This window comes from Cellulosimicrobium cellulans (genome assembly GCF_007679345.1).
Lineage (GTDB): Bacteria > Actinomycetota > Actinomycetes > Actinomycetales > Cellulomonadaceae > Cellulomonas > Cellulomonas cellulans_A.
On the sequence record NZ_VEGH01000007.1, the window covers coordinates 172,310 to 229,980 of the forward strand.

50 protein-coding genes (2 of these 50 running past the window's edge) are annotated in these 57,671 nt (G+C 76.1%); 38 read left to right on the forward strand and 12 right to left on the reverse strand.

Annotated features, from left to right (window positions below; translation table 11 throughout):
- Together nrdR and FS882_RS11370 are read left to right on the forward strand one after the other, a co-directional pair.
- Nucleotides 1-328, forward strand: the 3' portion of a protein-coding gene (nrdR, locus tag FS882_RS11365; protein WP_158373166.1) for a transcriptional regulator NrdR. It extends 167 nt beyond the left edge of the window; 328 of the gene's 495 nt are visible here — the last part of the coding sequence; the start codon falls outside the window, past its left edge; the stop codon is at nt 326-328.
- A 96-nt stretch (nt 329-424) separates the two neighbouring features.
- Nucleotides 425-2,452, forward strand: coding sequence for an alpha/beta hydrolase family protein (locus FS882_RS11370; protein ID WP_158373167.1), 2,028 nt, complete (start codon nt 425-427; stop codon nt 2,450-2,452).
- 84 nt (nt 2,453-2,536) lie between these two features.
- On the opposite strand, the gene FS882_RS11375 is transcribed toward FS882_RS11370, so the two are convergent.
- The 4 genes from FS882_RS11375 to FS882_RS11390 form a co-directional block, all read right to left on the reverse strand.
- Nucleotides 2,537-4,231, reverse strand: coding sequence for an AMP-binding protein (locus FS882_RS11375; RefSeq protein ID WP_158373168.1), 1,695 nt, complete (start codon nt 4,229-4,231; stop codon nt 2,537-2,539).
- A 76-nt stretch (nt 4,232-4,307) separates the two neighbouring features.
- A complete protein-coding gene (locus tag FS882_RS11380) occupies nt 4,308-5,357 on the reverse strand; it encodes an aldo/keto reductase (RefSeq protein ID WP_187365262.1) in 1,050 nt (349 codons plus the stop codon).
- Between the two features lie 54 nt (nt 5,358-5,411).
- Entirely contained in the window at nt 5,412-6,608 is a 1,197-nt protein-coding gene (serA, locus tag FS882_RS11385; RefSeq protein WP_158373170.1) for a phosphoglycerate dehydrogenase, read from the reverse strand.
- Between the two features lie 69 nt (nt 6,609-6,677).
- Nucleotides 6,678-8,921, reverse strand: a complete 2,244-nt coding sequence (locus FS882_RS11390; RefSeq protein ID WP_158373171.1) for a HelD family protein — start codon at nt 8,919-8,921, stop codon at nt 6,678-6,680.
- Between the two features lie 286 nt (nt 8,922-9,207).
- On the opposite strand from FS882_RS11390, the gene FS882_RS11395 reads away from it, so the two are divergent.
- The 3 genes from FS882_RS11395 to FS882_RS11405 all read left to right on the forward strand — a co-directional run bounded on the left by FS882_RS11395 (nt 9,208) and on the right by FS882_RS11405 (nt 12,194).
- Entirely contained in the window at nt 9,208-10,152 is a 945-nt protein-coding gene (locus tag FS882_RS11395) for a proteasome assembly chaperone family protein (RefSeq protein WP_158373172.1), read from the forward strand.
- A gap of 131 nt (nt 10,153-10,283) precedes the next feature.
- Nucleotides 10,284-11,687 (forward strand): MFS transporter, encoded by a 1,404-nt coding sequence (locus FS882_RS11400; protein ID WP_158373173.1) that lies wholly within the window; start codon nt 10,284-10,286, stop codon nt 11,685-11,687.
- Between the two features lie 303 nt (nt 11,688-11,990).
- Entirely contained in the window at nt 11,991-12,194 is a 204-nt protein-coding gene (locus tag FS882_RS11405) for a cold-shock protein (RefSeq protein ID WP_146952335.1), read from the forward strand.
- Nucleotides 12,195-12,359: 165 nt separating this feature from the next.
- Here FS882_RS11405 and FS882_RS11410 read toward each other — a convergent pair whose 3' ends face one another.
- Nucleotides 12,360-13,136 carry a spermidine synthase gene (locus tag FS882_RS11410; RefSeq protein ID WP_262348232.1) on the reverse strand — a complete coding sequence of 259 codons (777 nt, stop codon included), beginning with the start codon at nt 13,134-13,136 and terminating at the stop codon, nt 12,360-12,362.
- A 273-nt stretch (nt 13,137-13,409) separates the two neighbouring features.
- On the opposite strand from FS882_RS11410, the gene FS882_RS11415 reads away from it, so the two are divergent.
- Genes FS882_RS11415 through FS882_RS11425 form a run of 3 tightly spaced genes read left to right on the forward strand, consistent with a single transcriptional unit; the run spans nt 13,410 to nt 15,581 of the window.
- Nucleotides 13,410-13,850 carry an SAV_6107 family HEPN domain-containing protein gene (locus tag FS882_RS11415; protein ID WP_158373175.1) on the forward strand — a complete coding sequence of 147 codons (441 nt, stop codon included), beginning with the start codon at nt 13,410-13,412 and terminating at the stop codon, nt 13,848-13,850.
- Nucleotides 13,847-15,154: a DNA polymerase IV gene (gene dinB, locus FS882_RS11420; RefSeq protein ID WP_158373176.1), complete on the forward strand. Its 1,308-nt coding sequence runs from the start codon at nt 13,847-13,849 to the stop codon at nt 15,152-15,154. The genes FS882_RS11415 and dinB overlap by 4 nt, the downstream gene beginning before the upstream one ends.
- Before the next feature lie 37 nt (nt 15,155-15,191).
- Nucleotides 15,192-15,581: a DUF3040 domain-containing protein gene (locus FS882_RS11425; protein WP_158373177.1), complete on the forward strand. Its 390-nt coding sequence runs from the start codon at nt 15,192-15,194 to the stop codon at nt 15,579-15,581.
- Nucleotides 15,582-15,924: 343 nt separating this feature from the next.
- On the opposite strand, the gene FS882_RS11430 is transcribed toward FS882_RS11425, so the two are convergent.
- From FS882_RS11430 to FS882_RS11440, 3 genes are read right to left on the reverse strand one after another with little or no spacing between them, the layout of a single operon-like run.
- Nucleotides 15,925-18,171, reverse strand: a complete 2,247-nt coding sequence (locus FS882_RS11430; RefSeq protein WP_158373178.1) for a transglutaminaseTgpA domain-containing protein — start codon at nt 18,169-18,171, stop codon at nt 15,925-15,927.
- Nucleotides 18,168-19,388, reverse strand: coding sequence for a DUF58 domain-containing protein (locus tag FS882_RS11435; RefSeq protein ID WP_158373179.1), 1,221 nt, complete (start codon nt 19,386-19,388; stop codon nt 18,168-18,170). Before FS882_RS11435 ends, FS882_RS11430 begins: the two co-directional genes overlap by 4 nt.
- The gene (locus FS882_RS11440; protein WP_158373180.1) at nt 19,388-20,392 is read right to left on the reverse strand and encodes an AAA family ATPase; all 1,005 of its coding nucleotides are present in this window, start codon (nt 20,390-20,392) and stop codon (nt 19,388-19,390) included. The genes FS882_RS11435 and FS882_RS11440 overlap by 1 nt, the downstream gene beginning before the upstream one ends.
- A 466-nt stretch (nt 20,393-20,858) precedes the next feature.
- Between FS882_RS11440 and mraZ the strand changes: the two genes are divergently transcribed.
- From mraZ to FS882_RS11550, 22 genes are all read left to right on the forward strand, one after another.
- Entirely contained in the window at nt 20,859-21,293 is a 435-nt protein-coding gene (gene mraZ, locus FS882_RS11445) for a division/cell wall cluster transcriptional repressor MraZ (protein ID WP_262348249.1), read from the forward strand.
- 230 nt (nt 21,294-21,523) lie between these two features.
- Nucleotides 21,524-22,630: a 16S rRNA (cytosine(1402)-N(4))-methyltransferase RsmH gene (rsmH, locus tag FS882_RS11450; RefSeq protein WP_158373182.1), complete on the forward strand. Its 1,107-nt coding sequence runs from the start codon at nt 21,524-21,526 to the stop codon at nt 22,628-22,630.
- Nucleotides 22,627-23,037 (forward strand): hypothetical protein, encoded by a 411-nt coding sequence (locus FS882_RS11455; RefSeq protein ID WP_158373183.1) that lies wholly within the window; start codon nt 22,627-22,629, stop codon nt 23,035-23,037. The genes rsmH and FS882_RS11455 overlap by 4 nt, the downstream gene beginning before the upstream one ends.
- Nucleotides 23,034-24,902, forward strand: a complete 1,869-nt coding sequence (locus FS882_RS11460; RefSeq protein ID WP_262348233.1) for a peptidoglycan D,D-transpeptidase FtsI family protein — start codon at nt 23,034-23,036, stop codon at nt 24,900-24,902. The genes FS882_RS11455 and FS882_RS11460 overlap by 4 nt, the downstream gene beginning before the upstream one ends.
- Before the next feature lie 94 nt (nt 24,903-24,996).
- Nucleotides 24,997-26,607 (forward strand): UDP-N-acetylmuramoyl-L-alanyl-D-glutamate--2,6-diaminopimelate ligase, encoded by a 1,611-nt coding sequence (locus FS882_RS11465; RefSeq protein WP_158373184.1) that lies wholly within the window; start codon nt 24,997-24,999, stop codon nt 26,605-26,607.
- The gene (gene murF / locus FS882_RS11470; protein WP_158373185.1) at nt 26,604-28,091 is read left to right on the forward strand and encodes a UDP-N-acetylmuramoyl-tripeptide--D-alanyl-D-alanine ligase; all 1,488 of its coding nucleotides are present in this window, start codon (nt 26,604-26,606) and stop codon (nt 28,089-28,091) included. The genes FS882_RS11465 and murF overlap by 4 nt, the downstream gene beginning before the upstream one ends.
- A complete protein-coding gene (gene mraY, locus FS882_RS11475; protein ID WP_158373186.1) occupies nt 28,088-29,164 on the forward strand; it encodes a phospho-N-acetylmuramoyl-pentapeptide-transferase in 1,077 nt (358 codons plus the stop codon). Before murF ends, mraY begins: the two co-directional genes overlap by 4 nt.
- Before the next feature lie 2 nt (nt 29,165-29,166).
- The gene (gene murD, locus FS882_RS11480; protein WP_262348234.1) at nt 29,167-30,618 is read left to right on the forward strand and encodes a UDP-N-acetylmuramoyl-L-alanine--D-glutamate ligase; all 1,452 of its coding nucleotides are present in this window, start codon (nt 29,167-29,169) and stop codon (nt 30,616-30,618) included.
- A gap of 11 nt (nt 30,619-30,629) precedes the next feature.
- Nucleotides 30,630-31,862: a putative lipid II flippase FtsW gene (ftsW, locus tag FS882_RS11485; protein WP_158373187.1), complete on the forward strand. Its 1,233-nt coding sequence runs from the start codon at nt 30,630-30,632 to the stop codon at nt 31,860-31,862.
- A 105-nt stretch (nt 31,863-31,967) separates the two neighbouring features.
- On the forward strand, nt 31,968-35,018 hold the full coding sequence (gene murC, locus FS882_RS21745) for a UDP-N-acetylmuramate--L-alanine ligase (RefSeq protein WP_158373188.1): 3,051 nt from the start codon (nt 31,968-31,970) through the stop codon (nt 35,016-35,018).
- Entirely contained in the window at nt 35,015-36,139 is a 1,125-nt protein-coding gene (locus FS882_RS11495) for a cell division protein FtsQ/DivIB (RefSeq protein WP_158373189.1), read from the forward strand. The genes murC and FS882_RS11495 overlap by 4 nt, the downstream gene beginning before the upstream one ends.
- 141 nt (nt 36,140-36,280) lie before the next feature.
- The gene (ftsZ, locus tag FS882_RS11500) at nt 36,281-37,534 is read left to right on the forward strand and encodes a cell division protein FtsZ (RefSeq protein WP_158373190.1); all 1,254 of its coding nucleotides are present in this window, start codon (nt 36,281-36,283) and stop codon (nt 37,532-37,534) included.
- A gap of 6 nt (nt 37,535-37,540) precedes the next feature.
- Complete coding sequence (gene pgeF, locus FS882_RS11505; protein WP_158373191.1) at nt 37,541-38,302, forward strand: peptidoglycan editing factor PgeF; 762 nt, start codon at nt 37,541-37,543, stop codon at nt 38,300-38,302.
- A 123-nt stretch (nt 38,303-38,425) separates the two neighbouring features.
- Nucleotides 38,426-38,911 (forward strand): cell division protein SepF, encoded by a 486-nt coding sequence (locus FS882_RS11510; RefSeq protein ID WP_158373192.1) that lies wholly within the window; start codon nt 38,426-38,428, stop codon nt 38,909-38,911.
- A 24-nt stretch (nt 38,912-38,935) separates the two neighbouring features.
- A complete protein-coding gene (locus tag FS882_RS11515; RefSeq protein WP_158373193.1) occupies nt 38,936-39,226 on the forward strand; it encodes a YggT family protein in 291 nt (96 codons plus the stop codon).
- Nucleotides 39,227-39,383: 157 nt separating this feature from the next.
- Nucleotides 39,384-40,040, forward strand: a complete 657-nt coding sequence (locus tag FS882_RS11520) for a DivIVA domain-containing protein (RefSeq protein WP_147793779.1) — start codon at nt 39,384-39,386, stop codon at nt 40,038-40,040.
- A 123-nt stretch (nt 40,041-40,163) separates the two neighbouring features.
- On the forward strand, nt 40,164-40,616 hold the full coding sequence (locus tag FS882_RS11525) for a TraR/DksA family transcriptional regulator (RefSeq protein ID WP_410053278.1): 453 nt from the start codon (nt 40,164-40,166) through the stop codon (nt 40,614-40,616).
- Nucleotides 40,617-40,701: 85 nt separating this feature from the next.
- On the forward strand, nt 40,702-41,406 hold the full coding sequence (locus FS882_RS11530) for a signal peptidase II (RefSeq protein WP_158373195.1): 705 nt from the start codon (nt 40,702-40,704) through the stop codon (nt 41,404-41,406).
- Nucleotides 41,399-42,334, forward strand: a complete 936-nt coding sequence (locus FS882_RS11535; protein WP_158373196.1) for an RluA family pseudouridine synthase — start codon at nt 41,399-41,401, stop codon at nt 42,332-42,334. Before FS882_RS11530 ends, FS882_RS11535 begins: the two co-directional genes overlap by 8 nt.
- A gap of 77 nt (nt 42,335-42,411) precedes the next feature.
- Nucleotides 42,412-45,990, forward strand: a complete 3,579-nt coding sequence (gene dnaE / locus FS882_RS11540) for a DNA polymerase III subunit alpha (protein ID WP_158373197.1) — start codon at nt 42,412-42,414, stop codon at nt 45,988-45,990.
- 193 nt (nt 45,991-46,183) lie between these two features.
- The gene (locus FS882_RS11545) at nt 46,184-46,576 is read left to right on the forward strand and encodes an ArsR/SmtB family transcription factor (RefSeq protein WP_262348235.1); all 393 of its coding nucleotides are present in this window, start codon (nt 46,184-46,186) and stop codon (nt 46,574-46,576) included.
- On the forward strand, nt 46,573-47,166 hold the full coding sequence (locus FS882_RS11550) for an SRPBCC family protein (RefSeq protein WP_158373198.1): 594 nt from the start codon (nt 46,573-46,575) through the stop codon (nt 47,164-47,166). The genes FS882_RS11545 and FS882_RS11550 overlap by 4 nt, the downstream gene beginning before the upstream one ends.
- A gap of 19 nt (nt 47,167-47,185) precedes the next feature.
- Here the strand turns inward: FS882_RS11550 and FS882_RS11555 are convergent, their stop codons facing one another.
- Nucleotides 47,186-47,404: an RNA-binding S4 domain-containing protein gene (locus FS882_RS11555; protein ID WP_230322984.1), complete on the reverse strand. Its 219-nt coding sequence runs from the start codon at nt 47,402-47,404 to the stop codon at nt 47,186-47,188.
- Nucleotides 47,405-47,468: 64 nt separating this feature from the next.
- On the opposite strand from FS882_RS11555, the gene hisD reads away from it, so the two are divergent.
- On the forward strand, nt 47,469-48,791 hold the full coding sequence (gene hisD, locus FS882_RS11560; RefSeq protein WP_158373200.1) for a histidinol dehydrogenase: 1,323 nt from the start codon (nt 47,469-47,471) through the stop codon (nt 48,789-48,791).
- Nucleotides 48,792-48,856: 65 nt separating this feature from the next.
- On the forward strand, nt 48,857-49,297 hold the full coding sequence (locus FS882_RS11565; RefSeq protein ID WP_158373201.1) for a hypothetical protein: 441 nt from the start codon (nt 48,857-48,859) through the stop codon (nt 49,295-49,297).
- A 37-nt stretch (nt 49,298-49,334) separates the two neighbouring features.
- Here the strand turns inward: FS882_RS11565 and FS882_RS11570 are convergent, their stop codons facing one another.
- Nucleotides 49,335-51,524, reverse strand: coding sequence for a RecQ family ATP-dependent DNA helicase (locus FS882_RS11570; protein ID WP_158373202.1), 2,190 nt, complete (start codon nt 51,522-51,524; stop codon nt 49,335-49,337).
- A 101-nt stretch (nt 51,525-51,625) separates the two neighbouring features.
- Between FS882_RS11570 and FS882_RS11575 the strand changes: the two genes are divergently transcribed.
- The 6 genes from FS882_RS11575 (at nt 51,626) to FS882_RS21750 (ending at nt 56,535) form a co-directional block, all read left to right on the forward strand.
- A complete protein-coding gene (locus FS882_RS11575; RefSeq protein ID WP_158373203.1) occupies nt 51,626-52,756 on the forward strand; it encodes a histidinol-phosphate transaminase in 1,131 nt (376 codons plus the stop codon).
- Nucleotides 52,753-53,367 carry an imidazoleglycerol-phosphate dehydratase HisB gene (gene hisB, locus FS882_RS11580; RefSeq protein WP_158373204.1) on the forward strand — a complete coding sequence of 205 codons (615 nt, stop codon included), beginning with the start codon at nt 52,753-52,755 and terminating at the stop codon, nt 53,365-53,367. The genes FS882_RS11575 and hisB overlap by 4 nt, the downstream gene beginning before the upstream one ends.
- Nucleotides 53,364-53,996: a hypothetical protein gene (locus FS882_RS11585; RefSeq protein ID WP_262348236.1), complete on the forward strand. Its 633-nt coding sequence runs from the start codon at nt 53,364-53,366 to the stop codon at nt 53,994-53,996. The genes hisB and FS882_RS11585 overlap by 4 nt, the downstream gene beginning before the upstream one ends.
- A 102-nt stretch (nt 53,997-54,098) precedes the next feature.
- A complete protein-coding gene (gene hisH / locus FS882_RS11590) occupies nt 54,099-54,746 on the forward strand; it encodes an imidazole glycerol phosphate synthase subunit HisH (RefSeq protein WP_158373205.1) in 648 nt (215 codons plus the stop codon).
- A 62-nt stretch (nt 54,747-54,808) separates the two neighbouring features.
- Complete coding sequence (priA, locus tag FS882_RS11595; protein ID WP_158373206.1) at nt 54,809-55,549, forward strand: bifunctional 1-(5-phosphoribosyl)-5-((5-phosphoribosylamino)methylideneamino)imidazole-4-carboxamide isomerase/phosphoribosylanthranilate isomerase PriA; 741 nt, start codon at nt 54,809-54,811, stop codon at nt 55,547-55,549.
- A complete protein-coding gene (locus FS882_RS21750; protein WP_222848196.1) occupies nt 55,546-56,535 on the forward strand; it encodes an SseB family protein in 990 nt (329 codons plus the stop codon). Before priA ends, FS882_RS21750 begins: the two co-directional genes overlap by 4 nt.
- A gap of 228 nt (nt 56,536-56,763) precedes the next feature.
- Here the strand turns inward: FS882_RS21750 and FS882_RS11610 are convergent, their stop codons facing one another.
- The gene (locus FS882_RS11610) at nt 56,764-57,576 is read right to left on the reverse strand and encodes a hypothetical protein (RefSeq protein WP_158373207.1); all 813 of its coding nucleotides are present in this window, start codon (nt 57,574-57,576) and stop codon (nt 56,764-56,766) included.
- Between the two features lie 76 nt (nt 57,577-57,652).
- On the reverse strand, nt 57,653-57,671 hold the final stretch of the coding sequence (locus tag FS882_RS11615) for a S1C family serine protease (protein ID WP_262348237.1). Its footprint extends 722 nt past the window's final position; the window shows 19 of its 741 coding nt (coding positions 723-741); its start codon lies off the right edge, out of view; it ends in the stop codon at nt 57,653-57,655.

Sequence of the window (57,671 nt, forward strand, 5' to 3'; positions counted from 1 at the left end):
GCCGTTCAGCCGCGAGAAGATCGTCAACGGCGTCCGCAAGGCCTGCCAGGGCCGCCCGGTCAGCGACGACGACCTCGCGGTGCTCGCCCAGCGCGTCGAGGAGAACCTGCGCGCGAGCGGATCGGCGGAGCTCGACGCCTACGAGATCGGGCTCGCGATCCTCGGCCCGCTGCGGGACCTGGACGAGGTCGCGTACCTGCGGTTCGCGAGCGTCTACCAGGCCTTCAACAGCCTGGAGGACTTCGAGGCGGCGATCACGGTGCTGCGCGCGGAGAACGAGGCGGCGGACGCCGCCCGCGTCGCGGCCGAGGACGCGCCGACCGCCTGACGGGACCGGTGGCGGCCGTGGCTCCGGGCGCCCCCCCGGGCGCGGGTCCGGCGCCGCGCCGCCCGTGCGTGCCCGGCGCGTACTACGGTCGGAGTCGTGATCCCTGCTGACCTCGCGCTCCTGCACGCCCCCGGAACCCCCGCGGTCGCCCCCGACGGCTCGTTCGCCGTCGTCGCCCGCACCGCCCCGGACCTCGAGTCCGACGAGTACACCGGCCAGCTCTGGCGGGTCGCCACGGACGGCGCCACGCCGCCGCAGCGGCTGACCCGCGGCCACCGCGACACCGACCCGCAGGTCTCCCCGGACGGCCGCTGGGTCGCGTTCCTGCGGGCCGAGCCGAAGGGGCGCCCGCAGCTGTTCCTGGTCGAGGCCGCGGGCGGCGAGCCGGTCCGGCTGACCGACGCGCCGCTGGGCGTGCAGACCGCGCGGTTCTCGCCGGACGGCGCCACCCTCGCGTTCGTCGCCCGGGTGCCCGAGGAGGGCCGGTACGGCGACGGCGACTCCGGCGCGGAGCGCCCCCGGCACATCACCGAGCTGCCGTACCGCAACGACGGCGTCGGCTTCACGCGCGACAAGCGCCGTCAGCTGTTCGTCGTCGACGTGCCCGCCGACCCCAGTGCCCGCGCCGCGCTGCCCGCGGCCGAGGCCGACGAGCCCGCCGCCCGCCAGATCACGTCCGGCGACACCGACGTCGAGCAGGTCGCCTGGTTCCCCGGCGGGCGGTACGTCGTCGCCGTGGCCGCCCGGCACGAAGGCAAGGACCAGGACCTGCGCTCGGACGCGGTCGTCGTGGACACCGCGCCGGACGCGGACGGCGCGCTCGTCCCGCTCACCGACGCGGACGCCGGCAGCACGCTCGCCGTCGCCGCCGTGCTGCCGTCGGCGGACGGCGCGGCCCTGTGGCTGCTCGCGCAGGACATGGGCCCGTCGGGCCGGGAGTTCGTGGCGACCCAGACCGGGCTGTTCCGCCTCCCGCTGGCCGCCGGCGACGCCGCGCCGACCGCCGCGGGCGCCCCCGAGCGCCTGACCGACGCCGAGGCGGTCGACCTCGACCCCGGCACGTTCGCCGTGACGGCGGACGGCGTCCTCGCGGGGGTGCTGCACCGCGGCACGGTCGTCCTGCGCGAGCACCGCGCCGACGGCTCGACCCGTGACCTGCTCACCGGCCTCGTCGCCCACGGCGTCGCCGCGGCGACCGGCGCGCCGGTGGCCGTCGTCACCGCCGCCGGCCCGGCCACGTCCGGCGACCTGCACGCCGTCGACCTGGCGACGGGCGCGACCCGGGCGCTCACCGACTGGTCGGCGCCGCTGCGGGCCACCGGCCGGGTCCGCGAACCGCGCGAGGTCACCGCCACCGCGCCCGACGGCTACCCGGTGCACGGCTGGCTCGTCACCCCGGACCCGGAGCGGTTCGCCGGCCCGCACCCGACGATCCTCATGATCCACGGCGGTCCCTACGCCCAGTACACGGTCGGCCTGTTCGACGAGGTGCAGACCCTGGCCGAGGCGGGCTACGCGGTCGTCTACGGCAACCCGCGCGGCGCTGCCGGCTACGGCTCGGCGCACGGCAAGGCGATCCAGCACGGCTTCGGCACGGTCGACACGGACGACGTCCTCGCCCTGCTCGACGCGGCCCTCGAGGACCCGGCGCTGGACGGCGGGCGGGTCGGCGTGATGGGCGGCTCGTACGGCGGCTACCTCACCGCGTGGCTGACCACCCGCACCGACCGGTTCGTCGGCGCGATCGTCGAGCGCGGCTTCCTCGACCCGGTGAGCTTCGTCGGTTCGAGCGACATCGGCTGGTTCTTCGGGCTCGAGTACCTGGGCGACGGCGACGACGAGGAGTCCCGCGCGAAGGTGGCGGCCCAGTCGCCGATGGCACACGTGTCCCGCGTGACCACGCCGACGCTCGTCATCCACTCGGAGCAGGACTGGCGGTGCCCGGTCGAGCAGGGGCAGCGCTGGTTCGTCGAGCTGAAGCGCCGTGGGGTGCCGGCCGAGCTGCTGCTGTTCCCTGGCGAGGGCCACGAGCTGACCCGGTCGGGCCGCCCGCAGCACCGGCTGGTGCGGTTCGAGCACGTGCTCGACTGGTGGGAGCGGACGCTCCCGGTCGCGCAGGGATGAATCCGCCCGCCGCGACGAGGGGCCCCGCACCGGTTCTCCGGTGCGGGGCCCCTCGTCGTGCCGTCGCCGGGCGCGCGGCGGGCGTCAGACCGCCGAGGCCGCCAGCAGGTCGTCCCGGACCACCCGGCGGAGCACCTTGCCGATCTGGGACCGCGGCAGCTCGGGCAGGATGACCAGGTCGCGCGGCACCGCGTACCGGGCCAGCCGCTCGCCGCACCACTCCCGCACGGCCGCGATGTCGACGTGCGCCCCGAGCTCGGTGACGATCGCGGCCACGACCTTCTCCCCGAGGTCGCCGCCGGGCAGGCCGACCACGGCCACGTCCCGGACGCCCGGCATCCCGCGGAGCTTGTCCTCGACCTGCGACGGGTACACCTTGAAGCCGCCGGTGACGATCATCTCCTTGATCCGGTCGACCAGGACGACGAAGCCGTCCTCGTCCAGCCGGACCACGTCGCCGGTGCGCAGCCAGCCGCCGGGCAGCAGCTGGCCGGCGGTCTCCTCGGGCCGGTTCCAGTAGCCGGAGAACACCTGCGGGCCGCGGATCAGCAGCTCGCCCTGCGCCCCCGGCTCCACGTCGCGGGTCGGGTCCTCCTGGTCGACCACGCGGACGTCGGTGCTCGGGAAGGGCAGGCCGAGCGCGCCGGGCCGACGGGCGGGGGACAGCGGGCTGCCGAGGGCGACGGGCGAGGTCTCGGTCATGCCGTAGCCCTCGACGACCAGGCCGTCGGTGACCCGCTCCCAGCGTGCCGCCGTCTCGGCGGACAGCGACATCGCGCCGGAGATCGCGTAGCGGAACGAGGTCAGGTCGGCCTTCTTCGCCTCGGCGGCCGCGGCGAGCCGGTCGAGCATCGGCGGCACGGCCGGCAGGAAGGTCCCGGGGCGGCGCCGCTGCGCTGCGAGCACGGTCGCCGGGTCGAACTTCGGGAATGCCACCAGCGTCGCGCCGACGCGGGTCGCGTAGGTGAGGCAGAGCGTCAGGCCGAACGCGTGGAAGAACGGCAGCACGCCGTAGATCGTCTCGGTGCCCGGCTCGGCCTGGGTCCAGGCCTGCCCCTGCACGGTGTTGGCGACGAGGTTCCGGTGCGTGAGCACGGCGGCCTTGGGCGTGCCGGTGGTGCCGCCGGTGTACTGCAGGAGAGCGACGTCGTCGGCCGTCGGCCCGGGCGTCCCGGCGGGCAGCGCGGTCGCCTCGGCGACCAGGCGGTGCCACACCGGGGTGCCGGCCGGCAGCGGGGCGCGCAGGGCACCGCGGGTCCGACGCGCGGCCGGCAGGGGGAGCCGGAGCGCGAGGCGCTTGGCGGCGGGCAGGTCCGCCGACACGTCGACGGCGACCACCGTGCGGACCGCGGTGCGGTCCTGCCCCGCCAGGACGGGAGCGACGGCCTTCTCCCAGACGAGCGCGACGGTGGCGCCGGAGTCGGCGAGCTGGTGCGCGAGCTCGTCGGCGGTGTAGGTCGGGTTCGTCTCGACGACGACGGCGCCGAGCCGCAGGGCGGCGTAGAACGCGACGACGTGCGCGGTGCAGTTCGGCAGCACGATCGCGACCCGGTCGCCGGCGCGGACACCGAGGCCGCGGAGCACCGCGGCGCCCCGGGCGACGGCGCCCGCCAGCTCGGCGTAGGTCGTCGTGCCGCCCATGAAGTCCACCGCGACGCGGTCGGGCCAGGCCGCGGCGGCGCGGTCGAGGGCGGCGGTCAGCGGCTCGTCGGGCACGTCGACGACGGGCGGGACGCCCGGCGCGTAGGAGGAGTGCCACGGTCGCGTGAAGTCGGTCACGAGGTCACCGTAACCTACGGATGCGTAAGTTACGTGTGCGTAGCCCGAGGCAACGGCGCAGAGTTCCCTGTGAGTGTCAGAGGTCGGAGGACCGCGAGCCCCACAGGTTGATGCCGGCGTCCACCGCGTGCCGGTCGACCTCGGCCAGCTCGTCGTCGGTCAGCGCGGGCCCGTCGAGCGCGGCGAGGTTCTCCCGGAGCTGCTCGGGGGTGCGGGCGCCGAGCGCGACCGAGGTCACCCGCGGGTCGCGCAGCACCCAGGCGATCGCGAGCTGCGCGAGCGACTGGCCCCGGGCCTCGGCGACCGCGTGCAGCGCGCGCACCCGGTCGAGGTTCTCGTCGCTCAGGTACTCCGCCCGCAGCGGTCCGCCCCGCGCCGCCCGGGAGTCCTCGGGCACGCCGCCCAGGTACTTGCGGGTGAGCATGCCCTGGGCCAGGGGGGAGAACGCGACGACCCCGAGCCCGGCCTCGCCGGCGACGTCGAGCAGGCTCCGGTCGCCGGCCTCGCCGTCGGGCTGCTCGACCCAGCGGTTCAGCATCGAGTACGACGGCTGGTGCAGGGTCAGCCGCAGGCCCAGGTCGTCGGCGACGGCCAGCGCCTCGGCGGTGCGGCGCGCGGAGTAGGAGGAGATCCCCGCGTACCGGGCGCGGCCGGAGTCGACGGCGGTCTTGAGCGCGCCGATCGTCTCCTCCAGCGGGGTGCTCGGGTCGTACCGGTGGCTGTAGAACACGTCGACCCGGTCGGTGCCGAGCCGGCGCAGCGACTGGTCCAGGGACGCGAGCAGGTACTTCCGGGAGCCGAACTCGCCGTACGGGCCGGGCCACTGCCGGTAGCCGGCCTTGGTGGCGATCAGCAGCTCGTCGCGGTACGGCGCCAGGTCGGTCGCGAGCAGCCGCCCGACGCTCTCCTCGGCGGCACCGGGCGGGGGACCGTAGTTGTTCGCGAGGTCGAGCTGCACGACGCCGGCGTCGAACGCCGCGAGCACGAGCGCGCGCTGGTCGGAGAACGGCGTCGCGTCGCCGAAGTTCTGCCAGAGCCCCAGGGTCACCGCGGGCAGATCCAGGCCGGAACGGCCGGCGCGGCGCAGGGGGAGTCGGTCGTGGCGGGCGTCGTCGGCGAGGTGCACGGGCTCGACGCTAGCGCGTGCGCCGGGCACCCCGCCGGGCGGCGGGGCGTGCGCTCAGTCGACGACGCGCAGCCGGATCGTCTCCGGGCGGGCGCGCAGCGCCGCGACCACCGCGGGCTCGACCGCGACCGCGTCGGTCACCACGTAGCCGACCTCGCCGCGGGTCGCGAGGAGCTGGCCCTCGATGTTCGCGCCGTGCTCGGCGAGCGTGTTGTTGACCGCAGCCAGCACGCCGGGGACGTTGCGGTGCAGGTACGTGAGGCGGTGCACCCCGGGTCGGTGCTCCAGCGTGAGGTTCGGCAGGTTGACGCTGAGCATCGTCGTGCCGGTGTTCATGAAGTCGCGGAGCTTGTTCGACACGAACTGCCCGATCGCCTCCTGCGCCTCCTCGGTCGACCCGCCGGTGTGCGGCGTGAGGATGACGTTCGGCAGGCCCCGCAGCTCGGACTCGAACGGGTCGCCCTTGCGCTTCGGCTCGACGGGGAACACGTCGACGGCCGCGCCGGCCACGTGCCCGGCGAGCACCGCGTCGCGCAGGGCGGCGTAGTCGACGACGAACCCGCGGGACAGGTTGAGGAAGATCGCACCCTCGCGCATCCGGGCGAACTGCTTCGCGCCGAACAGCCCGGCGTTGCCGCTGCGCCCGTCGACGTGCAGCGTGACGATGTCGGCGACGTCGAGCAGCTCGTCGAGCGTCTCCGCGCGGCGCGCGTTGCCCAGCGCCAGCTTCTCGGCGGTGTCGTAGAAGACCACCGACATGCCGAGGTTCTCGGCGAGCACCGACAGCTGCGTGCCGATGTTGCCGTAGCCGACGATGCCGAGCGTGCGGCCGCGGACCTCGTGCGCGCCGTCGGCCGACTTGTTCCAGACGCCCTCGTGCATCGACCTGTCCAGCACCGTGAGCCGGCGGGTCAGCGCGATGATGTCCGCCAGCGCGATCTCGACCACCGAGCGGGTGTTGGAGAACGGGGCGTTGAACACGGCGACGCCGCGGGACGCCGCGGCGTGCAGGTCGATCTGGTTGGTGCCGATGCAGTAGGCGCCGACCGCGACCAGGTCGGGCGCGGCGTCGAGCACGGCCTCGGTCACGTTGGTCTTGGACCGGATGCCCAGCAGGTGCACGCCCTGCAGCGCCTCGATCAGCTCGGACTCGTCGAGCGCGCCGGAGCGCGTGACGACCTCGTAGCCGGCCGCCTCCATGATGGTGCGGGCCTGGGGATGCAGGTTCTCGAGGAGCAGGGCGCGTAGCACGGGCCTATGGTGCGCCTCGAGGCGCGCGGTTCCAAGCCGGTCCCGGTCCTCGGACACCCGTGCCGCGGGTCAGTCCGCGTCCGGCTGCTCCCAGCCCGCCGGCAGCGGCCGGCTGTGCACGACCCGCAGCGCCTGCGTCGGCCGGGTCATCGCGACGTACAGGTCGCCCGCCCCGCCCTTGAGCACGTCGGCCGGCTCGACCAGGACCACCGCGTCGAACTCCAGGCCCTTGCTCTGGGTCGGCGTCATCAGCGTCAGCGGGGCGTCCAGGTCGGGCGACCCGGCGCGGGTGGCCCCGGCCTGCGGCAGCACCCGGGCGAGTGCCGGGAGCGCCTCGGGGGCCGCGATGACCGCCACGCGCCCGGCACCGCTCGCGTCGCGGACCGCGGCGAGCGCGGCCTCCGCCTGCCGCGCGACCGCCTCCGGCACGGCCGCCGCGTCCACCAGCTCCGTGCGCAAGGCGTCCTCGACGTCGCGCGCCGAGGTGGTCGGGGTGAGCGGCAGCCCGGCCGCGCGGCCGACGCGCTCGGCGGCCCGGGCCACGGACGCGGGCGTCCGGTAGTTGACGGTGAGCTCGGACAGCCGCCAGCCGCCGGCGAGGATCCGGTCGAACGTCGCCGCCCAGTCCCGGGTGCCCGCGGCGGTCGAGGTCTGCGCGACGTCGCCGACGACGGTGAGCGACCGGGTCGGCACCCGGCGGAGCACCATCCGCCAGGCCATCGGGGAGAGCTCCTGGGCCTCGTCGACCACCACGTGCCCGTACGTCCAGGTGCGGTCGGCGGCGGCGCGCTCGGCGGTGGTGAGCGCCGGGCCGGTCGCGGCGAACCGGTCCGCCAGCAGCTCGGCCGAGACCAGGCCGGTGCCGGACTGCTCCAGCACCTGGCGGGCGTAGTCGAGCTCCTGGGCGCGCTGCGCGGCGTCGTGCTTCGCCTGGGCGCGGGCGGCCTGGTCGTCCTCGCCGAGCAGCTCCGCGGCCTCGTCGAGCAGCGGGACGTCGGCCTCGGTCCACGGGGCGTCGGCGTCGCGCAGCAGGGCGGCGCGCTCGTGCGCGGACAGCTCGGGCGCCGCGGCGTCCAGGCGGGCGGGCTTCGAGAGCAGGGCGGACACCAGGCCCTGCGGGGTCAGCGGCATCCACGCGAGGTTGAGCGCGATCCGGATCTCCCGGGTCGTGCGCAGCTCCTCGAGGATCTCGCCGCGCTCGTCGGGGGCCACCGACCAGCCGAGCTGGCTGACGTACTGCTCCGCGAGCCGGCCCAGCATGTCGCGGACGAAGGTCACGCGCGCCTGGTTGTGCGGCCGGTGCCCGCGCCGGGCGTGGTTGATCGCGCCCCGCACGTCGGACGGCTTCACGACGATCCGGTGGCCGTCGATCGTCACGACCGTCGGCTGCTGCGGCGCGCGCTGCCGCTGCCGCACGGCACGCTCGATGATCTTCCGCCACACCGGGCGGCCCTTGATCTCGGCGACGGCGTCGTCCTCGGCGCCCGTGGCGACGACCCCGGGGAACAGCTCGCCGACGGTGGTCGACACGACGCCGGTCTCGCCGAGGGACGGCAGCACCTGGTCGATGTACCGCAGGAAGGTGCGGGAGGGGCCCAGCAGCAGCACGCCCGAGCGCTCCAGGACGCGGCGGTGCGCGTACAGCAGGTAGGCGGCGCGGTGCAGCGCCACGGCGGTCTTGCCGGTGCCGGGGCCGCCCTGCACGACGAGCGCGCCCGCGAGGTCGGCGCGGATGATCGCGTCCTGCTCGGCCTGGATGGTCGCGACGATGTCGCCCATCCGCCCGGTGCGCCGCGCCGCCAGCGCCGCGAGCAGCGCGCCCTCGCCGGACAGGGCGCCGAGCCGGGCGGCGGCCTCCTCGTCGGCGAGCACGTCGAGGTCGATGACCTCGTCCTCCAGGCCGGTGACGCGGCGCCCGCGGGTCACCAGGTGCCGGCGCTGCACGACGCCGTCGGGGTTCGCGGACGTGGCCCGGTAGAACGACTGCGCCGCCGGCGCGCGCCAGTCCGTGAGGATCGACACGTGCTCGTCGTCGTTCAGGCCGATGCGGCCGATGTACCGGCGGCCGCCGTCGGACAGGTCCAGCCGGCCGAACGCCAGCCGGTCCTCGACCGCCTCCAGGCGCGCGAGGCGGTCCTCGTAGAGCGTGGCGAACGCGTCCCGCTCCGAGCGGTTCTGCGGCGAGCCCGACGGCCCGACGCGGCGGACCTCCGCCAGCCGGTCGCGGGTGCCCGCCCGCAGCTCGTCCAGCCGCGCGTACAGGCCGTCGACGACCTCCTGCTCGGCCGCCAGCTGCGCCTCGATCCCGGTCACGCGTGCTCCCGTCGGTCGTCCCCGTGGCGCCCGGACCCCCGGGTGGCGCCACCGTCCTGCGCCGCGCCCGGCCGGCGTCGACACGGGGTCGGGCGGCCGGAGCGGCCGTCCATTCTCCACCATTCCGGGAGGGACGTGTGACGGCCGACCGGGTGGCGGTCGCCGGTGTCCCTGCCAGCGCGAAGATCCTCCGGCCGGTCGGGAAGAGGCGCGGCACCCGCAGTGTTGTCACCCTCAGGACGCCGCCCGAGAGGCGGCGCGCGGACTGACCCCCAGGGAGGACCCCATGCTGGACCCGAGCGAGATCTACGCCGTCGACCCGGCGGTCGCCGCCGAGGTCGAGGCGCGGACCGCGGGCGGCAGCGGGCCGGTGCTCGTGCACGCCGTGCGCGGCTTCGTGGACGCCGGCGGCGCCGGGCGGCTGTCGGCCGAGCACCTGACCGAGCAGCTCCCGACCGAGCGGCTGGCGACCTTCGACGTCGACCAGCTCCTCGACTACCGCTCCCGCCGCCCCACCGCCACCTTCGAGGGCGACCACTGGGGCGAGTACGACGAGCCCGAGCTCGCCGTCGACCTGGTGAAGGACACCTCCGGGGTGCCGTTCCTGCTGCTGCACGGCGTCGAGCCGGACGTGCAGTGGGAGCGGTTCGCCGCCGCGGTGCGCCAGATCGTCGAGCGGTTCGACGTGCCGCTGACCGTCGGCCTGCACGGCATCCCGATGGGCATCCCGCACACCCGGCCGCTGTCCGTCACGGCGCACGCCAACCGGCCCGAGCTGGTCGCGGACTACACGTCGTGGTTCGGCACGGTCCAGGTCCCCGCCTCCGCGGGCACGCTCCTGGAGATCCGGCTCGGCCAGTCCGGGCACGACGCCATGGGCTTCGCCGTGCACGTCCCCCACTACCTCGCGCAGTCCCCGTTCCCGCAGGCGTCGATCACCGGGCTGGAGCACGTGCAGCGCGCCGCCGGTCTCGAGCTCGACCTCGGGGCGCTGACCGAGGCCGCCTCCGAGACGATGCTGGAGGTGGAGCGCCAGGTGGAGGACCAGCCCGAGGTCCAGACCGTCGTGCACGCGCTGGAGCAGCAGTACGACTCGTTCGCACGGAACATCGGGCGGCCGAGCCTGCTCGCCGAGACCGCGGAGCTGCCGACCGCCGACGAGCTCGGCGCCGAGTTCGAGCGGTTCCTCGCCCAGCAGGGCGACGAGAAGGGGCCGGGCACCGGGTTCTGACCGGCGCCCGCCCACCGCGACGCGAGGGGCCCGGCGCCCGGGGACGACCCGGGCGCCGGGCCCCCGGCGCGTCCGGGCCGGGAGCGGGCACTCGTCGGGCCCGCCCCGCGGGACGGGCAGAATGGCTGCACGTGACCCCCGACCGCCGCGCCCTGCTCGTCTGGTCCGTCGCGGTCGGCGCGTACGTCGTCGCGATCATGAACCGGTCGTCCCTCGGCGTCGCGACGCTCGAGGTGACGGAGCTGTTCGGCGTCTCGTCGGCCCTGCTGGCGACGATGGCGGTCGCACAGCTCGTCGTCTACGCCCTGCTGCAGGTGCCCGTCGGCGTGCTCCTCGACCGGTACGGGCCGCGGCTCCTCGTCGCGTCCGGGGCGGCGGGGATGGCGCTCGGGCAGACGGTGCTCGCGCTCGCCCCGACGGCCGCCTGGGTGCTCGCCGGCCGGGTGCTCGTCGGCGCGGGCGACGCGCTGACCTTCGTCTCGGTGGTGCGCCTCGTGCCGGCGTGGTTCACCGCGCGGCGGGTCCCGGTCATGACGCAGCTCACCGGCAGCCTCGGCCAGCTCGGGCAGGTGCTGTCCGCGGTCCCCGTCGTCGCCCTGCTGCACGCCGAGGGCTGGCGGACCACCTTCCTGTCGGTCGCGGCCGTCGGGGTCGTCGCGACCGTCGCCGTGGTCGCGGTCGTGCGCGACGCGCCGGTCGAGCCGGAGGTCGCCGGCGCGCCGCGGGGGGCGGGGGCGCCCGGGGATCCGGGGGCGGCGGCGGTGGCGGACACCGAGGCGGGCGTCGCGGCGGGCCTCGCCGCCGGGGCCGCCCCCGCGCCGTGGTGGCGGGCGGGCCTGCTGCGCCGGCGGTGGCGTCCGGCGCGGGCGCGGGCCCCCCGCGAGCCGGGGGCGCTCCGCGCGGTGCTGCGGGACCCCGGGGCGCGGCTCGCGTTCTGGATGCACTTCTCCGGGCAGTTCAGCAACCACGTCGTCGTGCTGCTGTGGGGGTTCGCGTTCTTCGTCGAGGGCCAGGGACGGACCCCGGGCGAGGCCAGCGCGCTGCTGACGCTCAACGTCGTCGCCGCGGTCGTCGCGGGGCCGGTCATCGGGGTCGTCGTCGGCCGGCACCCGCGCGCCCGGATGCCGCTGGCCCTGGGCACGTCGGCGGCGATCGGGCTGGCCTGGCTGTCCGTCACCGTGCCGTCGACGCCCGTGCCGTACGCCGTGCTGTGCGTGTTCGTGGTCGTCGTGGCCGTCGGCGGCCCGACCTCGCTGGTCGCGTTCGACGTCGCGCGGTCCTGCACCCCGCCGCGGCGGCTCGGGACCGCGACCGGCTTCGTCAACACGGGCGGGTTCGTCGGCGCGCTGGCGACGATGCTCGTCGTCGGGGTCGTGCTGGACGCGGCCTCCGGCGGCGGTGCCGGGGGCGCACGAGACCTCGAGGCCTTCCGGGCCGCGTTCGCGTGGGTCGCCGTGCCGTGGGTGCTCGGCGTCGCGGCGATGCTGCTCGGCCGTCGGGGGGCCCGCCGGGCGCACCCGGGTCTCGCGGTCTGAACCCCTGCCGACCGGTCGGTCGGTGTGGTCGTGCTGTGATCGCGCCGTGACCGGATCGTTGTGATCGACGCGACATCGGGCCCGGGAGAACCGTGGCGCGGCGATGACCTGCGTGAGAGGATCGCGGTGTTGCAGTGACGTACTGACGCTTGACCGGCGCCGGTCGGGCCCCCTCCGTGGGACGCCCGCGCGGCACCTTCCAGCCATCCGGCTGGTCCACCCGGTGCAGGACGCGGGATAGGCATTGCGGCACGGCCCGGGGAGTTCCCGGCGCCGTCACCGGATGGACAGAAGGACAAGAACATGGCACAGGGTGCTGTCAAGTGGTTCAACGCCGAGAAGGGCTACGGCTTCATCGCCCAGGACGGCGGCGGCGCCGACGTCTTCGTGCACTACTCGGCCATCGACTCCCAGGGCTACCGCTCGCTCGACGAGGGCCAGCGCGTCGAGTTCGAGATCACCCAGGGCCCCAAGGGCCCGCAGGCGGAGAAGGTCCGCCCGCTCTGATCTGACGGTCGCCCCCCGCGGGGCGGATCGCACGACGAGGCCGCACCCCCTTCCGGGGTGCGGCCTCGTCCGCGTCCGGGCTGGTCCGGGCGCCGCCGGTCGGCCCGGGGCCGAGCCGGGTCGGCCCCGGGGGCGGTACCAGGTCGCCCCGGGCCCGGCGCGGTGTCAGGCCGGCGGGAGGCCGTCCGGGCCGGCCGCGGCGTCCGGCTCCAGCTCCGGTGCGGCGTCGCGCAGCGGGGCGGCCCTGCCGGCGAACGCCGTGAGCTCCTCGCCGACGAGCAGCCGCGCGGGCACCGGCAGCGACCGCAGGTCCCGTGCGAGCCCGGCGTCCGCCAGCAGGGCCGGGTCGTCCGTGCCCACCAGCACCAGGTTCCCGTACCGCCGGCCGCGCAGCACCGCCGGCTCCGCGACGACGCCGACGTGCCGGAACACGGCGCCGAGCGTCGCGGCCTCGGCGCGGGCCAGGGCGAGGGGCGGGCGGTCGGCGCAGTTCGCGAGGTAGACGCCGCCCGGTCGCAGCACGCGCGCGACGTCCCGGACGAACTCCTCCGTGGTCACGTGCGGGGGCGTGCGGTCGCCGGCGAACACGTCCCGCACGACCGCGTCCGCGCTCGCGTCCGGGAGCGTCCCGAGCTCCGCGCGCGCCTCGCCCGCCCGCAGGCGCAGCGCCGGCGACCGGGGGAGGTCGAACCAGTCGCGCACGAGGGCGACCAGCACCGGGTCCAGGTCGACGGCGACCTGCCGGGCGCCCGGGAACCGCGCGTGCCCCCACCTGGCCAGCGCGCAGCCGGCGGCGCCCAGGTGCACCGCGCGGAACGGGCCGTCCCCGGGTGGCAGGTGGTCGAGCACCGCCGCCATCTGCTGCATGTACTCGAAGTCGAGCCGTTCGGGGTCGGCCAGGTCGAGGTGCGAGCTCGGCACCCCGTTCACCAGCAGGGTCACGGCGTCCGGGTCGTCGGGGGAGCGCTGGACCTCCGCGGTGCCGGTGGCGATCGGGACCGGGCCGTCCGGCCAGGCCGGCGCCCCGCCCGCTCCGGTCCCGCGGCCGCGTGTCGGTGGTCGGTGGGACTCTGGAGCAGGTCGCCGGCCCCCGACGGCCTTGTCCGACCTGCTGGTTCGGCCGGACCGGCCACGGGGCGCCACCCGGCCACCGTACGGGTTGACGCGTTCGAACAGGTGTTCGATACTGGAGCAGTCGAGAGAAGGAGGTGCGCGATGCCGGTCAAGACCCTTCGTGCCCTGCGGAGTGCGGCCCCCGGGCTGTCGGGCCGCACGGCCGAGCTGCTGCAGCGTGCCGACGCGGAGCTCGTCGCGGCCCAGTTCTCCTCCGAGCCCTGGGAGCAGTTCACCCACGCGCACCTCGCCGCGCTCCGCGCCGGCGCCGCCGTGCTCGCCGAGCGGCAGCCGCTGTCCGCGCGCCGCGGCCCGCGCACCGTGTGGGAGCTGCTCGACCGGGTCGCCCCGGAGATGAGCCGGTGGTCCGGGTACTTCGCCGCCGGCGCCGGGCTGCGCGCGGCCGTGGACGCCGGGCGGTTCGACGCGGTGTCCGCCGAGCGCGCCGAGCAGGTGCTCTGCCACGCCGAGGACTTCCTGGACCTGGTCCGGGCCGAGCTGGAGAGCGCGGCGGCCGAGGTCGAGGCGGCGCGGGCGGGATGAGCCGCGGCCCGCGGTCGCAGGACGCGAAGCGCGACTGGGGCGCCGAGGAGGACGGCTGCTCGATCCTGCACGTCGACATGGACGCGTTCTTCGCCTCCGTGGAGCTCGCGCGTCGGCCGCACCTGCGCGGCAAGCCGGTGATCGTCGGCGGCTCCGAGCGGTCCGTGGTGCTCGCCGCGACGTACGAGGCGCGCGCGTTCGGCGTGCACTCGGCGATGCCGATGGCCGCGGCGCTGCGGATGTGCCCGCAGGCGATCGTCGTCCCGCCCGACCACGCCGCCTACCTGGAGGTGTCGCGCAGCGTCATGGAGGTGCTGCACGACGTCACGTCCCTGGTCGAGCAGGTGAGCGTGGACGAGGCCTTCCTCGACGTGAGCGGCGCCCGGCGCCGGCTCGGCAGCCCCACCCGGATCGCGGCGCTCATCCGGGAGCGCGTGCAGGCGCGGCACGGCATCACCTGCTCGGTCGGCATCGGCGCCACCAAGTTCGTCGCCAAGCTCGCCTCCGGTCACGCCAAGCCGGACGGGGTGCTGCTCGTGCCGCGGGCCGCCACGCTGGACTTCCTCCGGGTGCTGCCGGTCGGCGCGCTGTGGGGCGTCGGGGAGCGGACCGCCGCCGCGCTCGAGCGCTGGGGCATCCGCACCGTCGCCGAGCTCGCCGACAGCGACGTGTCCGTCGTGCAGCGCGCCGTCGGCAAGGTCGCCGGCGCGCACCTGCACGACCTCGCCTGGGGCCGGGACCCGCGACCCGTCACGCCGGGGCGCGAGGAGAAGAGCGTCGGCGCGGAGGAGACCTTCGCCGTCGACGTCCGGGACATGCGGGTGGTCGAGAGCAAGGCGCTCGAGCTCGCGGACCGGTGCGCCGGACGGCTCCGCGCGCAGCGCCTGGTGGCGCGCACCGTCGCGGTGAAGGTCCGCACCTCGGACTTCCGGACGCTCAGCCGGTCCCGGACCCTGCCGCAGCCGACCGACGTCGGTCGCGAGCTGTACCTGGTGGCCCGGGACCTGCTCGCCGCGGCGGACCTGGGCGGGCTCCCGGTCCGGCTCGTCGGGGTCCGGGCGGAGGGGCTGACGCCGGCGGCGGAGGTCGTCCGGCAGCCGACGCTCGACGAGGCCGCCGGGTCGAACCCGGACGCCCGGCGGGACGCCGAGCGGGCGATGGACCTCGTGCGGGCGCGGTTCGGGCGGGCCGCGATCGGTGCCGGGACCCCCGCCGTGGGGCGTTCCGCACGCGAGGTGTCGGCAGGGTCACCCGCTGCGGGCGAGCGCTCGACTACCAAGTTGTCCGACGGCCATCTATCCTGAGGTGAAGTAGTCCCGACGGCGGAGCACGGGGGTTGGAATGCCTCTCTCCGAGTACGAACAACGTGTACTGGAGCAGATGGAGCGTCAGCTCACGTCTGATGATCCCCGGCTCGCGAACACGCTGACATCGCGTGGCCGCAAGCCGGTCCTGCGGTACGTCCTGGGCGGCATCGGTGCCGTCGTGGGGCTGCTGCTGCTGGTGGTGGGTGCCGCGCAGTCGCAGGTGTGGCTGGGTGTGCTGGGCTTCGTCGTCATGTTCGCCTCCGTCGCGATCGCGTTCACGCGCCCGCGTCACGGCGGCGGACCGGTCGGCGTCGTGCGGCCCGACGGCAGCACCGCATCGCGCCCTGCGGCCCCCAAGGCCAAGAAGGGCTTCATGTCCCGCATGGAGGACCGCTGGGACAAGCGGCGCGACCAGGGTCGTTGACGACCCGGCTCACGCCCGCCTGACCCCGGCGGCACCGCCGCACCCGGGCCCGCCTCGCCGAGGCGGGCCCTCGTGCGCCTCCGGGGCGCCGTCGCCCGGGCTGACGACCCGCCGAGGACGCTCGTGAGCCCCGGGCGCCCGCACACCGGCGCGCCCGGGCCCGCCGAGGTAGGACCGTCGCGCCGAGGTAGGACCGTGGGAGGTCCTACTTCGGCGCGTGGCTCCTATCTCGACGCGTGTCGGGGCTTCCCAGGGCTCGGGGTGCCGCCGGCGGCGGGAGCGCCGATCTCGGGGCGGGGCGTCGATCTCGCCCTGGGGCGGCCCGGGCTCGGCGTCGCGGCGGTCAGGCCTCGGCGGGGAGCGGTGTGGCCGCGGGGCCGTCGCCGGGGGCGCGGGTGCTGACGTCCGTCAGCACGGCCGCCACCCAGCCCTGGAGCTCGGCCGGGTCGTGCGCCTCGGGGTCGGGTGCGTACCGCTCGCGCTCGAGCGCGCCCGCCAGCGCCAGCAGCGCGCGGTCGGCCTCGGGCCCGAGCGGCCGCCCGCGGCGCGCCACCACCTGCGCCCGCACTGCTGCGACGGCCTGCCGCGGCGTCCGGGAGTCGGCCCAGGTGATGCCGGCGCGCCGGAGCCGGTACCGGAGCCGGCGCCAGGCCACCTCGGGCGCGAGCCCGGGAGCGGGCCGTCGGCGGCGGCGCACCGCCAGCGCGGCGGCGACGCCCGCCGCCACGACGAGCAGCCCGACGACCGCGATCAGCGGCCCGCGGGTGCGCGGGTCCGCGACGACGCCGGGCAGCCCGCCCTGGTCCTGCGGCGCCGCGGTGGTGGCGGCGGCGCTCGGGCTGCTCGTGGCGCGCGGGGTGGCGGCGGTCGGCGCGGTGGTCGGGGCCGACGCGCTGAACGGGTTGCTCCACGCCGGCGGCGGGCCGGTCTGCACGGCCGGGGTCGGCTCGAACCGGACCCAGCCGGTGCCGGGGAAGTACAGCTCGGGCCAGGCGTGCGCGTCGGCGCCGGTGACCCGGTACGAGCGGTCGGTGCCGAGCTCGCCGGGCAGGAAGCCGACGCCGAGCCGGGCGGGGATGCCGAGCGTGCGCGCGAGCACCGTCATCGAGGTGGCGAACTGCACGCAGTAGCCGCGGCGGCTCTGCAGGAAGTCCCAGACGGCGTCGTCGCTGCCCCCGGGGTCGATCGAGGTGTCGTAGCGGAACTGGGTGCCGTCGCGGAAGTAGGTCTGGAGGGCCAGCGCCTGGTCGTACGCGGTCGGGGCGTCGGCGGTGAGCTCGGCGGCGAGGGCGCGCAGGTCGTCGGCGTGCTCGGTCTCGGGCACGTCGAGGTAGCCCTGCACCTCCTCCGGGACGTCGCCGGAGGCCGCGCGCAGCACGTCGGGGCTGAGGTCGGGCACCTCGACGACCATGTCGTAGCGCCCGCCCGCCTCGGTGCGGTCGCGGCTGACCACCTCGTCGCGGGCGGGGTCGTACGTCCACGGGCCGTCGATCTGCACGGTCCGCGGGAACGTGCTGACGGGCAGCCGCTGCTCGCGGAGGGCGCCGATGCTGACGTCGACGTCGGTCAGGGTGCCGCGGGAGGCGTCGGGGGCGGCCCCGATCAGGGACGGGTCGGAGGCGAGCAGACCGTCGGCGTCCCACTCGGTGAGGTCGGCGCCGGGCTCGCGCTGCCAGGACCGGCCGTCGAAGTCGCGGAGCGTGAACGAGCGCAGCGGCCCGATGAGGGAGGCGGTGGCGGCGGGCCCGTCGCCGTCGTCGCCCACCCGCTCGACGGTGTAGGTGAGCACGACCTGGGAGGACTGGTCGCGCAGGCTCTCCCGCAGGTCCAGGTCGTCGGCGAGCCGGACGGGCCCGACGGCCCCGGTGCCGACGTCGGGCAGGTCGACCCACGACCACACGGGGACCGCGGAGACGGCCGGGCCCGCCGCGAGCGTCACCGCGACGAGGCCCGCGGCGCCGGCCAGCACGACGCCGGCGCGCCGGCCGGAGCGGTCGCGGGACACCGGGGGCTGGGCGAGCGCGAGCAGGAGCAGGTAGCAGAACCCGGTCGCGGCGAGCGCCCAGGTGCTGCCCGGGAAGCCGAGCACCACGGCGGGCGTCCACACGGCGACGTACGCGATGCCGGTGAGCGCGGGCATGCCGCAGCCCACCGCGAGCAGGTCGGCGGCCAGGAACACCAGGACCGCCGCGGCCACGAGGATGAGCTCGACGGGCGGCCAGACGGCCATCGGCACGACCGAGGTCTCGATCAGCTGGGCCGCCTGCTGCACGAGCTGGCCCGCGTGCTGCACGGTGCCGGGCCCGACCAGCAGCGGGTTGCCGCCCGGCGGCGTGGCGTAGAAGGCGAGCAGGGCGTACGCGCCGACCACCAGCCCGACGAGCGAGGGCAGCCAGGTGGACCGGGTCAGGCTGCGGGTGCCGCCGACCACCAGCGCGGCGCCCGCGACGGCGAGGACCGCGCGCAGGACCCAGGTGCCCCCGGCGAGCAGGCCGGACATGGCGCCGAGGGCCGTGCAGGTGGCGACGGCGGTGAGGGCGGTGGCGGCGGGGGAGCGCCAGCCGCGGCGCAGGGCCGCCCCGCCGCTCACGCCGCGCCGCCCGTCAGACGCCACCAGGTCGCGGCGAGGTCGGCACCCGGCTCGGCCTGCACGACGCGCCACCCGGCGCGACGCAGCTGCCGCGCCGTGGCGGTGGCCCTCTCGTCGTCGTCCGCGCCGCGCACGAGCGCCCAGCCCGGGCGCGTCTGGCTGACCCCGGCGAGCGCGGCCCGCCCCGCGGGGCCCTGCGGGCCGAGCACGGCGACGACCAGCCCGGACCCGCCGTCGGCCTCGTCCAGGCCCCGGATCTCGGCGAGCAGCGCGGCCTCGGCGGTCGCGGCGTCCGGCTGCCCGGACAGGTCGACGGTCGCCTCGAGCAGCTGCTGGCGGCCGGGCGCCTCGAGCCGGCCGGCGCGCGGGTCGTCGTCGGCGGTCCCCGTCAGCAGGTGGGTCGGGTGGCCGGCGCCGTGGGTCGCGAGCGCGATCGAGGCGGCCAGCGAGATGCACCACTCGAGCGCGTCCCCGGGGGCCGGCTGGTCGAGCAGCACGGTGACCGGCCGCATCCCGGCGCGCTCGTCGGAGCGGACGACCAGCTCGCCGCGGCGGGCGCTGCTGGGCCAGTGCACGCGGCGCAGGTCGTCGCCGACGCGGTAGTCGCGCAGCGCGGCGTCGTCGGGGGCGGCGGAGCGGGCGCCGACGACGGACCGCTCCGGCTCGGCGACCAGCAGCTCGCGCGGCACCGGCAGGTCGACGACGGCCGGCCACACGGTGACCGTCTCCCGGGCGCCGAGGGTGGCGCGGACCCGGGCGACGCCGAACGGGTCGGTCCGGGTGACGACCAGGGGGCCGAGCGCCCAGCGGCCGCGGCGGGTCGCCTGCACGGGGTAGCGCAGGCGGACGGCGCGCGGCTCGCGGGCGACGGTCGCGCGCAGCGGCCGGCCGCCGGACAGCTCGACGGCGGCCTGCTCGCGGAGCTGCAGGTCGGTGAGCCGGGCTCGCGACGCGCCCCGGGCGAGGCCGACCTCGACCTGGACGTCGGCCGTCCGGCCCACGTGCACCGGGTCGGGCTGCACCGTGCGCCGGGTGCGCAGGCCCTGGCCGCGGCCCGGGTCGACGACGCCGACCGCGAGCATGCCGAGCACGACCAGCAGGACGGGCAGCGTGCCGATGGTCAGCAGGTCGGTGGACCCGAACGCGGTGCCGGTCGCGCCCACGGCCAGGCCGAGGACCACGAGGCCCACGCCGCGGCGGGTCGGGCGCAGGCGCATCAGCCCGCCGCGGTCCGGTCGCGCACCGCCGTGCGGGCCGGCGCGGGGACGGCCACGCGGGCGACGAGGTCGCCGATCACGTCCTGGCCGCTGCGGCCGGACAGCCGCGACTCGGCGCTGAGGATGACCCGGTGCGCCAGCACCGGCTCGGCGAGCTGCTGCACGTCGTCCGGGAGCACGTGGTCCCGGCCCTCGACGGCCGCGAGGCCCTTGGCGGCGCGCAGCAGCTGGATCGCGGCGCGCGGCGAGGCGCCCAGCCGCAGCGCGGGGTCGTCGCGGGTGCCGGCGACCAGGTCGACCACGTACTGCTTCACCGCGGTCGAGGCGTACAGGCGGCGCGTCGCCTCGATCAGCCGGGTGACCTGCGCGGCGTCGGTGACCGCGGTGACGTGCGCGAGCGGGTCGGACGTCTCCTGGGTGTCGAGCATCGCGAGCTCGGCCTCGGCGCTCGGGTACCCGACGGTGAGCCGCGCCATGAACCGGTCGCGCTGCGCCTCGGGCAGCGGGTAGGTGCCCTCCATCTCGACCGGGTTCTGCGTGGCGACCACGAGGAACGGCCGGGGGAGGGGGTAGGAGGTGCCGTCGACGGTGACCTGGGCCTCCTGCATGGACTCCAGGAGCGCCGACTGCGTCTTGGGCGAGGCGCGGTTGATCTCGTCGCCGATGACGATGTGCGAGAACACCGGGCCCGGCCGGAACTCGAACTCCTGGGTGGCGGCGCGGTAGATCGTGACGCCGGTCAGGTCGCTCGGCAGCAGGTCGGGCGTGAACTGCACGCGGCCGACCGTGCAGTCGATCGTGCGCGCGAGGGCCTTGGCCAGCGTCGTCTTCCCGACGCCGGGGACGTCCTCGAGCAGCAGGTGCCCCTCGGCGAGCAGCACGGCCACGGCGGTGCGGACCAGCTCGGGGCGGCCGGTGATCACGCGGGCGATGCTCGCGCGCATCCGGTCCGTCACGGTGATGAGCTCGTCCATCTCGGACGCGCCGGGCACGGCTACGGGCATGGGGACCCCCTCGGTCGACTGGGGGAAGCCTAAGCGGCGCCGGCCCCGGCGCGGGAGGTGAACGCGCACCCGTCCTCCCCACTTCCCCCCACCCGGCCCACCCCCGCGCCCTCCACGGCCCTCCCCGGCGGGGCCGCGACGGCGCGGCGCGGCATCGGCACAGGCGCTCTGACCTGCGCAGACGCCGGGGATCGCGGCCCCCGGCAGCCGCGGTCCGGTGCCGCGCCCACCGCCCGCCCCGCCGCGCCGCGCCCCGCCGGACGCCCGCAACCCTCCACAGCGCTCCACCGCTGCTGACCTGCGGCGACGCCTCAACTTCACCCGGGTGCCGCCGATTCGCTCGATGCAGGTGGAGCGAAGTGGAGTACCGTGGAGCCATCGGGTGCCGAGGGGTGCCCGATCGCGCGGTCCGGGGGAGGTGGACGACGTGGGGTTCGAGCAGGCGCTGGCCGGGCTCGGCTCCTCCGTGCCCTTCCTCGGGACGCACACCCCGAAGCTGGACGACAAGGGGCGCCTGATCCTCCCGGCGAAGTTCCGCCCCCAGCTCGCCCAGGGCCTGGTCATGACCCGGGGCCAGGACCGCTGCCTGTTCCTGCTGCCGCTCGACGAGTTCGCGCGGATGCACGACAAGCTGCGCCAGGCCCCCGTGACCAGCAAGCAGGCCCGCGACTACCTCCGCGTGTTCCTGTCGGGCGCCTCGGACGAGACGCCCGACAAGCAGGGGCGCATCTCGATCCCGCCGATGCTGCGCTCCTACGCGGGGCTCGACCGGGACGTCGCCGTGATCGGCGCCGGCACCCGGGTCGAGGTCTGGGACCTGCAGGCCTGGGAGACCTACCTGGCCGAGCAGGAGGCCGGGTACGCGGAGACGGCGGAGGAGGTCTTCCCCGGCGCCTTCTGACCCGCACCACCCCGCAGCACCACCCGGCACCACCCCGCACCACCCGGCACGACCCGCAGCACCACCGCCCGGCGAGACCTCCCCCCGGCAGCTCTGACGCACTTCCCCGGCGTCAGAGGGCCGGTGGGGGATCTGGTCGGACGGCGGAGGGGCCGCCCGACCACCCCCGTGCCCCAGCACCACCCCGCACCACCCGCCACGCCCGCACCGCCCGGAGGAAGGAGAGCCCCGTGCCCGACGCGCCCGACACCCCGCCCGAGCGCGACGCCGCCTCCCGCCACCTGCCGGTGCTGCTGCAGCGGTGCGTCGACCTGCTCGCCCCCGCGCTCGCCGAGCCCGGGTCGGTGCTGGTCGACGCCACGCTCGGCATGGGCGGCCACACCGAGGGCGTGCTCGCGGCGCTGCCGCACGTGCGGGTCGTCGGCATCGACCGGGACCCGCAGGCGCTGCGGCTGGCCTCGGCCCGGCTCGCGCCGTTCGGCGACCGGTTCACCCCGGTGCACGCCGTCTACGACGAGATCCCCGAGGTCGTCGAGCGCCTTGGCCTGCCCGGCGTGCAGGGCGTGCTGATGGACCTGGGCGTGTCCTCGCTGCAGCTGGACGAGGCCGAGCGCGGCTTCGCGTACTCCCAGGACGCGCCGCTGGACATGCGGATGGACCCGACCCGCGGCCGGACCGCGGCCGAGGTGCTGAACACCTACGACGAGGCCGACCTGGTCCGGGTGCTCCGCGAGTACGGCGAGGAGCGGTTCGCCGGCCGGATCGCCCGCCGGATCGTGCAGGCGCGCGAGAAGGCGCCGCTGGAGCGGACCTCCGAGCTGGTCGACCTGGTGCGCGCGGGCATCCCCGCGGCCGCGCGGCAGACCGGCGGGAACCCGGCCAAGCGCACGTTCCAGGCGCTGCGGATCGAGGTGAACGACGAGCTGGCGGTCCTGGCCCGCGCGGTCCCCGCCGCCGTCGAGTCGCTGGTCGTCGGGGGCCGGATCGTGGTCGAGGCGTACCAGTCGCTCGAGGACCGGCTCGTGAAGCGAGCGTTCGCGGCCGGTGCCGAGATCAGCGCGCCCCCCGGGCTGCCCGTGGTCCCGGACACGCACGCGCCGTACCTGCGGCTGCTCACCCGCGGCGCGGAGGAGGCGGACGCCGCCGAGCTCGCCCGCAACCCGCGCGCCCAGTCGGTGCGGCTGCGCGCGGCCGAGCGGCTGCGCCCCACCCCGGAGCACCTGCGCCCCGGCCGGGGTGACGCCGGCAGTACCGGCGGTCCGGGCGCCCGCCGCCCGGACCGCAGCCGCGCACCCCGCACCCCCCGCACCCCGAACGGACCGAGGAGAACCGCATGAGCGCCGAGCAGGCCGTCCGCGCACCGCGCGTCCGCCCCCGCCCGTCCGAGGCGCCGCGGTCCGCCCCCGAGCGGCCGCGGCTCCGACTGGTCCGACCGCCGGCGCAGGCGCGCACGCACGTGCCGTTCGTCGTGACCTGCATGGCCATCCTGGCCGGCGCCCTGCTCGCGGCGCTGCTGCTGAACACGCAGCTCGCGGCGGGCGCCTACGAGCAGCGCTCGATGGACGTCGAGCTGGCGCAGCTCGCGCGCGACGAGCAGTCGCTGTCGGCGGAGCTGGACACCAACAAGTCCCCGGCGAAGCTCGCGGAGAGCGCCGCGGCGCTCGGCATGGTGCCCGCCGGGTCGACCGGCTGGCTGCGGCTGTCGGACGGGACGGTCCAGGGCGACGTGGGGGCCGGGCAGTGAGCACGCCGACCCGCCGCACGTCGGTGCCGGCGCGCCCGGTGCGCGCGGCGACCCGGCGGCCGGCCGCCGGCGTCCCCACGCAGCGCGGTCCGCGCGGCCCGTGGGCCCCCCGCCCCGGCGGCCCGAGCGTCGCCGTGCTGGACCGCCGCCGCACGGTGCTGGTGGTCGTCGTGGCGCTGCTGCTCACCGTGTTCTCCGGGCGGCTGCTGTGGCTGCAGGGCGTGGGCGGCGACGCGATCGCGGCCGAGGCGCTCGAGAACCGCATGACCCGCGCGGAGCTCGTGGCGGCGCGCGGCACGATCACCGACAGCGAGGGCGAGGTGCTCGCCACCTCGGTCGACCGGTACGACATCGTGGTGAACCAGCACCTGGTCAAGACCTGGTCGACCACCGAGGACGGCACGACCTACTCGGGCGCCGCCGGCGCCGCGCAGCTGATGGCGCCCATCCTCGGGGTCAACGCGGCGGAGCTGGGCGCGAAGCTCGACGGCGACTCCGGCTACCGGTACGTCGCCAAGAACGTGCTGCCCGAGGTGTGGCAGGCGGTCCGCGAGCTGCGGATCAACGGCATCACCTCGGAGCAGGTGGCCGAGCGCGTCTACCCGAACGCCAACCTGGCGGGCAACCTGCTGGGCTGGGTCAACGCCGAGGGTCAGGGCGCCCAGGGCCTCGAGGCCACGCTGGACGACCAGCTCTCCGGCACGCCGGGGAAGACCGTCTACGAGCGCGGCGCGGGAGGCCAGCCGATCCCGGGCGGCTTCGAGGAGTCGACCCCGGCGACCGACGGCCGCAGCGTGCAGCTGACGATCAACGCCGACATCCAGTGGAAGTCGCAGCAGGCGATCGAGCAGCAGGTCGCCGCGACGGGGTCGGACTCCGGCACGATCGTGATGACCTCCGTGAAGACGGGCGAGGTCCTGGCGATGGCCGAGTCCCGCACGGTCGACCCCAACGACCCCGGCGCCGACGACTCGCTGTGGGGCGGGTCCAGCGCGGTCTCGGACGTCTTCGAGCCCGGGTCGACCGCCAAGATCATCACGATGGCCGCGGCGATCGAGACCGGCATCACGGACCCGCTCGAGCAGTACACGGTCCCGTACAACTACACGACGGCGAACGGCCAGACGTTCAAGGACTCGCACGAGCACGCCGGCATGCAGCTGACGACGACCGGCATCCTCGCCGAGTCCTCCAACACCGGGACCGTGATGATCGGCCAGGACCTGCCCGAGCAGGTGCGGCACGACTACCTGGCCAAGTTCGGCTTCGGCCAGAAGACGGGCATCGAGCTGCCGGCCGAGCAGGCGGGCCGGCTGTGGGACGCGGACAAGTGGGACGGCCGCACCAAGTACGCGGTCCTGTTCGGCCAGGGCCTGTCGGTGACCGCGCTCCAGGCCACCGACGTGTTCGCGACGATCGCCAACGGCGGCGTCCGCGTCACCCCGCACCTGGTCAAGGGCTGGACCGACCCCGACGGCACGTACACCCCGGTCGCCGCGGCCGAGACGACCCAGGTGGTGTCCCCGGAGACCGCCCAGACCGTGCTCACGATGATGGAGAGCGCCGTCGACGAGGGCACCGGGTCCTCGGCGGCGATCCCGGGCTACCGCGTGGCCGGCAAGACCGGCACCGCCCAGGCCTGGGCCGCCGACGGCACCCAGGGCATCACCGCGTCGTTCATCGGCGTCGCCCCGGCGGACGACCCGGCGATCGCCGTGAGCGTGGTCCTGCACAACCCGCGGACGTCCGAGTGGGGCGGCACCGTGGCCGCGCCGGTGTTCTCCGACGTGGCCGGCTACGCGCTCACCGAGCTCGGCATCGCCCCCAGCGGGACGCAGCCGCAGCTCTTCCCGACCACGTGGTGAGCGACGTGCGCGCCACCTGCACCGCCGCCCCCGCGGGCGGCCGCCCGACCGTCCCGGTCGCGGGGGCCCGTGGGCCGCGCGGTAGATTCTCCCTATGACGTCCCCGCAGGGCCGGCTGCGCCCGGAGCACCCCCACAGCCGCCGGGTCGCCGACCTCGCCGACGCGTTCGGGCTCGTCAGGACCGGTGCGCCGCTGCCGCCGGACCTCACGATCTCCGGGGTGACGGTCGCCAGCGGCGACGCCCTCCCGGGCGACCTCTTCGTCGCCGTCCCCGGTGCGCACACCCACGGCGCGACGCACACTTCCCAGGCCGTGGCGGCCGGCGCCGTGGCGGTCGTCACGGACCGGGCGGGTGCCGAGGTGCTGGCCGCGGCCGACGACGCGGCCGTGCGGGCGGTGCCGGTGCTGGTCACCGACGACCCCCGGGCGATCGCGGGCGTGCTCGCGGCCGAGCTGCACGACCACCCGGGCCGCCGCCTGACCACCGTCGGCGTGACCGGCACCAACGGCAAGACCACGACGATGTACTTCGTCGAGGCGGCGCTGCGCCGCGTGCACGAGCGCACGGTCGTCATGGGCACGGTCGAGCTGCGGATCGGCGACGAGGCCATCGAGAGCCCCCGGACCACCGTCGAGGCGCCGGTCGTCCAGTCGATCCTGGCGCGCGGCCTGGAGCGCGGCGCGACCGCCGTCGCGATGGAGGTGTCCTCGCACGCGCTGGCGCTCGGCCGGGTGAACGGCCTGGAGCTCAAGGTCGCCGGGTTCACCAACCTGCAGCGCGACCACCTGGACTTCCACGGCGACATGGAGGGCTACTTCCGCGCCAAGGCCCAGCTGTTCCGCCCGGGGCACGCGCGCCGCGCGGTCGTGGTCGTCGACGACGAGTGGGGCCGCCGGCTGGCGGACGAGGCGGAGATCCCCGTCGACACCGTCGCGACGCACGTCGGCGCCCCGGAGGGGGAGACCGCCGACTGGGCCGTGACCGAGGCCGACGTGGGCCTGGACGGCGTGGGCTCGACGTTCACGCTGCGCGGGCCGGACGGCGCCGTGCACCGCGCGGCCAGCCCGCTGCCGGGCCTGGTCAACGTGTCGAACGCCGCGCTGGCGGTCGTGCTCGCGCACCGCGCCGGCGTGCCGCTGGACGTCGCGATCGACGCGGTCGGGACCGCCTCGGGCGTGCCCGGCCGGATGGAGCGCGTGATCGAGCGCCGGGGCGGCGCGAGCCCCCGGCCGCTGTGCCTGGTCGACTACGCGCACACCCCGGACGCCCTGGTCCTGGCGCTGGAAGCCGTGCGGCCCATCACGCCGGGCCGGCTGATCATCGTCTTCGGGTCCGACGGCGACCGCGACCGCGGCAAGCGGCCCCTCATGGGCCGGATCGCCGCGCGCCTCGCGGACGTGCTGGTCGTCACCGACGAGAACCCGCGCTCGGAGGACCCCGCGTCCATCCGCGCCGCCATCCTGGACGGGGTGCGCGAGGAGCGCCCCGCGCTGGCCGACGTGCACGAGGCCGTCAGCCGGACCCAGGCCATCCACGACGCCCTCGACCTCGCGACGGAGCTGGACACCATCATCATCACGGGCAAGGGCCACGAGCCGACCCAGGAGATCGCCGGGGTCTTCCACCGGTACAACGACCGCGACGTGCTGCGCGCGGCGGACGCCGCCCTCGCGGCGCGCGAGGCGCAGGAGCAGACCGCGTGATCGCGATGACGGCGGCGGAGGTGGCGGCCGCGACGGGCGGGCGGCTGTCCCCGGAGGGCCTCGACCCCGCCACGGTGGTGACCGGGCCGGTGGTGGTCGACTCGCGGCAGGTCCAGCCCGGTTCCCTGTTCGTGGCGCTGCCCGGCGAGCACGCCGACGGCCACGACTTCGCGGCCGCCGCGGTGCGCGCGGGCGCCACCCTGGTGCTCGGCTCGCGGCCGGTCACGCAGGACGGCCCGGACGACGGCGGCCCGACGGCGCTGCCCGTGGTCGTGGTGGACGACGTGGAGAAGGCGCTCGGCGACCTGGCCCGCGTCGTGCTGGAGCGGCTGCGCGAGGCCGCCGTCGAGCCGGGCGGCACGGACCTGCGCGTCATCGGCGTGACCGGCTCGGTCGGCAAGACGACCACCAAGGACCTGCTGGCGCAGCTGTGCGCCGCCGCGGGCCCGACGGTCGCACCCGAGAAGTCGTTCAACAACGAGATCGGCCTGCCGCTCACGGTGCTGCGCGCCGACGAGCAGACCCGGTTCCTGGTGCTGGAGATGGGCGCGTCGGGCATCGGGCACCTCACCTACCTCACGGACATCGCCCCGCCGGACGTGGCGGTCGTGCTGGTCGTGGGCCACGCGCACCTCGAGGGCTTCGGCGGGATCGAGGCCGTGGCGCGCGCCAAGGCCGAGCTGGTCGCGGGCCTCGCCCCGGGTGGCACAGCCGTCCTGAACGCCGACGACCCGCGCGTGCTCGCCATGGCCGCGCAGGCGCCGGGCGCCGTCGCGACGTTCGGCACCACCGAGGGCGCCGACGTGCGGGCGACCGGTCTGCGGGTCGACCGCGCCGGCCGCGCCGGGTTCACGCTCGACGCCGGGCGGGTGCCGCCGGTCGAGGGGGACGACTCGCGCGAGACCGCCGAGGTCACGCTGCGCCTGGTCGGCGAGCACCACGTGCACAACGCGCTGGCCGCGGCCGCCGCCGGGCTCGCCGTGGGGCTGCCGCTGGCCGACGTCGCGGCGGGCCTGTCCGCCGCCGACGCGATCAGCCCGCACCGGATGCACGTCGTGGAGCGTCCCGACGGCATCACCGTCATCGACGACTCCTACAACGCCAACCCCGACTCGATGCGGGCCGCGCTGCGCGCGCTCGCCGTGCTGTCCGGGCGCGAGCGCCGGTCCGTGGCCGTGCTCGGCGAGATGATGGAGCTCGGCGAGGACGCCCGCCGCGAGCACGAGGCGATCGGCCTGCAGGTGGTCCGGCTGAACGTCGGCCTGACCGTCGTGGTCGGGTCCGGCGCGCTGGGCATCTTCGCGGGTGCGCAGCGCGAGGGCTCCTGGGGCGACGAGGTGGTCATGGTCGACGACGTCGACGCGGCCACCGCGTTCCTCGAGCGCGAGCTGCGCGCGGGCGACGTGGTGCTGCTCAAGGCGTCGAACGGCGCGGGCCTGTGGCGGCTCGGCGACCTGCTGACGGACACGGGGGTGCGGGCGTGATCTCCGTCCTCGTCGCCGGCGGCGTCGCGATGGTCGTCGCGCTCCTCGCCACCCCGCTGTTCATCAACTTCCTGGTCACCAAGCAGTACGGCCAGTTCATCCGCCAGGACGGCCCGACCGCGCACTACACCAAGCGTGGCACGCCGACGATGGGCGGCGTCGTCATCATCGGGGCCACGCTGATCGGCTTCGGGGTCGCGGCGCTGGTCACCGGGAACCTGCCGAGCGCGTCCGCGCTGCTCGTGCTGTTCCTCATGACCGGCCTGGGCGTCGTGGGGTTCCTCGACGACTACATCAAGATCTCCCGGCAGCGCAGCCTCGGGTTGTCCGCCCGGTGGAAGATCGTCGGCCAGGGCTTCGTCGGCATCACGTTCGCGGTGCTGGCGCTGCAGTTCCCCGACGCGACCCTGCGCACCCCGGCGTCGACCAGCATCTCGTTCATCCGGGACACCGGCCTGGACCTCGCGTTCGCCGGGGCCACGATCGGCGCGATCCTGTTCGTGATCTGGGCGAACTTCCTCATCACCGCCTGGTCGAACGCGGTGAACCTCACCGACGGCCTGGACGGTCTGGCGACCGGGTCCTCGCTGATCGTGTTCGGCGCGTACGTCATCGTGTGCGTCTGGCAGTTCAACCAGCGCTGCGGGCTCATCACGAGCGCCAAGTGCTACGCCACCCGCGACCCGCTGGACATGGCGGTGGTCGCCGCGGCGGTCACCGGGGCGTGCTTCGGCTTCCTGTGGTGGAACGCCAGCCCGGCCAAGATCTTCATGGGCGACACGGGCTCGCTGGCGCTCGGCGGCGCGCTCGCCGGCATGTCGATCGTGACCCGCACCGAGGTGCTCGCGGCGATCATCGGCGGCCTGTTCGTCATCATCGTGCTGTCGGACGTCATCCAGATCGGCTTCTTCAAGCTGACCGGCAGGCGGGTGTTCAAGATGGCCCCGCTGCACCACCACTTCGAGCTGTCCGGGTGGGGCGAGGTCACGATCGTGATCCGGTTCTGGCTGATCGCCGGGCTGTTCGTGTCGCTCGGCATCGGGATCTTCTACGCGGAGTGGGTGACGGGCTGACCGTGGCTGCCGACCTGACAGGGGCCGAGGGTCTGGGCCGGGCGCGGGTCGTCGTCGCGGGGCTCGGGCTGTCCGGGCGGGCCGCGCGCGACGTGCTGGCCGGTCTCGGGGCGCGCGTGACGACCGTCGACGACCGGGCCGAGGACGCCGACGCCCGCGACGTGGCGGCCTTCCTCGCCGCCGGCGGCCTCGACGGCGTGGACGTCGTCGTGGCCTCGCCCGGCTGGCCGCCCGCGCACCCGCTGCTCGCCGCCGCCCGCGCGGCGGGGGTGCCGGTGTGGAGCGAGGTCGAGCTGGCCTGGCGGCTGCGCGTCGACCGGGACTCCGGGGACGGCCCGGCGCCCTGGCTCGCCGTGACGGGGACCAACGGCAAGACCACGACGGTGGAGATGCTGGCCTCGGTGCTCCGCGCGGCCGGCCGGCGCACCGCCGCGGTCGGCAACGTCGGCACGCCCGTGGTGCTGGCCGCCACCGACCCCTCGCTCGACGTGCTCGCGGTCGAGCTGTCGTCGTTCCAGCTGCACCACACCGAGTCGATGGCCGCGCAGGCGGCGGTCGTGCTGAACGTCGCCGCCGACCACCTGGACTGGCACGGCTCCCTGGACGCGTACGCGGCCGACAAGGGCCGCATCTACAGCGGGGTCGAGATCGCCTGCGTCTACAACGCCGCCGACCGGACGACCGAGGACCTGGTCCGCGAGGCCGAGGTGGCCGACGGGGCGGTCGCCGTCGGGTTCACCCTCGGCTCGCCCGGGGTCGGGCAGGTCGGGCTGGTCGACCGGATGCTCGTCGACCGGGGCTTCGCCGCGCTGCGCCACACGCACGCCGCCGAGCTCGCGACCTTCGACGACCTGGCCCACCTCGCCGGCCCGGACGGCCTCGCGCCGCACGTGGTGCAGGACGCGCTCGCCGCCGCCGCGCTCGCGCTCGCGCACGGCGTGCCGCCCGAGGCCGTGGGGGCGGGCCTGCGCGCCTACGCGCCGGGCGCGCACCGGATCGCCACCGTCGCCGAGGTCGACGGGGTGCGGTACGTCGACGACTCCAAGGCCACCAACGCGCACGCCGCCGCCGCCTCGCTCGCCTCGTTCGCCGCGGGCAGCGTCGTGTGGATCGCCGGCGGGCTGGCCAAGGGCGCCACGTTCGACGACCTGGTCGCCCGGCGCGCGGACCGGCTGCACGCCGTCGTGCTCATCGGGGAGGACCCCGCGCCGCTGGCCGACGCGCTCGCCCGACACGCGCCGCAGGTCCCCGTCGTCCGCGTCGATCCCGGTGACACTGGGACCGTGATGTCCCGCGCCGTGACCGAGGCCCGCCGCCTGGCGGCCGCCCGCGGCGCGGCCGGCACCACGGTCCTGCTCGCACCCGCGTCCGCCTCGATGGACCAGTTCGCCTCGTACGCCGCGCGCGGCGAGGCGTTCGCCGCCGAGGTGCGCGCCCTGCACCCGAGGGGGTGACCCCGGCGCCGATGGCCCAGACGACCGACGCCCCGGCACCCCGCGCGGCCGCGCCCCGGCCCTCGCGGCTCGGGCAGTGGAACAGCGCCGTGACGAGCTACTACCTGCTCGTCGGCGCCACCATGGTGCTGCTCGTCCTCGGGCTGGTCATGGTGCTGTCGTCGTCGTCGGTGGACTCGCTCGCCTCGGAGAAGTCGCCGTACACGGTGTTCGTCGGGCAGGCGCAGTACGCCCTGATCGGCCTGCCGCTGATGTGGGTGGCGTCGCGGATCAGGCCCGCCACCTACAAGCGGCTCGCGTGGCCCCTGCTCGGCCTGGGGATGGTCGCCCAGCTGCTGGTGTTCTCCCCGCTGGGCCGGAGCAAGGGCGGCAACCAGGGGTGGATCTACCTGCCCGGGTTCTCCGCGCAGCCGTCCGAGGCGCTCAAGCTCGCGCTGGTCGTCTGGCTCGGGATGATCCTGGTCCGCAAGCAGCCGATGTTCGACGACTGGAAGCACGCCGCGATCCCGGCGGTCCCGATCGCCGGCGGCGCGATCGGCCTGGTGCTGCTCGGGCACGACCTCGGGACGGCGATGATCATGATCGTCCTGGTGGCCGGCGCCCTGTTCGTCGCCGGGGTGCCGATGCGGATCTTCGCCGGCGCGGGCGTGCTCGCGGCCGTGGTGGTGGCCGCCCTGGCGATCGGCAGCGCGAACCGGGTCGACCGGATCCTCAACTTCTTCAGCGGCACGTGCGACGTCACCGCGGGCTGCTACCAGACGAAGCACGGCCTGCAGGCCCTGGCCACGGGCGGCTGGTTCGGCCTCGGCCTCGGGCAGAGCCGCGAGAAGTGGTCCTACCTGCCCGAGGCGCACAACGACTTCATCTTCGCGATCATCGGCGAGGAGCTCGGCCTGATCGGCACGCTGCTGGTGCTCGCGCTGTTCGGCGTGCTGGCGTTCGCGATGATCCGGGTGATCGCCCGGCACCGCGACCCGTTCGCCCAGATCGTCACCGGCGGCGTCGCGGCGTGGATCATCGGCCAGGCGCTGGTGAACATGGGCGTGGTCGTCGGCCTGCTGCCCGTCATCGGCGTGCCGCTGCCGCTGGTGTCGGCGGGCGGCTCGGCGCTGATCACCACGCTGGTCGCGCTCGGCGTCGTCATCTCGTTCGCGCGCACCGAACCCGGCGCCGCGGAGGCGCTCGCCGCGCGGCCGAGCGTGGTCCGCAGGTCCCTCGCCGTGATCGGCCGGACCCGTGCCTGACCCCCGCCGCCGCGCCGCCGCGACCCGGCGCCGCGCGCACCCCACCCCGATCTGAGCGGCCACCCGCCGCGCCCGACCCGCCTGCCCGTGACCCCGGAGGACACCGTGACCGCACCCGACGCCCCCACCGGCCCGGCGGAGGGCGCCGAGCCCCGTCCGCGCGCGGTCCTGCTCGCCGGCGGGGGCACGGCCGGGCACGTCAACCCGCTGCTCGCCGTGGCGGAGGAGCTGCGGGCCCGCGACCCCGAGCTGCGGGTCGCCGCGCTCGGCACCGCGGAGGGCCTGGAGGCGCGGCTCGTGCCGGAGCGCGGGCTCGAGATGTTCGTGGTGCCGAAGGTGCCGCTGCCGCGCCGGCCCACGCTCGACTGGGTGCGGCTGCCGCGGCTGCTGCGCGAGGCGGTCGACGCCGCGGGCGCCGCCATCGACGAGCTCGGCGCGGGCGCGGTCGTCGGCTTCGGCGGGTACGTGTCCACGCCCGCCTACCTGGCCGCGCGGTCCCGCGGCGTGCCGGTCGTGGTGCACGAGCAGAACGCCCGCGCGGGCCTCGCGAACCGGCTGGGCGCGCGCCGCGCCGCGGCCGTCGCCGTGACGTTCCCGGGGACCCGGCTGCCGCGCGCGCAGGTGACTGGCCTGCCGCTGCGCCCGGAGATCGTCGACCTGCTGGCGGAGCGCGCGGCGGACGCCGACGCGACCCGGCGGCGCGCCGCGGCCGAGCTCGGCTTCGACCCCGACCGGGTCACGCTGCTCGTGACCGGCGGCTCGCTCGGGGCGCTGTCCGTGAACCGCGCCGTCGCGGCGCAGGCGCGCGCGATCCTCGCCACCGGCGCCGAGGTGCTGCACCTCACCGGCACCGGCAAGGCCGAGGAGGTGCGGTCCGCGGTCCGCGGCGTCCCCGGCGCCGAGCGGTACCACGTGCGCGAGTACCTGGCGGAGATGGAGCAGGCGCTGGCCGTCGCCGACCTGGTGCTCTGCCGGTCGGGCGCGGGCACCGTCAGCGAGCTCGCGGCGCTCGGCATCCCGGCGGTGTACGTGCCGCTGCCGGTCGGCAACGGCGAGCAGCGGCTCAACGCGCAGCCGGTCGTGGCCGAGGGCGGCGGCGTGCTGGTCGCGGACGAGGCGCTGACGGGGGAGTGGATCGCGGCGAACGTGCTGCCGCTGCTCGCGCCCGAGGCCGCCGACCGGCGCCGGGAGATGGGCGAGGCGGCCGCGCGGGTCGGCGTGCCGGACGCGGCCGGGCGGGTGGCGGACCTCGTCGAGGACGCGCTGGCCGAGGGCGAGCGGCTCGCGGCCGAGCGCGCGGAGGCGGAGCGGGTGGCGGCCGAGCGGGCCGCGGCGCTGGAGGCCGAGCGCGCGGAGCGGGCCGAGCAGGACCGCCTCGCCGCCGAGCGCGCCGAGGCGGAACGCGCCGCCGACGAGCGGGCCGAGGCGGCGGCCGACGCCGTGGGTGGCGAGCCCGCCGAGGGCGCCGCCGACGGCACGGACACGCCCGACGGCGGCGCGACCGGGTCCGCCGGCGTCGCCGTGCCGCCCCTGACGGTCGCCACCCCCGCGGTCGAGCCGGACGCGCCGCGCCCGGACGCCGGAGCCCGCCCCGCGCCCGTCGGCGCGCTGGCCGACCTGGGCCGGGTGCACCTCGTCGGCGTCGGCGGCGCCGGCATGTCCGCGGTCGCCGGCCTGCTGGCCGCGCGCGGCCTGACGGTGTCCGGCTCCGACGCCAAGGACGGCCCGGCCCTCGACGGCCTGCGTGCCGCCGGCGTCACCGTGCACGTGGGCCACGACGCCGCGCACGTCGAGGCCGTCGACTCGGTCGTCCTGTCGAGCGCGATCCGCGAGTCCAACCCCGAGCTCGCCCGGGCGCGCGAGCGCGGGCTGCCGGTGCTGCACCGCTCCGAGGCGCTGGCCGCGCTCATGGGCGGCCGCATCGGCATCGCGGTCGCCGGTGCGCACGGCAAGACCACGACGTCCGCGATGGTCGCCACGGCGCTGGTCGCGGCCGGCCGCGAGGACGAGGTGCTGGACCCGTCGTACGCGATCGGCGGCACCGTCCTCACTCCCGAGGGCGCGACCCCGGGGTACCGGACCGGCGCCGGGGAGGCGTTCGTCGCCGAGGCCGACGAGTCGGACGGCTCGTTCCTGGCCTACGCGCCCGCGGTCGGGGTGGTCACGAACGTCGAGCCCGACCACCTGGACCACTACGGCACCACCGAGGCGTTCGAGGCGGCGTTCGCCGCGTTCGCCGACCGGGTGCTGGACGGCGGCGCGCTGGTCGCGTGCCTGGACGACCCGGGTGCCGCGCGCCTCGTGGCGGAGGTCGGCGAGCGGCTCACCCGGCGCGGCGTCCGCGTGCTGACCTACGGCACGGACGCCTCGATCGGCGACCTGGGCCCGGACCTCGTCGTGGGACCCGTGGTCGCCTCGGGAGGCACGTGGCGCACCACGCTGACCTCCCGGTCGGCCGAGGTCCCGGGCGCCGACCTGGTCCTGGCCGTGCCCGGCGAGCACAACGCCGCGAACGCGGCGGCGGCGTACCTCGCGGCCTGGGCCGTCGGCGCCGACCCGGCCGCCGTCGCCGCCGGGCTCGGGGAGTTCCGCGGCACCGGCCGGCGGTTCGAGGACCGCGGCACGGCCGCCGGCGTCCGCGTCGTCGACGACTACGCCCACCACCCCACCGAGGTCGCCGCGCTGCTGCGGACCGCCCGCGGCGTGGCCGGGGACGGCGCGGTGCACGTGCTGTTCCAGCCGCACCTGTTCTCGCGCACCCGCGCGTTCGCCGCGGAGTTCGGGGCGGCGCTCGACCTCGCGGACACCGTCGTCGTGACCGACGTGTACGCCGCCCGGGAGGACCCGGACCCCGAGGTGTCGGGCGACACGATCGTGCAGCGCGTGCCCACGCCGGGCCGCGCGCGGTTCGTCGCGGACCGGCACGAGGCGGCGCGGGCCGTGGCCGCGGCCGCCGCGCCCGGCGACCTGGTGCTGACCGTGGGGGCCGGCGACGTGACCGAGCTCGGTGCGGTCGTGCTGGCGGCGCTGTCCGGCTCGGGCGCCGGTGGGGCCGCCGACGCGCCGGCCGCCGACGCGCCCGCGGTCGACGACGGAGCGGCCGGCCCGGTCGACGGCGGGACCCCCGGCACCGCCCCGGAGGCGGAGCAGGCGTGACCCCCCCGCAACGCCCGCGCCCGCCGCAGCCGCCGCGCCCGGCGACGCCGCGGCCCGCCCCGGCGCGCCGTCCCGCGCCGCGGGCCACCCCGGACGCCGGCGACGCGACCGCCCCCACGACGGCGGTCCCGTCGGCCGGGCGGCCGGCGAGCCCGTCGGCGGGCGCCGCTGCGGCCCCGCGCACGGACGGCCGCCCGGCGGCGCCGCGCGCGACCACCCCCCGGACGACCGGTGCCCCGCGCACCGCGGAGACCCCCGCGGCCCCCGCCGGGGCCTCGGCCCGCCGGACCTCCGGCTCCACCGCCCTCGCCCCCCGCACCGGCGCGTTCCCCGTCCGGCCCCCGGTGGTCAGCCAGGGCTCGGCCGCGCGGTTCGCCGAGCGCGCCCGCGCCCGCCGCCGCCTGGCCTGGCGGCAGATCCTCATCGCCGCCGGCTCGGTGGTCGTGGTCGCGGCGCTCGCCTGGCTGCTGCTGCTGTCCCCGGCGTTCGCGCTGGACACCGAGCAGGTGCGGGTCGCGGGCGCCGGGACCGTCGTGGCCGTGGACCAGGTGCGGGCCGTCGTGGACGAGGAGGGCGGCACCCCGCTGACCCGGCTGGACACCGCCGCGCTGCGCCAGCGGCTGCTCGACGTCCCCGGCGTCCGCGACGCGACGGTCACCCGGGACTGGCCGCACGGCCTGGCGGTGCAGCTCGTGTCCCGGGAGCCCGTCGCCGCGGTGCCCGAGTCCGCCGACGTCGCCCAGCACGCCGAGGGCGACGACGCGTCCGGGGCGGGCTACGCCCTGGTGGACCAGGACGGCGTGAAGGTCGGCCGGTCCGACGCCCCGCCGGAGGGCCTGCCGGTCGTCGAGGTGCCGGTGGGCGACGCGCGGATCCTGTCCGCGGCGCTCGGCGTGCTGGAGGCGCTGCCCGAGGACCTGCTCGCGGCGATCGGCCAGGTGTCCGCCGGCACCCAGGACACCGTGCGGTTCACCCTGCGGGACGGGGCCACCGTCGAGTGGGGGAGCGCGCAGGACTCGGCGCTCAAGGTGGCGGTCCTGCAGGCCCTGCGCGCGGCGCCCGAGACGGCGGGCTCCACCCGGTACGACGTGACCGCGCCGACGATGCCGGTCGTCGGGTGATCCCGGCCCGACACGCGCGCACCGGTCGTTGAACGACCCCGGCACGGCACATACCGTCACACCTAGACAGAACTGACATAACTATAACCCTCAACTTGAGGGTGAAGGTTCGTCGACATCGCGAGACGAGAGGCACCCACCGTGGCAGCTCCGCAGAACTACCTGGCGGTCATCAAGGTCGTCGGCATCGGTGGTGGCGGCGTGAACGCCGTGAACCGCATGATCGAGGTCGGCCTCAAGGGTGTCGAGTTCATCGCCATCAACACCGACGCGCAGGCCCTGCTCATGTCGGACGCCGACGTGAAGCTCGACGTCGGCCGCGAGCTGACCCGCGGCCTCGGCGCCGGCGCCGACCCCGAGGTCGGCAAGAAGGCCGCCGAGGACCACGCGGAGGAGATCGAGGACGTCCTGCGCGGCGCCGACATGGTCTTCGTGACCGCGGGCGAGGGCGGCGGCACCGGCACCGGCGGCGCGCCCGTCGTGGCCCGCATCGCCCGCTCGCTCGGCGCGCTGACCATCGGCGTGGTGACGCGCCCGTTCACCTTCGAGGGCCGCCGCCGCACCGTGCAGGCGGACTCCGGCATCGAGGCGCTGCGCGCCGAGGTCGACACCCTCATCGTGATCCCGAACGACCGCCTGCTGTCGATCTCCGACCGCTCCGTGTCGGTGCTCGACGCGTTCCGCTCGGCCGACCAGGTGCTGCTCTCCGGTGTCCAGGGCATCACCGACCTCATCACGACGCCGGGCCTGATCAACCTCGACTTCGCGGACGTGAAGTCCGTGATGCAGGGGGCGGGGTCGGCCCTCATGGGCATCGGCTCGGCCCGCGGCGAGGACCGCGCGGTCCAGGCGGCCGAGCTGGCGATCTCCTCGCCGCTGCTCGAGGCCAGCATCGACGGGGCGCACGGCGTGCTGCTGTCCATCCAGGGTGGCTCGGACCTCGGCCTGTTCGAGATCAACGAGGCCGCACGCCTGGTGCAGGAGGCCGCGCACCCCGAGGCCAACATCATCTTCGGCGCGGTCATCGACGACGCCCTCGGCGACGAGGTGCGCGTGACCGTCATCGCGGCAGGCTTCGACGGCGGCGCCCCGGTGGTCCGTCGCGACGCGCGCGGGCTCGGCCAGGTGAGCGCCGGTGGCGGCCAGGCCGCGCCGCAGGTCCCCGCCTCGATCCCGCCGGCGGCCGCCGTGCCGACGACGACCGCGGCGCACGCCGCCGTCCCGCCGCGCCCGGTGGGGCCGGACGAGGAGCGCCGCCAGGCGGCCGAGGTCCCCGCGTTCCTCACCCCGGACCAGGCCGCGGGCACCAGTCAGCTCGAGGTCCCGCGGATCTTCGAGGAGGAGGTCGCCCGCCGCAAGGAGGACGACCTCGACGTGCCCGACTTCCTCAAGTAGGCGCCGGTGGCGCTGCCGGTCCTCGGGGTCGACCTCGGCCCGGGCGTCCGCGCGGGGTTCACCACCCGCGCGGGCGGCGTCAGCGCGCCGCCGTGGGACGAGCTCGACCTGGGGCTGCTGGTCGGGGACGACCCGGCGCACGTGCGGGAGAACCGCGCGCGCGTCGCCGCCTGGGCCGGGGCGCCCGTGGCGTGGGCCACCCAGGTGCACGGCGCGGACGTGCACGTGGTGCGCGGCCCGGGCGACGCCGCGCCCGACACCGTGGGGGAGGCCGACGCGCTGGTGTCGGCCGCGCCCGGCACGGCGGTCGGCGTGCTGGTCGCGGACTGCGTGCCGGTGCTGCTGGCCGACCCCGTCGCGCGCGTCGTCGGCGCGGCGCACGCCGGTCGGCGCGGGCTCGTCGCCGGGGTCGTGCAGGCCGCGCTCGCGACCATGGTCGCGCGCGGGGCCGACCCGGGCCGGGTGCGCGCCGTCGTCGGCCCCGCGATCAGCGGCGCCCGGTACGAGGTGCCGGCCGCGATGCGCGACGAGGTCGACGCCGTCGTCCCCGGCACCGCCTGCACGACGGACGCCGGCACGCCCGGGCTCGACCTGCCGGGCGGCGTGGCCGCGGTGCTGCGGGCCGCCGGCGTGGGCGACGTGCGGCTCACCGGCCTGTGCACCGACGCCGACGACCGGTTCTACTCCCACCGGCGCGCGCAGCGCGCCGGGACCACCACCGGGCGCTTCGCCGGGGTGGTCGCGCTCGCGGAAATGCCGGGTGCGTGACATGTCCGGAAATTGCTCCGAGGACACGCCGACACGCCGCGTGTCGGAACCCGGCCGCATCCAGGCGCATTGCTAGCGTGACGGCGCAGGAGATGTGAGCAATTCGGGGATGGAGTGATCGCGATGGCCGGAGCGCTGCGCAAGACCATGCTGTACCTCGGGCTTGCCGACGACCGGGGCGAGCACGACCAGTACGTCGACGAGTACGACGAGCCGGAGGCGACGGTGGGACAGGACTACGAGGCCGAGGTCACGCCGCTGCGCCGTGAGCCGGCGCCGGAGCGACCCGTCGCCGCCGCGGCCCCCGCGCCGCGCCACGACGGCGAGGTGCGGCGGATCACCACGATCCACCCGCGCTCGTACAACGACGCGCGCAAGATCGGCGAGGCGTTCCGCGAGAACACCCCGGTGATCATGAACCTGTCCGACATGGACGACGTCGACGCCAAGCGCCTGGTGGACTTCGCCGCGGGCCTGATCTTCGGGCTGCACGGCGCGATCGAGCGGGTGACCAACAAGGTCTTCCTGCTGTCGCCGCAGTCGGTGGAGATCACCGGCGACGGGCGTGCCCCCGAGGGCTCCCGCGCCGGCTTCTTCAACCAGAGCTGACGGGGATCGGGGAGACTGGGACGCGTGACCCTCGTCCTCGGCCTGCTGCAGATCGTCGTCCTGGCCTTCATCCTGGTCCTGCTCGTGCGCCTCGTCCTCGACTGGGTGCAGTACTTCGCGCGCGACTGGCGTCCGCGCGGCGCGGCGCTCGTCGTCGCGGAGATCACGTACTCCGTGACCGACCCGCCGCTGCGCGCCCTGCGCCGGCTGATCCCGCCGCTGACCCTGGGCTCGGTGCGCCTCGACCTGGCGTTCCTCGTGCTCATGCTCGGCTGCTCGTTCCTGCTCTCGCTGCTGGGGGCGCTCGCCGCATGACGCGCACCCGCGCGCAGCACGCCGGCCCGGTGGCCGGCACCCGTCCGCGCCCCGCCGACCGGGTCGCGTGCACAAACCGGAATGTCCGCTACGGTGGCCCGAGGTGGTCGGCGGACTGCCACCGGCTCGACCCAGTACGACCGAAGAGGTGACGACGATGGCACTGCTGACAGCAGACGACGTCCTGAACAAGAAGTTCCAGGCGACGAAGTTCCGCGAGGGGTACGACCAGGACGAGGTCGACGACTTCCTCGACGAGGTCGTGAACACCCTCCGGGAGACCCAGAGCGAGAACGAGGACCTCAAGTCCAAGCTCGCCGCGGCCGAGCGCCGGATCGCCGAGCTGAGCCGCCAGGGGGCGCAGGCCGCCCAGGCGCCGAAGCCGGAGGCCGAGAAGCCCGCGCCCGCCCCGGTCCCCGCCGCCGCCCCGGCGCCGGCCCCGGTCGCCACCGCGCCGGTCGCGCCGCAGCGGCAGAGCGAGCCCGAGTCGGCCACCGGCATGCTCGCCCTGGCGCAGAAGCTGCACGACGACTACGTGCGCAGCGGCCAGGAGGAGGGCGACCGCATCGTCAACGAGGCGAAGGGCCAGGCCCAGCGCATCGTCCGCGAGGCGGAGGAGACCTCGGCCCGCACGCTGTCGGAGCTGGAGCAGGAGCGGTCGATCCTCGAGCGGAAGATCGACGAGCTGCGCGTCTTCGAGCGCGACTACCGCACGCGCCTGAAGAGCTACCTCGAGAACCTGCTCGGCGACCTCGACAACCGGGCGAGCGCGCTCCCGCAGCGCGGCGCCCAGGGCGCCACCCCGTCCGTCTGACGGATCGCACGCTCGTCACCCACGACACACCACGCCCGACCTCGGGCGTGGTGTGTTGTGCGTCCAGGTCACGGGCGACTAGTCTCTGCGGACTCATCTGAGGAAAGAGGACCCGACGTGGCCATCAACGACTCGCTCGACGCGCCCGCTGCCCGCCCGCTGCCCGACCTGACGGACGCGGCCACCCGGTTCCCGGTCCGCGCCGGTGAGGAGCCCTGGACCGAGCAGGAGGTGCGGGAGGTCGCCACCGAGCTGATCAGCGAGATCGACCGCCTGACCTCCGAGCTCGCCGCCGCCGACGAGGAGCTGTCCGACCTGCTCCGCAACTCGGGCGACGGCGCGGGCGACGACCAGGCCGATTCCGGCTCCAGCGCGCTCGAGCGCGAGCACGAGCTGACCCTGGTGAACAACACCCGGGACATGCTCGAGCAGACGACGCGGGCCCTGGCCCGGATCGACGCCGGCACGTTCGGGCGCTGCGACTCCTGCGGCGAGGCGATCGGCAAGGCGCGGGTGCAGGCGTTCCCGCGGGCGACCCTGTGCGTGTCGTGCAAGCAGCGCGAGGAGCGCCGCTGACGCACCCCAGCGCACGACGGCCCCCGGCGCGACGCCGGGGGCCGTCGTGCGTCCGGGCGCCCGCGCGCCCGTAGACTCCTGCCCGATGTCCGCCACCTCCGGCCCCGCGGCCGACGACGCGCGTCGCGACGCCGCGCCGTCCGCCCCCGCGCCGTCCGCCCCCGACCACGTCGAGCCCGCCGCCGCGCCGCGGCCCGCCGAGACCGGGGCCGGCGCCCGTCCCGATGTGGCGCCCGCCCGGCGCCGGCGCCTCGTGGCCACCCTGGTGGCCCTCGCCGCCGTGACGCTGGTGCTCGACCAGGCGACCAAGGCCTGGGCCCTCGCCGGCCTGGACGAGGGCGTCCGGCACCCGGTGCTCGGCGACCTGCTCGGCCTGCAGCTGCTGTTCAACCCGGGCGCCGCGCTCGGCCTCGCCACCGGCACCACCTGGCTGCTGACGATCGTGGCCATCACCGTCGTCGTGGTCATCATCCGGGTGTCCCGGCGGCTCGGGTCGACGGGCTGGACCATCGCGCTGGGCCTGCTGCTCGGCGGTGCGCTCGGCAACCTGGTCGACCGGCTGATCCGCGACCCGGGCGTGTTCATGGGGCACGTCGTGGACTTCATCGCGTACGGCGACCTGTTCGTCGGCAACGTCGCGGACATCGCGATCGTGGCCGCGGCCGGCCTGCTGATGCTGCTGTCGCTCATGGGCGTGCGGCTCGACGGCACGCGCGAGCGCCGGGAGGACCCGGCGTCCGCGGCGGAGGGGGCCGGGGACGTCGCCGGGGACGGGCGTGCCGATGGCTGACGTCCGCACCCTCCCCGTCCCGGACGCGCTGGCCGGCGAGCGGGTCGACGCGGCGCTGTCCCGGATGCTCGGGCTGTCCCGCACCCGCGCGGCGGAGCTCGCCGAGGCCGGCCACGTGCGGGTCGACGGCGTCGCCGTGGGCAAGTCCGCCCGGCTGCCCGGCGACGCGTGGCTCGAGGTCGAGCTGCCCGCGGTCGCCGAGGTGTCCGCCGTCCCGACCGAGGACGACGTGCCCGGCCTGCGCGTGGCCTACGAGGACGACGACGTCGTCGTGGTCGACAAGCCGGTCGGCGTGGCGGCGCACCCGTCGCCGGGGTGGACCGGCCCGACCGTCGTCGGCGTCCTGGCCGCCCGCGGCTACCGGATCTCCACGTCGGGCGCCGCCGAGCGCCAGGGCGTCGTGCACCGTCTCGACGTCGGTACCTCCGGCCTCATGGTGGTGGCCAAGAGCGAGCACGCGTACACGGTGCTCAAGCGCGCCTTCAAGGAGCGGACGGTCGACAAGGTCTACCACGCGCTCGCCCAGGGGCACCCGGAGCCCACCACGGGCACGATCGACGCCCCGATCGGGCGCCACCCCAGCCAGGACTGGAAGTTCGCGGTGACGGCCGAAGGCAAGCCGTCGGTGACGCACTACGAGGTGCTCGAGATGCTGCCCGCCGCGTCGCTGTGCGAGGTGCACCTCGAGACCGGCCGCACCCACCAGATCCGGGTGCACTTCCAGGCGCTGCGGCACCCGCTCGTCGGCGACCTCACCTACGGCGCGGACCCGGCCCTCGCGCAGCGCGTCGGGCTGACCCGGCAGTGGCTGCACGCGGTCCGGCTGGGCTTCGCCCACCCCGCCGACGGACGGCACCTGGAGGTCACCAGCGAGTACCCGGCGGACCTGTCGCACGCGCTGGAGACGCTGCGGGACGGGTACCGCTGACCCCCGCGGTGTGACGTCCGCCGCGGGGGCGGCGGGGCGGCGCGGGGCTGTCGGAGCCTCGACCTAGGATGGCTCGCATGGCATCAGGTGGCAGCAACGGGTCCGACTTCGTCCACCTGCACGTCCACTCCGAGTACTCGATGCTGGACGGCGCGGCGCGGGTCGGCGAGATGCTGGCCGAGGCCCAGCGCCTCGGCCAGACGGCGATGGCGATCACCGACCACGGGTACCTGTTCGGCGCGTTCGACTTCTACTCCCAGGCCCGCAAGCTCGGCATCAAGCCGATCATCGGCGTCGAGGCGTACGTCACCCCGGGCACGTCCCGGTTCGACCAGACGCGCGTCCGCTGGGGCGAGGCGCACCAGGCGTCCGACGACGTCTCCGCGCGCGGCGCCTACACGCACATGACGCTGCTGTCGCGCACCACGGAGGGCATGCACAACCTGTTCCGGATGGGGTCGCTGGCGTCCCTGGACGGTCAGATGGGCAAGTGGCCGCGCATGGACCGCGAGCTGCTGGAGACGTACTCCGAGGGCCTCATCGCGACGTCGGGCTGCCCGTCCAGCGAGGTGCAGACCCGGCTGCGGCTGGGCCACTGGGACGAGGCGGTGCGCGCGGCGGGCGAGCTGCAGGACATCTTCGGCAAGGAGAACTTCTTCGTCGAGGTGATGGACCACGGCCTGGAGATCGAGCGCCGGACCGTCAAGGACCTCATCCGCCTGGCCGAGCAGATCGGGGCGCCGCTCGTCGCCACCAACGACCTGCACTACACGACCAAGGACGACGCGCACGCGCACGAGGTGCTGCTCGCCGTGCAGTCCGGGTCGACGCTCGACGAGCCGACCTACGACCAGGGCGGCTCCCGGTTCGCGTTCGGCGGCGACGGCTACTACGTGAAGTCCGCGGCCGAGATGCGCCGCACCTGGGCGGAGCTGCCGGAGGCCGTCGACAACACCGTGCTCATCGCCGAGCGGTGCGACGTCGAGTTCCCGACCGGTGCCAACTACATGCCGCGGTTCCCCGTCCCGGACGGCGAGGACGAGAACTCCTGGTTCATCAAGGAGGTCGAGCGCGGCCTGCAGCGGAGGTACCACGGGTCGGTCCCGGACGACGTGCGCAAGCAGGCGGAGTACGAGACCGGCGTCATCGTGCAGCTCGGCTTCTCCGGCTACTTCCTCGTCGTCGCCGACTTCATCAAGTGGGCGCGCGAGCAGGGCATCCGCGTCGGGCCCGGGCGTGGCTCCGCGGCCGGCTCGATGGCCTCCTACGCGATGGGCATCACCGAGCTCGACCCGCTGCGGCACGGGCTCATCTTCGAGCGGTTCCTCAACCCCGAGCGCGTGTCCTGGCCCGACGTCGACGTCGACTTCGACGAGCGCCGGCGCGGCGAGGTCATCCGGTACGTCACCGACAAGTACGGCGACGACCGCGTGGCGCAGATCGTCACCTACGGCACGATCAAGGCCAAGCAGGCCCTCAAGGACTCCTCGCGCGTGCTGGGCTTCCCGTTCGCGATGGGGGAGAAGCTCACCAAGGCCATGCCGCCGCCCGTCATGGGCAAGGACATCCCGCTGTCCGGGATGTACGACCCGGAGCACCCCCGCTACGCGGAGGCCGAGGAGTTCCGCCAGGTCGTCGCCGCGGACCCCGAGGCGCAGCGCGTCCTGGAGACCGCCCGCGGCCTGGAGAACCTCAAGCGCCAGTGGGGCGTGCACGCCGCCGGCGTCATCATGTCCAGCGAGCCGCTGATCGACATCATCCCGATCATGAAGCGGCCGCAGGACGGCGCGGTCATCACGCAGTTCGACTACCCGACGTCCGAGGGCCTCGGCCTGATCAAGATGGACTTCCTCGGGCTGCGGAACCTGACGATCCTCGACGACGCGCTGCGCAACATCACGATGAACGGCAAGCCGCCGATCGAGCTCGAGGACATCGAGCTCGACGACAAGCCGACCTACGAGCTGCTCGCCCGGGGCGACACCCTCGGCGTGTTCCAGCTCGACGGCGGCCCCATGCGGTCCCTGCTGCGCCAGATGCGCCCGGACAACTTCGAGGACATCTCCGCGGTCATCGCCCTGTACCGGCCCGGGCCGATGGGCATGAACTCGCACACGAACTACGCCCTGCGCAAGAACGGCCTGCAGCCGATCACGCCGATCCACCCGGAGCTCGAGGAGCCCCTGGCGGAGGTCCTCGACGGCACCTACGGCCTCATCGTGTACCAGGAGCAGGTGCAGAAGGCCGCCCAGGTGCTCGCCGGCTACTCGCTCGGCCAGGCCGACCTGCTGCGCCGCGCGATGGGCAAGAAGAAGAAGGAGATCCTCGACAAGGAGTTCGTCCCCTTCGAGGCCGGCATGAAGGAGCGCGGCTACTCCAAGCCCGCGATCCAGGCCGTGTGGGACACCCTGGTCCCGTTCGCCGGGTACGCCTTCAACAAGGCGCACTCCGCCGGGTACGGCGTCGTCTCCTACTGGACCGCGTTCCTCAAGGCGAACTACCCGACCGAGTACATGGCGGGCCTGCTCACCTCGGTCGGTGACGACAAGGACAAGTCCGCGCTGTACCTCGGCGAGTGCCGCCGCATGGGCATCACGGTGCTCCCGCCGGACGTCAACTCCTCGTCGGCGCTGTTCACCGCCGTCGGCGACGACATCCGGTTCGGCCTCACCGCGGTCCGCAACGTCGGCGCCAACGTCGTCGAGGCGATCGTCCGCACCCGGGAGGAGAAGGGCGACTTCACGTCGTTCACCGACTTCCTCGACAAGGTCCCCGCCGTGGTCTGCAACAAGCGGACCATCGAGTCGCTGATCAAGGCCGGCGCGTTCGACTCGCTCGGCCACGCCCGCCGCGCGCTGCTCCTCGTGCACGAGCAGGCCGTCGAGTCCGTCATCGGCGTCAAGCGCAAGGAGGCGGAGGGTCAGTTCGACCTGTTCGCCGACCTCGGCACCGACGACGGCCCCGGGTTCTCGGTGCAGGTGCCGGACGTCCCGGACTGGGACAAGAAGCAGCGCCTGCAGTTCGAGCGGGAGATGCTCGGGCTGTACGTCTCCGACCACCCGCTGTCCGGCCTCGAGCACGTGCTGTCCGCCGCCGCCGACGTGTCGATCGCGACGCTCAACGCCGACGAGGCCCGCCCCGACGGGTCGACCGTCGTCGTGGCCGGCCTGATCACGTCGCTGCAGCGCAAGATGTCCAAGCAGGGCAACCCGTGGGCCGCCGTGACGCTGGAGGACATGGAGGGCTCCGTCGAGATCATGTTCTTCGGCGAGACCTACCTGGCCTACTCGACCGTGCTCGCGGAGGACGCCGTCATCGTGGTCCGCGGGCGGGTGCGCCGCCGGGACGACGCCATGCAGCTCCAGGCGATGGAGGTGTCGCTGCCCGACCTGTCGGCCGTGGCCGACGCCCCCGTCGTGGTGACGCTGTCCGAGGCGCGGCTCACGCCGCCCGTCGTGGACCGGCTGCTCGAGGTGATGAAGACGCACCCCGGCATGACCGAGCTCCACCTCCGGGTGGCGAAGGCCAACGGCCGGCGGGCGCTGGTCGTGCCGAGCGACGGCTGGCGCGTCGAGCGGTCGCCCGCGCTGTACGGCGACCTCAAGGCGCTCCTGGGTCCGGGCTGCCTCCAGACGGCGACCCCGGTCCCGGTCTGACGCGGCGCGGCGCGGCGCCGCCCTGGCCGCGCCACGCCCGCCGCGCTCGCCTGCGCTCGCCGCGCTCGCCTGTTCGCCTGTTCGCCTGTTCGCCGAGTCTGCACGTCGCGTCTGTGTCGCGGCGTCGCCACGCAGACGCGACGTGAAGACTCGGCGTTGTTAACTCTTGCGTTATATAACCCAGGATGGAAACATGCCGGGTGTGCAGGTGATGGATGCGTTGGGGGACCCGGTGCGGCGGCGGCTCGTGGAGCTGCTCGCCGACGGGTCGCGCCCCGCGGGCGAGCTCGCCGCGGCGGTCGGCGCCGAGTTCGGCATCAGCCAGCCCGCCGCGTCCCGGCACCTGCGCGTGCTGCGCGAGGCCGGACTGCTCATCGCCGAGCCCGACGGCGCCCGGCGGCTGTACGCCGTCCGGCCCGAGGCGCTCGACGACGTGCAGGCCTGGGTCGGCGGCGTCCGGCGGTTCTGGGACCAGCGGCTCGACGCGCTGGGCACCGAGGTCGCGCGCGGGCGCCGGGAGCGCGGCGGGGCGGGCCCGGCAGCCACCGGGCGACGTGACGGTCGAGGCGAGGGACGGGCCGGATGACGGGCACGGGAGAGGTGCGCGGCGGGGCCGCCGGCGCGGGCGGCGCGGCGGGCGCGGGCGGTGCGGGCGCGGACGGGTCGGCAGGCGCGAGCCCGCTCGGGGCGCTGCGGCTGGGCGGCGAGGCGTCGGTCACGTTCCGCCGGTCGTACCCCACGGACGCCGCGGACCTCTGGGACGCGGTGACGACGCCGGGGCGGCTGGCGCGCTGGCTCGGGCCGGTGCTCGGCGACCTGACGCCGGGCGGGTCGTACGAGGTCCGGATGGGCGCGGACGAACCGGACTCCGACCAGAACGCGACGGGCGTGGTGCGGTCGTGCGACCCGCCCCGGTCGTTCGCGGTCGAGTGGCGGTTCCCCGGCGAGGAGCCGAGCGAGGTCGAGGTCCGCGTCGAGGCGGGCGCGCCGGGGGAGGGCGCGGTGCTGGTGCTGGTGCACACCCGGCTCGAGGACGGTCAGGCGATCGGCTACGGCGCCGGCTGGCACACGTCCCTGGACCGGCTCGCCGACCACCTGGCGGGCGCCGCGGTCCGCGACTGGGACGCCCGCTTCACCGCCCTGCTGCCGGCCTACCGCGCCGCGGCGCTCCGTTGACCGCTCCCCGCGGGTCGGGTCAGCCGACCTCGGCGGAGTTCGATCCGCGGGGGTCGTCGACCTCGACCACGTCGCCCTTGCGCAGCTGACGGCCGCGGCGGGACTCGGGCTCGCCGTTGACCTTGACCTCGCCCTCGTCCAGCAGCGTGCGGGCGTCGGCGCCGGAGTCGGCCAGGCCGGCCAGCTTGAGGAACTGCCCGAGGCGGATGGAGTCGTCGGAGATCGGCACGATGGTCACCGGCCCATCCTGCCAGGGGCGGACGCGGGCGGCCCTTGTCCGCGGGCGCGAATAGACTCGGGGGGTGATCTCCCGCATCGACCTGCGTGGTCGCACCCTGTCCCGCCGCGAGCTGCTCGAGGCGCTCCCGCGGCCCGAGCTGGACGTCGAGTCCGCCGCCGCGGCCGTCGAGCCGATCCTCGCGGACGTCCGCGCCCGGGGTGCCGCCGCCCTGCGCGAGCTCGCGGAGCGGTTCGACGGCGTGCGGCCGGAGCACCTGCGGGTGCCCGCCGACGCGATCGCCGCCTCGGTGTCGGTGCTGGACGCCGACGTCCGGGCGGCGCTGGACGAGACCATCCGCCGGGTGCGCCAGGTGCACGCCGCGCAGCGGCCCGCCGACCACACCGTGCAGGTGGCGCCGGGCGCGCAGGTGCGGCAGCGGTGGATCCCGGTCCGCCGGGTCGGCCTGTACGTGCCCGGCGGCCTGGCCGTCTACCCGTCGTCGGTGATCATGAACGTCGTCGCGGCGCAGGAGGCGGGCGTGGGCTCGCTCGCGGTCACCTCGCCGCCGCAGAAGGACAACGGCGGCCTGCCCGACCCGGTCGTGCTGGCGACGTGCGCCCTGCTCGGCGTCGACGAGGTGTACGCGGTCGGCGGCGCCCAGGCGATCGGCATGCTCGCGTACGGCGCGGCGGGGTCCGAGCCGTCGGACGGCGAGACGCTCTGCGAGCCGGTCGACGTCATCACCGGCCCCGGCAACGTCTACGTCGCGGCGGCGAAGCGCCTGGTCCGGGGCGCCGTCGGCATCGACGCCGAGGCCGGCCCGACCGAGATCGCCGTGCTCGCCGACGGCACCGCCGACGCCGACCACGTCGCCGCCGACCTGGTGTCCCAGGCGGAGCACGACCCGCTGGCGGCGTCCGTGCTCGTCACCACCTCGATCGAGCTCGCCGGCGCCGTGGAGTCCAAGCTGGTGCACCGGGTGCAGTCCACGCGGCACGCCGAGCGGGTCGCGCAGGCGCTGTCCGGGCCGCAGTCGGCGATCGTGCTGGTCGACGACCTCGACGCCGGCCTCGACGTGGTCAACGCCTACGGCGCCGAGCACCTGGAGATCCAGACGGCCGACGCCGCGGCGGTCGCCGAGCGGGTGACCAGCGCGGGCGCGATCTTCGTGGGCGCGTACTCGCCGGTGTCGCTCGGCGACTACATGGCCGGGTCGAACCACGTGCTGCCCACGGGCGGCTGCGCGCACTTCTCGTCCGGTCTGGGCGTGCACTCGTTCGTGCGGGCGGTCCAGGTGGTGGAGTACGACGCGGACGCGCTGCGGGAGGTCGCCGGGCGGATCGTGGCGCTCGCCGACGCCGAGGGGCTGCCCGCGCACGGCGAGGCCGTCCGCGCGCGCTTCTGACGCGCGACCGCCGACGCGTTCCCGATCCTGGGCCGGATCGGCCCGACCGACGCTACTGTCGGCCCGTGCGCACGCGATCTGGTCGGCTCGGCGTCGTCGCCCTCGCGCTCCTCGCCGGGGTGCTGACCGGGTGCGACGGCCCGGCCACGGAACCGTCCGACGCGGGCGCCGGTCGCGCGGCCACCGCCGACTCGGCACCGGAGGCGGACCACACGCCGGCGACCCGGGAGTCGCCCGACGCCCCGACGGACGAGCCGTCGGCCGCCGTGACTCCGGGCGCGGATCCGTCCGCGGGGCCCGCGCCCGCCGACGGCCCCACGCCGGGTCAGCCGTGCGAGCCCGGGTCGCACCGGGACTGCTCGGACGCGACCGGGAACGAGGGTGACCCGTATCGGATCATCGCCGGGTACGCCGACTGCGTCGCCCGGTTCGGCCCGGAGCACGCGTACGGCCTGTGCACCGACCTGGACGGGGACGACCACGCGGGGTACGACGACGCGGGCTGACAGCCCGCGGAGGTGAGACCCGGCCCGACGGCGCTGGTCAGCCCACGCCCAGCACGAACGGCAGCACCGCCGCGGCCCCCGCCTGGCGGAGCAGCCGCGCCGCGACGGTGAGCGTCCAGCCCGAGTCGGTCCGGTCGTCCACCAGCAGCACCGTGCGTCCGGGCAGCCCGGCCGCGGCGGCGGGCGCCAGGTCGAGCTCCAGCCGGCGCGCCACGGCCGCGAGCCGGTGCGCCGAGTTCACGTCGTGCCGGGTGGGCGGGCTGTCCGGGCGGGGGGCGACGGCGCCCACCAGCGGCACGCCGAGGTGCCGGGCGACGCCGGCGGCGAGGTGATCCACGAGCCCGGCACGCGTCGCGGACCGGACCACGACGACGCCCTCGGGCCGGTGCTCCGGCCGCCACGCGTCCAGGGTCGCGAGCACGGGGTCCCGCAGCGCGGGCGGGAGTCCCGCCGCCGGGTCGGGCTCCGCGCCGAACAGGTCCCGCAGCAGCCCGCCCCAGCCCACGGAGTCGAGGCGCGCCACGGCGCGGCCGGGCTCGGCGTTCTCCTCGGCGGGGATGCGCCCCCGGAGGTCGAGGCCCAGCGTGGCCATGCCGGTGGGCCACTGCCGCCGGGGGTCGACCGCGACGCCGGCCGCGGTGAGCAGGGCCTGCGCGCCCGCGACGTGCTCGGCGTCCGGGGCGACGCCGACGGCCGTCCCGGTGCACCGGTCGCACCGCCCGCACCGCCAGGCCTCGCCGGCGGGTCCGGCGAGCTCCGGGTCGTCGAGCGCCCGCCGCAGGTGCGCCATCCGGCAGCCCTCGGTGGTGACGTAGTCGACCATGAGCTGCTGCTCGGCCCTGCGGGTGGCGGTGACCCGGTCGTACCGCTCGGCGTCGTAGGACCACGGCTCGCCGGTGCCCTCCCAGCCGCCGCGGACCCGGCGCACCGCGCCGTCGACGTCGAGGACCTTGAGCATCTGCTCCAGCCGGGACCGGCGCAGCGAGACGTGCGTCTCCAGGGCCGCCGTCGACAGCGTGCCGCCCTCCCGCAGCGCCCGGAGGGCGGCCCGCACGTCGTCCTCGGGCGGGAACGCCGTCGAGGCGAACCACTCCCAGATCGCGCGGTCCTCCCGTCCGGGGAGCAGCACGGCCGTCGCGCGCCCGCCGACCGCCTCCGCGGCGCGGCCGGCACGACCGACCTGCTGGTAGTAGGCGATGGGGGAGGACGGCGCCCCGACGTGGATCACGTACCCCAGGTCCGGCTTGTCGAACCCCATGCCGAGCGCGGAGGTCGCGACCAGCGCCTTGACCCGGTTCGCGAGCAGGTCCGCCTCGGCCACCTCGCGCTCGGCCGGGTCGGTCTGGCCCGTGTAGGTCCGGACGTCGAGGCCGGCCGCGCGCAGGTGCTCCGTGACCTGCTGCGCGGCGGCGATGGTGAGGCAGTAGACGATCCCGGAGCCCTCGAACGCCGGCAGGTTCTGCGCCAGCCACGCCAGCTGCGCGGCCGTGTCGGGCAGGCGCACGACGGACAGGTCGAGGCTGGACCGGTCGAGCGGTCCGCGCAGCACCAGGACGTCGTCGCGCACGGCGGTGCCGAGCTGCTCGGCGACGTCGGCCGTCACCCGGGCGTTGGCGGTCGCGGTCGTCGCGAGGACCGGGATGCCGGCGGGCAGCTCGCCCAGGAGCGTGCGGATCCGCCGGTAGTCGGGGCGGAAGTCGTGTCCCCAGTCGGAGATGCAGTGCGCCTCGTCGATGACGACGAGCCCGGCGTCGGCGGCCAGCCGCGGCAGCACCTCGTCGCGGAACTGGGGGTGGGTGAGCCGCTCGGGGGAGACGAGCAGGACGTCGACGTCGCCGGCGGCGATCTGCGCGTGCACGTCGTCCCACTCGGTGACGTTGGCGGAGTTGAGCGTCGCCGCCTTCACGCCGGCCCGCTGGGCGGACGCGACCTGGTTGCGCATGAGCGCGAGCAGGGGGGAGACCAGCACGGTGGGGCCGGCGCCGCGCGCCCGCAGCAGGGCGGTCGCGACGAAGTACACCGCGGACTTGCCCCACCCGGTGCGCTGCACGACGAGCGCGCGCCGGTGGTCGCTCACCAGCGCGTCGATCGCGCGCCACTGGTCGTCCCGCAGCCGGGCGTCGTCCCGCCCGACGAGCCGGCGCAGGACGGCCTCCGCCTCCTCGCGCAGGGCGGCGCGCTCGGCCGCGTCGGGTCCGGTCGGGGCGTTCTGGTCCACGGAAGTCATCGCCCCCGACCCTAGCCACCGCCCCCGACACCACGCGCCCCCGGGGTGCCCGCCTGTGGACGACCGCCGTCCCGCGGCCGCAGCGCGGATACGATCGCCCGGTGACCGCACCCGACACCGCCCCGCAGGCCGCGCGGCCCGTGCTGCCGGTGCGCCCCGAGCTGGCCGGTGAGGTGCCCTACGGCGCCCCGCAGCTCGACGTGCCGGTGCTGCTCAACGTCAACGAGAACCCGTACCCGCCGTCGGAGCAGGTGGTCGCCGACATCGCCGCCGCCGTGGCCGAGGCCGCGCACGGCCTGAACCGGTACCCGGACCGGGAGTTCCTCGCCCTGCGCGCGGACCTGGCCGACTACCTCGCGGTCGAGTCGGGCGTGCGCGTCGCCCCCGAGCAGGTGTGGGCGGCCAACGGGTCGAACGAGGTCATGCTGCACCTGCTGCAGGCGTTCGGCGGCCCCGGGCGCACGGCGGTGTCGTTCGCGCCCACCTACTCGATGTACCCGGAGTACGCCCGGGACACGCACACCCGGTGGGTCGCCGGCCGGCGCACCGAGCAGTTCGACGTCGACCCGGCGGAGGCCCGCGCGCTGATCGCCCGCGAGACGCCGTCCGTCGTGCTGCTCACGAGCCCGAACAACCCGACCGGCACCGCGCTCGAGCTCGACACGGTGCGCGCGGTGCTCGCGGCCGCGGCCGAGGTGCCGGGCGGCTGCGTGGTCGTCGTCGACGAGGCCTACGGGGAGTTCCGCCGGGAGGGCGTCGAGTCGGCGCTCACCCTGCTCGCGGACCACCCGCACCTCGCCGTCAGCCGCACGATGTCCAAGGCGTTCGGCCTCGCCGGTGCCCGCGTCGGCTACCTGGCGGCGTCGCGCGAGCTCGTCGACGCGCTGCGGGTGGTCCGGCTGCCGTACCACCTGTCCGCGGTGACCCAGGCGACCGCCCGCGCGGCGCTGCGGCACGCGCCGGAGCTCATGGCCCAGGTCGGCTCGCTGCGGGCCGAGCGGGACCAGCTCGTGCTCGACCTGCGCGACCGCGGGCTGCGCGTGGCGGAGTCCGACGCGAACTTCGTGCTGTTCCAGGTCGGCGCGAACCGCCACGACGTCTGGCAGGGTCTGCTGGACCGGGGCGTGCTGATCCGCGAGGTCGGCCCGGAAGGATGGCTGCGGGTGTCGGTCGGCACCCCGGAGGAGACCGCGGCGTTCACCGCCGCGCTGTGGGAGGTGCTGGGGATTTGAGCACGACGACCGGCGGGCGCACCGCCCGGGTCGAGCGCACGACGAGCGAGTCCAGCGTCGTTGTCGAGGTCGACCTGGACGGCACGGGGCGCACGGAGATCAGCACCACGGTGCCGTTCTACGACCACATGCTCACTGCGCTGGGCAAGCACTCGCTCATCGACCTGACCGTCCGGGCGACCGGCGACACGCACATCGACGCGCACCACACCGTCGAGGACGTCGCGATCTGCCTGGGCGAGGCGCTGCGCGCCGCGCTGGGCGACAAGCGGGGGATCGCGCGGTTCGGCGACGCGACCGTGCCGCTGGACGAGGCGCTGGCGCAGGCCGTCGTCGACGTGTCCGGCCGCCCCTACCTCGTGCACTCCGGCGAGCCCGAGGGCCAGGAGTACCACCTGATCGGCGGCCACTTCACCGGCTCGCTGACCCGGCACGTGCTGGAGTCGATCGCGCACCACGCCGCGTTCGGCATGCACGTCCGCGTGCTCGCCGGCCGCGACCCGCACCACATCGTCGAGGCGCAGTTCAAGGCGCTGGCCCGGGCGCTGCGGTTCGCGGTCGCGCTGGACCCGCGGGTCGACGGCATCCCGAGCACGAAGGGCGCCCTGTGACCGCGGGGACGCCGGACGGGCCGGGACGCCCGGAGGACGACGACCTCGGCTTCGAGATCCCCGACGACCTGTCGGGGCTCGACGGCCTGGACCCGGCGCCCGCGGAGCAGGCGCGGCCCGCGGAGCAGGCCGACGACGCCCCGTCGGTCGAGGTCCCCGACGACCTCGCCGGGCTGGAGGCCGCGGCCGCCGAGCCGGACGAGCCGGTGGTCGCGATCGTCGTCACCCAGGTGGCGGGCGCGAAGCCGCTCGCCGCCGCCTGCTCGCTGGCGGGGGTCGACGTCGACGCCGTCCCGTCGCCGGTCGGGGCGCTCGCGGTCCTGCGCGACGCCGCGGACGCCGCCCGCACCGCCGAGGCCGCCGCGGCGATCTCCCGGATGCTGCGGACGTCCCCCGTGATCCTGATGGACCGCCGCGCCGGCCGCATCCAGGCGAGCCGCTGGTCGGCGGGGGAGAAGGAGGACGACCTCGCGGCCGGCCTCGTGCTGTCCGGCGCGCCCGACGTGCTGGACGACCTGCTCGTCGGCGGGACGCCGGTCGGCGAGGTCGACGGCGTCGAGACCAGCGTCGGCATGTCCCGGTGGGCCGCCATGCGCGCGCTGTCCGGGGGGCGGCGCAAGCGCGACTGACGCGCACGCGCACCGCCCCGGCAGCGCGTCCCGTGACGGAGCGCACGTCCCGCGCACCGGACGCCAGCGGGTGGTCCGGCGCGCGGCCGGTAGCCTGGGGGCGTGCCCAGCCAGCCTCGTGTCGTCGTCCTGGACTACGGATTCGGGAACGTCCGCTCGGCCGTGCGCGCCCTCGAGCGGGTGGGCGCCCAGGTCGAGCTGACGTCGGACGCGCAGCACGCGGCCGACGCCGACGGGCTCGTGGTCCCCGGGGTCGGGGCGTTCGCGGCCGTGATGGCCGGCCTGCGCGGCGTCCGCGGCGAGCAGATCGTGGGCCGGCGCCTCGCCGGCGGCCGACCCGTGCTCGGCATCTGCGTCGGCATGCAGGTCATGTTCGACCGCGGCGACGAGCACGGCGTGGAGACCGAGGGGCTGGGCGAGTGGCCCGGCACCGTCGACCGCCTCGAGGCCGACGTCGTCCCGCACATGGGCTGGTCCACCGTCGACGCGCCCGAGGGCACGCGGCTGTTCGCCGGCATCGAGGACGAGCGGTTCTACTTCGTGCACTCGTACGCCGCCCGCAGCTTCCCGCTGTCCGACCAGGTCGACGCCGACCGGCTGACCCCGCCGCTCGTGACCTGGTCCGAGCACGGCGGCCGGTTCGTCGCGGCCGTCGAGAACGGGCCGCTCGCCGCCACGCAGTTCCACCCGGAGAAGTCCGGGGACGCCGGCGCCCAGCTGCTCGAGAACTGGGTCGGCTCGCTCGACTGACCGGCCGCGCCGCCGCCGGCGCGCCCCGCCGCACCACCGCACGCCCCCGAACGAGGAGACCCATGTCCGACCGTCTGCAGCTCCTGCCCGCCGTCGACGTCGCCGACGGCCAGGCCGTCCGCCTCGTCCAGGGCGAGGCCGGCTCGGAGACCTCCTACGGCGACCCGCTCGCCGCGGCGCTCGACTGGCAGGCCGGCGGCGCGGAGTGGATCCACCTCGTCGACCTGGACGCCGCGTTCGGCCGCGGGTCGAACGCCGACCTGCTCGCCGACGTCGCGCAGGTGCTGTCGACGAAGGGCGTCAAGGTCGAGCTGTCCGGCGGCATCCGCGACGACGCCTCGCTGGAGGGTGCGCTGGCCACCGGCGCCACCCGCGTCAACCTGGGCACCGCGGCGCTGGAGGACCCGGAGTGGACCGCCGACGCCATCGCGCGGCACGGCGACGCGATCGCCGTCGGCCTCGACGTGCGCGGCACGACGCTCGCCGCCCGGGGCTGGACGCGCGACGGCGGCGACCTCTGGGAGGTCCTGGCCCGCCTCGACGCCGTGGGCTGCTCCCGGTACGTCGTGACCGACGTGACCAAGGACGGCACCCTCCGCGGGCCGAACGTCGACCTGCTCCGCGAGGTCTGCGCGCGCACCGACGCGCCCGTCGTCGCGTCCGGCGGCATCTCCTCGCTCGAGGACCTCCGGGTGCTGCGCGAGCTGGTCCCGGTCGGCGTCGAGGGCGCGATCGTCGGCAAGGCCCTGTACGCGGGCGCGTTCACGCTGCCCGAGGCCCTGGACGTCGCCGGGCGCCCGTGACCGGGCGCGAGCTCCCGCCCACCTCGGCCTTCGCCGGGGACGACGGCAGCGCCGACCCGCGGGTCGCGGCGGCGCTGACCGCGCTGGGCGACGGGACCGGCACGCTCGCCGGTGTCGTCGAGGCGCTGGCCGGCACGCGTGTGCTGGTTCCGGTGCTGGCGGAGCTCGAGGCGGCCGAGACGGTCGAGGTCGGCGGGCACGCGCACACCGCCGACAAGGAGGCGTCCGCCGGCATCGTCGCGCTGCAGGCACCGGACGGCCGCACGGCGCTGCCCGTGTTCTCCTCCGTCGCGGCGATGGCCGCGTGGCGGAGGGACGCGCGCCCGGTGCCGACCGACGTGGTGCGCGCCGCGCTGTCGGCGGTGAGCGAGGGCTGGGAGCTGCTCGTGCTCGACGCGGGGGGCCCGGTCACGGCGCTGCTGCCGCGGCCCGCTGTGTGGGCGCTCGCGCAGCTGCAGCCGTGGCGGCCCGCGGTGCTCCCGGGCACCGGGGCAGGCGGGGCCGGCACCGGGGCGGCTGCGGGCGGCGGCGCAGCCGCGGACGGGGGCGCGACCGTGGGTGCGGGCGGCGCGGTGGGTCCTCGGGTCGGCGCGCCCGGTCCCGACGGCGCCGCCGAGCCGTCCGTCGACCCCGAGGTGCGCGCGGCGGTCCGGGCCGCGGTGCTCGGCGTGGTCCCCGCGCACGCCACCGAGGCGTCCGGCGCGTCCGCGAGCGGACGCACGTCCGCCGGCTCCGCGGGCCGGTCGTGGTTCCGCCGCCGTCGCGCCGAGCCGTCCGACCCGTCGTCGACGCCGGGGACGACCGGGCCGGTCGTCGACGTCGACGCGGTCCCCGGTTCCCGGGCCGAGGTGGCCGTCGTCCTCACGCTCGTCCCCGGGCTCGACCGGCCGACGCTCGACGGCGTCCTGCGCCGCGTCGGCGAGGCGCTGGCCGCGGACGACACGGTGACGCAGCGGGTCGACTCGGTCGAGGTCCGCCTGCGCTGACCGGGGCGCCCGGCCGCCGCGCCGGCCACCCCCCGCCGGCGACGAGGTGCCCGCCGCGTGCCGCCCCTCGCGAGCCCCGGCTCTCCGGTGACCCGCGTCGCCGAGAGTGCACCCGACACGTCGAGGGGATAGCCAGCGGATGCTCGCTCGACGTGTCGGTTGCACGCTCGCGGCAGGCCCGGGGCCGCGGGACGCCCGGGCGGCGTCGCAGATCGGTGCCGCGGTGGGTCAGCGCCGGCGGCGGCGCAGCGCCCAGGCGAGGGAGACCGTCGCCACCGCCCCGACGACCTGACCGCCGAGGATGATGCGGTTGAGGTCGAGCGCCGGCTGCCAGTGCGCGCCCTCGTCGTCGACGACGAACACCCCCAGCGGCTTGACCCGCGTGGCGTAGCCGCCGGCGTCCGCGGCGCCGACGCCGCGCCCCCCGGGCCGGCCCGCCCCGAACGGCCACAGCGGACCGCGCAGGAGCGGCCCGCGTCCCGGCCCTCCGAGCCAGCCGCGACCCGGGCTGTGCGGCCGCTCGCCGCCGGGACCCGCCCAGGCGACCGGCCCGCTCGACGTCGCACCCGGCCCACCGGCCGCGTGACCGGCCGACCCCGGCCCGGACTGCGCCCACGGTCCGTCGTCCGGCGCGGGCGTCCCGGCGTGCGCACCGCGGCCGGGTTCCTGCGCGGCGTCCGACCCGGGCGCCGGGGCGTCCTGGCCGCGGGGTCCCGCGGCCCCGCCCTGCCCGTCGGGTCCGTCGTCGCCGGTGGCGCCGGCGCCGCTCCCACCCGCAGCGGTCGCGCCGTCCGGGCCGGTGCCGGTCCCGTCCTGCCCCGGCCCCGCGTCCGCGGGCCCGTGGCCGCCGCGCCCTCCGCGGACGCCGAGCCGGGCGTCGGCGTGCGCTCCGGCCACGCCGTGCCAGCCCATCACCTTCGCGACCGGCACCACGAGGGTGCCGCCGAGCTCGTAGGGCTCCCCGAACACGCGTCGCACGGAGATGATGTCGCTCGCCGCCCGGGTGAGCCCTGGCAGGTCGGGGTGGGTCTCGTCGGTCATCGTCGTCCTCCTCGGTGGGTGTCCGTCGCGCCCACCGTGGCACGGCGGGTCGCACCCCCACCAGGGGCCGGGGGCGTCAGCCGGCGGAGCAGGAG

Bases quoted from the DNA above. Each gene is read 5' to 3' on its own strand.
- FS882_RS11395 (WP_158373172.1), top strand. From the start codon at position 9,208: ATGCTGGACCCGAGCGAGATCTACGCCGTCGACCCGGCGGTCGCCGCC.
- FS882_RS11405 (WP_146952335.1), top strand. From the start codon at position 11,991: ATGGCACAGGGTGCTGTCAAGTGGTTCAACGCCGAGAAGGGCTACGGC.
- FS882_RS11415 (WP_158373175.1), top strand. From the start codon at position 13,410: ATGCCGGTCAAGACCCTTCGTGCCCTGCGGAGTGCGGCCCCCGGGCTG.
- dinB (WP_158373176.1), top strand. From the start codon at position 13,847: ATGAGCCGCGGCCCGCGGTCGCAGGACGCGAAGCGCGACTGGGGCGCC.
- FS882_RS11425 (WP_158373177.1), top strand. From the start codon at position 15,192: ATGCCTCTCTCCGAGTACGAACAACGTGTACTGGAGCAGATGGAGCGT.
- FS882_RS11435 (WP_158373179.1), bottom strand. From the start codon at position 19,388: ATGCGCCTGCGCCCGACCCGCCGCGGCGTGGGCCTCGTGGTCCTCGGC.
- FS882_RS11440 (WP_158373180.1), bottom strand. From the start codon at position 20,392: ATGCCCGTAGCCGTGCCCGGCGCGTCCGAGATGGACGAGCTCATCACC.
- FS882_RS11455 (WP_158373183.1), top strand. From the start codon at position 22,627: ATGAGCGCCGAGCAGGCCGTCCGCGCACCGCGCGTCCGCCCCCGCCCG.
- FS882_RS11465 (WP_158373184.1), top strand. From the start codon at position 24,997: ATGACGTCCCCGCAGGGCCGGCTGCGCCCGGAGCACCCCCACAGCCGC.
- ftsW (WP_158373187.1), top strand. From the start codon at position 30,630: ATGGCCCAGACGACCGACGCCCCGGCACCCCGCGCGGCCGCGCCCCGG.
- FS882_RS11510 (WP_158373192.1), top strand. From the start codon at position 38,426: ATGGCCGGAGCGCTGCGCAAGACCATGCTGTACCTCGGGCTTGCCGAC.
- FS882_RS11520 (WP_147793779.1), top strand. From the start codon at position 39,384: ATGGCACTGCTGACAGCAGACGACGTCCTGAACAAGAAGTTCCAGGCG.
- FS882_RS11530 (WP_158373195.1), top strand. From the start codon at position 40,702: ATGTCCGCCACCTCCGGCCCCGCGGCCGACGACGCGCGTCGCGACGCC.
- FS882_RS11535 (WP_158373196.1), top strand. From the start codon at position 41,399: ATGGCTGACGTCCGCACCCTCCCCGTCCCGGACGCGCTGGCCGGCGAG.
- dnaE (WP_158373197.1), top strand. From the start codon at position 42,412: ATGGCATCAGGTGGCAGCAACGGGTCCGACTTCGTCCACCTGCACGTC.
- FS882_RS11545 (WP_262348235.1), top strand. From the start codon at position 46,184: ATGCCGGGTGTGCAGGTGATGGATGCGTTGGGGGACCCGGTGCGGCGG.
- FS882_RS11550 (WP_158373198.1), top strand. From the start codon at position 46,573: ATGACGGGCACGGGAGAGGTGCGCGGCGGGGCCGCCGGCGCGGGCGGC.
- FS882_RS11570 (WP_158373202.1), bottom strand. From the start codon at position 51,524: ATGACTTCCGTGGACCAGAACGCCCCGACCGGACCCGACGCGGCCGAG.
- priA (WP_158373206.1), top strand. From the start codon at position 54,809: ATGTCCGACCGTCTGCAGCTCCTGCCCGCCGTCGACGTCGCCGACGGC.
- FS882_RS11610 (WP_158373207.1), bottom strand. From the start codon at position 57,576: ATGACCGACGAGACCCACCCCGACCTGCCAGGGCTCACCCGGGCGGCG.